This window comes from Ottowia sp. VDI28, from assembly GCF_049532675.1.
In the GTDB taxonomy this organism is placed as follows: domain Bacteria; phylum Pseudomonadota; class Gammaproteobacteria; order Burkholderiales; family Burkholderiaceae_C; genus Ottowia.
Genome location: NZ_CP149820.1, coordinates 6,436,687 through 6,494,357 on the forward strand (window position 1 = coordinate 6,436,687; position 57,671 = coordinate 6,494,357).

The following is a 57,671-nucleotide window of genomic DNA, read 5'->3' on the forward strand; positions in this document are numbered from 1 at the left end:
GACCTGTTTCGGTGCTCGGATCGTGCGGCCGACGTTTGGCATCTCGGCGACCGGAGCGCCGAGGCTCAACCTGACGCGGATCGGCGAGGACTTGAGCGAGGCGCATCTGCGCCTGGCGCATGTTTTCATCGAGAACAAGCCTTACGACCAGGTCATCCAGCGCTTCGACAAGCTTGGCACGCTGTTCTACATCGATCCGCCTTACTGGGACTGTGAGAACGACTACGGCGAGGGATTGTTCAGCCGGGAGGATTTCGCGCGCCTGGCGGGCCTTTTGGACGCTGTGAAGGGGAAGTTCATCTTGAGCCTGAACGACACGAAGGGGGTGCGGGAGACCTTTGCGAACTTCCGGATCGAGGCGGTCAAAACCCGCTACAGCATCAGTGGAAGGGAGAAAAAGGAGGCTTCCGAGGTGCTGATCAGCAACTTCAAGTTGTCCACAGGCGGCGGTTTGGCTTTAAAAACGCGCCAATGAGGCGTGAAAAAGCGCCAAAGCTGGCGTTAAAAAGTGCCAAAAGCGGCGGCGCGCTACTGGCAATGAATTGCCGTCTCAAATTGCGGTCGCAATCCTTGCTTTTAATATAATGAGAATCATTTTTATTTGTATTCAAAGGGAGGATTCGGCCTTATGCGCACAGCGCCTGCCCGCAAACTGCGGTTCAATCCCATCGTGCTGGCCTTGTTGGCGGCCAGCGCGAGTTTCACCGTCAGCGCCCAATCCGAGACGGGGGCTGGCGCTGCCGCCTCCGAAGGCCAGGCGGCCACGCTCCCCCAAGTCACCGTGCGCGACAAATACGAACGCGAAGACCTCCCCACCCTGGCGCCGGGCCGCAAGGCAGCCAAAGGCGCGCGTCTGGGCATCCTGGGAGCCACCTCCATCACCGATGCGCCCGTGCACGTGAATGCCTATACGCGGGAACTGGCCGAGGACTGGTCAGCGCTGTCGCTGCAGGACGTGCTGGAAAATGAGCCCGCCGTCGTCTTCACCACCAACCAGGGCCACCTGCTGCAGAACTTCAATCTGCGCGGCCTGGACGTGACAGCCATGGACATCGCCACCAACGGCCTTTATGGGATCGCGCCGGCCAACTCGGTGCCCATCGAAGCATTCGAGCGCGTGGAAGTCATGCGCGGCCCCAACGTGCTGCTGTCAGGCATGCCCCCGCTGGCCAGCGTGGCCGGCTCCGTCAACATGGTCACCAAGCGCGCGCTGGCCCAGCCGGTCGCCGACCTCACCACCACCTTCGTCTCCAACTCCTACTTCCAGGCCCATGCCGACGTAGGCAAACGCTTCGGCCCCGAACAGCGCCTGGGCCTGCGCTTCAACGGCGTGTACGGATCCGGCGACATGGGCGCGAAAGACGAGAACCAGAAGCGCCGGGTAGGCGCTCTGGGGCTGGACTATCTGGGAGACAAGGCCCGCTTCTCGCTGGATATCTACAACAGCCTCAACAAGATCAGCAACGGCAGCCCGGGCATGTTCAACTTCCTGGGTACCTCGGCCATTCCCGGCGTGGGCACGTTGCTCTCGGCCCCCAGCGGCGACACGAACATGTTCCGCGGCACCCACGGCCAGTATGAAAACAGCGGCCTGCTGGCCCGCGCGGAAGTGGATTTCAACCAGAACTGGCAGGGTTACCTCGCCGCTGGCGGCTCCGAGGCCGAAGGCCAGGGCCTGCTGTTCGGCACCCGCGCCATCGTCACCGGCCTGGACGGCACCACGCGCGGCGCCATCTACAACGTGCACACCAAATCAGAACGCCGCACCGCCGAAGCCGGGGTGATCGGCAAGTTCGGCACGGGCAGCGTCCAGCACCGCCTGCAGCTCTCGTTCAACATCCTCAAGCACAAGGAAGGCACGGTCAACACGGCGTGTAACTACTGCTACACCACCAACCTGTACAACCCCACCGACCCCACCTTCCCGAGCGCGCCGGAATGGAAGAACTACACCACGGAAAATGAATTCCGCTCCGTGGCCGTGGCCGATGTCATGAGCTTCGCGAACGACAAGGTGCTGCTGACGGTCGGTGCGCGCCACCAGACCGTCAAGACCCCCTTGGTGAATGGCGTGGCCTCCGACTACAGCAAGAGCCGCGTATCGCCCATGGCAGCCATCGTCGTACGGCCCTGGGGCGAGAACGTTTCGCTGTACGCCAACTACACCGAAGGCCTGGAGCCCGGCAGGACCGTGGGCACCGGCTATGCCAACCAGGGGGACACTCTCGCGCCCATGCAGACCAAGCAGGGCGAAATCGGCGTGAAGCTGCAATGGGGCCAGACCACCCACACCTTCAGCGCCTTCCAGGTCAAGAAACCTTCCATCATCACGAACGCCAGCAACGCCCAGGTCGTCGATGGCCAGCAGCGCCTGCGCGGCGTGGAGTGGAGCGCCTTCGGCAAGCTCACGCCCACGGTCTCGCTGCTCGGCGGTGTGGAATACATCAAGTCGAGCCAGCTCAACACCGGCCTTGAAAACTACGGCGTGCCGAAACTGCGCGCCCGCATCGGCCTCGACTGGGATACACCCGTGCGCGGCTGGTCCGTGGGCGGCCGCGTGGTGCACGTGGGCTCGCAGTGGGCCGATTCCGGCAACAAGCTGAAGGTGCCTGCCTGGAACCGCCTGGATCTCGTGACCCGGTATGAAACCAAGATCGGCGGAACCCCTGTGCGCCTCAACGCCAGCGTGGAAAACGTGACGAACCGGAATTACTGGATCGGCATGTTCTCCGATGGCTTCGTGATGCCTGGCGCGCCGCGCACGTTCCGGGTGTCCGCCACGGTGTCGTTCTGGTAAGGCTCCTACCGGCCCTGGTGCTCATGCCTATCTTCACTGTCATCGGCCTGTTGCTTACCACGCTGGCCTGCCTGTGCCTCTACGCAGCCTCGCCCAACCAGAAGCTGCGGGCATCTCCCTGGCCCCTGTGGCCCGCGCGCGCGGCCGCCGTCTGCCTGCTGGTAGCCGGCTGGCTCGCGTTCGCGCAGGATATGCGGTACCTGGCGGCCACCTTCGCTTTCGGCACCACGCTGATGCTCGCTTTCTCCGTGCTGCCCTATATCGGAGCACTGATCCATGTCCGCCGTACACACTGAATCCGATCGCCTGGAACGCAAGAAGCCCGAGCCCATCCGGCCCGACTGGATCTCCAAGACACTGGCCGGCCTGCTGCTGGGCCTTAGCCTGGCCCTGATCTGCAGCGGAGTGCTGATGGCATTGATGCCCGACACTCCGCTGCCCGTGAGCGGCCAACTGGCCATGTGGCTGGTGCCTGCCGTGTGGCTGAGCGTGCTGTCCTTCGTGTATTTTTTCACCAGCGGCCTGCGCGCGTGGGTATGGCTGATCGGCGCCAATATCGTCGCCCTCGGCATCTGGTTGCTGATCCTGCCTGGGAGCGCGGCATGAGAGCCGATTACATCCGCATCTACAAATCGGTCCATACCTGGACGGGCATCATCTGCGGCCTCGCGCTGTTCATCGCCTTCTATACCGGCGCGCTCACAGTGTTCAAGGAACCGCTCCGGCGCTGGTCCACGCCGCCGCTCGAGGTCGTGCAACCCGTACCCATGGACGAGGTGCAGCCGCTCATCGCCAAGACCCTCTCGTCCACCCCCGCGGCGTCGCGGGGCGCCGTCATTCAGGTGGAAGGCGGCAAGGCCGTTCCGCGCCTGGAATGGGAAGTGCGCGATCCCAAGGCCGATGACCACGACGAAAGCGGCAAACGCTACTACACCGCCATGCTCGGCGCCCATGGTGATGTGCAGGTCAGCGAGCAGCATCCCTCCCGGCTGGTGGAGTTCATCGATGTGCTGCACCGCGTGGTCGGGCTGCCCACGGATTCAGACCCCAACCGCTGGATCATGGGAGTGATCTCCGCGCTGTATTTCGTGGCACTGGTGTCGGGCGTCGTGATCCTGCTGCCCTCGCTGGTCAAGGATTTCTTTGCCTTGCGCGTGGGCAAGAACCTGAAGCGCATGTGGCTGGATGCGCATAACGTGGTGGGCATCGTCAGCCTGCCATTCCACCTCGTCATGGCATTGAGTGCCCTGGTGTTCGCCTACCACGACCAAATCTACGAAGTGCAGGACAAGCTCGTGCATGACGGCAAGTGGGCGCAGACCTTTGCCCGCCCTCCGGCCAAACCCAACCAGGCGCCCGTGCACAACCCGGCGGACATGCTCATGCCTTCACAGCTGACGCGCATCGTCAAGGACGCCGCCCCTGGCTTCGAGCCCACCAGGCTGCACTACACGGGGGTCACGGGCCCGAAACCCATGGTGCGGGTCTGGGGCATCAACCCCGAGGCCATTTCGCCACGCGCATCGGGGGCTTCGCCGCCTTGGACCCATACACCGGCAAGGTGCTGTCGGCAGACTATCTGTCAGGCGGGCAGAACACGCCCAACCTGATCATCAGCAGCTTCTTCGCCCTGCACATGGCCTCGTTCGGCGGCGTAGCGGTCTGGTGGCTGTATTTCCTCCTGGGACTGGCCGGCGCCTGGCTGTTCTACAGCGGCAATCTGCTGTGGGTTGAAACGCGGCGCAAGGCGCAAAGAAAAGGAAGCGGCATGCCGGTGCAGCGGCGCGATACCACCCTCATGTCCGCCGCCACCGTGGGCGTGTGCATAGGCTGCGTGGCAGGTGTTTCGCTCACGCTGGCCGCCGCCAAATGGCTGCCCGGGCGTGTGGACAACCTGGCTGCCTGGCATGTGGGCATCTACTACACCGTGTTCTTCGCCAGCGTGGCCTGGGCCTTCCTGCGCGGCGCGCCGCGCGCAGCGGTACCGCTGCTCTACCTGGCCGCCGCGTGTACCGCGGCTATTCCGCTGTCGTCGCTGCTGGGCTGGCTCCTGCCGGACTCCGGCCTGTGGGTGGATGGATCACTATTGAGCGTCGACGTGACCGCGCTGGCGGGCGCGCTCGCCTTGGTATGGATGGCACGGGCCACGGCACGCCGGGTGCGCCACGGGCCGGAAGACAGCGTGTGGTCGATGCCGCGCGATGGGGTGGCCCCACGCGCGCTTAGCACCGGTGGCGAATGAAGCGCTGTCCCTGGATACCGGCTTTCGCCGGTATGACGAGTTTTTGCAACTCCACGGCTCAAGCGGCCACGTAGCTCCCTGACTTGCCGCCATGCTTCTCCAGCAGCCGCACGCTGGTGATCGTCATGCCCCGGTCAGCTGCCTTGCACATGTCGTAAATCGTCAGCAGCGCCACCTGCACGGCGGTGAGCGCTTCCATCTCCACCCCCGTGGGGCCGGTGGTTTCCACGGTGGCCGTGCAGGCCACGGCATCGGCTTGGCCTGCCTGCGCATGGAGGTATTCGAAATCGATCGCCACGCGGCTGAGCGCCAGCGGGTGGCAAAGCGGGATCAGATCGCTGGTGCGCTTGGCGCCCATGATGCCGGCGATGCGGGCGATGCCCAGCACGTCGCCCTTCTTGGCCGTGCCCGATTCGATCAACGCCAGCGTGGCCGGCAGCATCTCGATGCGCCCCCCGGCCACCGCGACCCGGTGCGTGGCCGGCTTGGCCCCGACATCGACCATATGGGCCTGGCCTTGAGCGTCAAAATGAGTAAGAGGTGTGGTGGGATTCGTCACGGGCGGGAACACAGGGTGTGTTATCAATTAAAACCCCCACGCGTTGCCAGGCTATGCGGTGCAGGGCTAGGCGCAGCGAGCGCCATGTACTTAATGTACACAAGCGAGCTGCAACAACGCCCTGCACCGCATAGCCTGGCAACCCTGCGGCGTCTACTTTGTCGGCAGCCTTGGCCGTAGATCACTACGGCCTGCGCCTGCCTTCGCGTATCCATCCTCAGGGCGAGTCAGCGCGTGGGGGATTTAATTGGTAACACACCCTGGAGAGATACGGCATCATAAGTGGGTCTTCATCCCCACGAGGCCCTGTATAACAAGCCCGTCATTCCCGCGCAGGCGGGGAATCCAGATCTCCGTTTCAGCGCTGTCGCTGGATTCCCGCCTGCGCGGGAATGACGGAGGCGTAAGTCCGGAATACTCTTAAGTCGGCGTGAAACACAAGCATTCATCGGCCCTTGCCGCTTTTTTGGCCCTGGTCACAGCCCTGGCGCCCCTGCATGCCAGCGCCCAGACACCCGGCACCACCCCTCCCCGCCCTCGCGCGGCCTGCCCTCGCTGGGCGATGCCGGCCTGCTGACGCCGCTGGAAGAGCGCAAGCTGGGCGATTCCATCATCCGCGAGCTCTACAGCGATCCAGACTACATCGACGATCCGGTGATCGGCGAATATGTAGACGGCATCTGGCAATCGCTCCTGGCCGGCGCCCGCGCGCGGGGCGAGCTGCCGCCGGAGCTCGATGAGCGCTACGCCTGGGAGGTGCTGCTCGGGCGGGACCGCACCATCAACGCCTTCGCCCTGCCAGGCGGCTACTTCGGGCTTTACCTGGGGCTGGTGGGCGTGGTAACCACGCGCGATGAGCTCGCCTCCGTACTGGCGCACGAGATGAGCCACATCACCCAGCGCCACATCGCCCGCATGCTGAGCCAGCAATCCAGGCAAACGCCGCTGCTCATGGCGGCCATGATCGCGGGCATGATCGCCGCCAGCAAGAATCCCCAGGCCGGCGCCGCCGTGGCCGTGGGTGGCCAGGCGGCACTCATCCAGCAGCAGCTCAATTATTCCCGCGACATGGAGCGCGAGGCTGATCGCATCGGCTACGGCGTGCTGGAGGAAGCCGGCTTCTCGCCGCGCGGCTTCACCGGCATGTTCAGCAAGCTGCAGAATGCCTCGCGCCTTACCGACAACGGCGACTGGCCCTATCTGCGCAGCCACCCGCTGACCACGCAGCGCATCGCCGATATGCAGCAGCGCCAGCGCAGCGAAGGCTTGAACCCCGCCACCCAGCCACCACCCGATTTGGAAGCGCTGCTGATTGCCGCCCGCGCCCGCGTGCTGAGCCGCCCGGGCGTCGACGTCCTGCGCTCCTGGGCCGCCGAGCCTGCGGAGGCAGGGTTTGCCGCCCAGCCGCTGCCGCGCCGAGCAAGCGTTCTCTATGCCGCCGCACTGGCGCACGTGCAACTGCGCGATCTGACGCGCGCACAGGCCTTGGCAACCCAACTGGCACAAGTCGTGGCCAATGACGCGCGTGCCGCACGGCAAGTACGCCTGCTGCAAGCCGAGATGGCTTTGCAGCTTCAACAACCCGCCCGCGTGCTCACGCTGCTGCCGCCGGGCTCACAGCCCACGGCTAAAGATGGAAAAGGACAGGCCGGCCGGCCTGAGTTGCTGCTGCGCGCTGAAGCCCTGACGCAAACCGGCCAGGCAGGCGAGGCCGCTTCGATGCTGCAGCCCTGGGTCAGCGACCGGCCGCGCGATGCGGGCGCCTGGCAGGAACTGGCTGCCGCCTATGGTGCCCAGGGCCAGATGCTTCGCTCACTGCGCGCGGAAGGCGAAGCCCGCCTGGCGCACCGTGAACTGGCCGGCGCAGTGGACCGGTTCCGCGCGGCGCAGGACTACTCCCGCAAGAACCCCGGCACCACCGCCGACCTGATCGAGGCCAGCATCATCGATACCCGCCTGCGGGAAACGCAGGCGGCCCTGGAGCAACAGCGAAAAGACGAAGCGAAGCTGCGATGACAGTCGCTTCTCATAGCGCGTGTAAAGTCTCGGCGCGAGGTTCAACGGCGTTTCTTTTCCTCGTCATACCGGCTTTCGCCGGAATGACGGGATAGGAAAAGCCTGAGCCGAGACGCTACGTTTGCGCTCTAAACGCGCTCCAGCAAGGCGTCGATGAGCACCCCCAGCGCTGAATAGATCAGCGAGCCAAGCAGCGCCGCACCAAAGCCCGTCACGTGAAAGCCGTTCAGCATGCCGGAGGCGGCCCAGAACATCAATGCATTGATCACGAAGAGGAACAACCCCAGCGTGATCAAGGTGACCGGCAGCGTCAGGACCACCAGCACCGGCCGCACCACCATGTTCAAGAGGCCAATCACGGCCGCCGCGATCAGCGCCGAGGTGAAGTTGTTCACCGCGACGCCGCCGTACAGATAAGCCACCAGCAGCAAGGCCGCGGCGCTGAGCACCCATTTCAGAATCAGCTTCATGGGGCCAGCATACCTCAGCTCAGCCTTGCGCAGGTGTCTGCGGCGTTTCTGCCTTCCCGCGGCGCGAGGCCAGCCGTGCAGCCCCCAGCACGCCGGCGATACAGACCGCGATCAGCGACCAGCGCGCCCACTGGATAGGCGCCTCGCGAGTGCCGAACCATTCATTCAGCAGCGGTTCGCCAACAATCATCGAAGCGGCGGTATAGGCCAGCACGGCAGCGCCGATGTAGATGATGACCGGGAAGCGGTCCACCAGCTTGAGCACCATGGTGGAGCCGAAGACCACGATCGGCACGCTGATCAGCAGGCCGATCACCACCAGATCCATCGCGCCATGCGCCGCGCCAGCCACGCCGAGCACGTTGTCGATACCCATCAGGGCATCGGCCACCACGATGGTTTTCATGGCGCCCCAGAAGGTGCTGGCCGCAGGGCCGTGTTCCTCATCGCCGCCCCCTTGGTCGGCAATCAGCTTGTAAGCAATCCACAGCAGCCCCACGCCGCCGACGAGCATCAATCCCGGGATCTTGAGCAGCCATACCACGACCAGCGTCATGAGCGTCCGTACGGCGATGGCACCTACGGTGCCCCAGATAATGGCTTTCTTCTGCAGATCTTTGGGCAGGTTACGTGCCGCCAAAGCGATGACGATGGCGTTGTCGCCCGCCAGAACCAGGTCAATCAAAATAATGGCCGCCAGAGCGGACCACCAAGGGCCGGAGAGAAATTCCATGAAAGTAAAGTTCTAAAGGTCGGGATTGATGCGAATTCCGCCTGCGCACAACAAAGTGTTGAAGACCTTTTGAACCTGGGCGCAGCGCGAACCATGCCGCGCTCCACCACGGAGCAGATAATGCCTTCGACCAACTTTCTCGCCTGCGCAAGGCGGGACTTTTGATCGAAGGTCTTGCTCAGCAGCCTTCGCGCATGGCGCGGCAAGCTGCCCGACGGGCCGGAAACAAGCAGGAAAACCTGCACACTCCGTATTGACGACCCGGCGCTGCCATGCCCATGGTGATCTCGAAAGATTTCACGATATGAACACAGCGAGGGAGCTACTCCCCTTCAGATAGGCCTAAATTAAACCATCGGCTTGGCCGGTTGGCAAGCCCCGGCTTGATTTCCGGGGGTGCGGCGCTGGATGTCAGCGCGCGTTGAGGCTCTCAGGCGGCCTGTGCCCGCTCGGCGTAGCGGTTGAAGCGCAGCGCCGTTCCCTGCAAGGTGATGCGGCGCCACACGGCACGTTTTTCGTAAGGCGTCAGGACCAGCCATTCCTGCACCTCCTGCTCCGTACGGCCGCACCCCTTGCACACGGCATCGCCCTGGCTGGTCGAGCAGATGGCGATACACGGGGTATCCGGCGTGCGGGCATACCATGCCAGCCAGGCGGTACGAGCGGCCTCAGGCATGCTGCCGGCATCGGCCTCGCTCTGGCCATGGAACACCATCAGCGCATACACCTCCGCCAATGCCGCGGCCTCTGGAGCCAGCGCCATAGCCGCGCCCGAGGGCTCTCGGCTGCGCCAGAAGTTGATGGCGGCTTCGAGGTCGGTGATGTGGATGGCGGCCATATTTACGCCCATCCCAGATGGCGTGGATGTCTACACATGGCCTCCTCCGTCATTCCCGCGCAGGCGGGAATCCAGCGACAGCGCCCACAGGAGGCACTGGATTCCCGCCTGCGCGGGAATGACGGAGAGGTAGCCGGAAGAGTCGTAGACCTCATTCCCAAAGGGAGAGGAAGCCAACCCGTTACTTCTTGCTGACCACGCGCACCATGTCCAGGCAGCGGTTCGAGTAACCCCACTCGTTGTCGTACCAGCTCACCAGCTTGACGAAGGTGGAATCCAGCGCAATGCCGGCATCCACGTCGAAGATCGAGCTGCGGGTATCGCCGCGGAAATCGGTGGCGACCACCTTGTCTTCGGTGTAGCCCAGGATGCCCTTCATCTTGCCTTCGCTCTGGGCCTTCATTTCGGCGCAGATTTCGGCATAGGTGGCGGGCTTTTCCAGCTCCACGGTCAGATCGACCACGGACACATCGGAAGTGGGCACGCGGAACGACATGCCGGTGAGCTTGCCCTTCAGATCGGGCAGCACCACGCCCACAGCCTTGGCAGCGCCAGTGCTGGAGGGGATGATGTTCTCCAGAATGCCGCGGCCGCCGCGCCAATCTTTGTTGCTGGGGCCGTCCACGGTCTTCTGCGTGGCGGTGGCCGCGTGCACGGTGGTCATCAGACCGCGCTTGATGCCCCACTTGTCATGCAGCACCTTGGCGATCGGCGCCAGGCAGTTGGTGGTGCAGCTGGCGTTGCTGATGATCGGCTCGCCGGCGTACTTGGCGCAGTTGACGCCGTGCACGAACATGGGCGTGTCGTCCTTCGAAGGGGCCGACATGATGACCTTCTTGGCACCGGCATCCAGGTGCTTCTGCGCGGTTTCCTTGGTCAGGAAAAGGCCCGTGGATTCGATGACGATATCGGCACCCACTTCGTTCCACTTCAGGGCCGCGGGGTCTTTCTCAGCCGTCAGGCGGATCTTCTTGCCGTTGACGATCAGGGTGTTGCCCTCGACCTTCACCTCGCCGTCGAACCGGCCATGCACGCTGTCGTATTGCAGCATGTAGGCCAGATAGTCTGGCTCGAGCAGATCGTTGATACCCACGACCTCGATGTCAGAGAAGTTTTTCACGGCTGCACGAAACACCATGCGCCCGATGCGGCCGAAGCCGTTGATGCCGATTTTGATGGTCATTGCTTACCCCTTTGCTAGTTAACTCTCAGCGGCGCAACGCGGCGCGCACCGTGTTGGCCACGTTCTCCGGCGTGAAGCCGAAAAACTCGAACAATTTGGGCGCCGGTGCCGATTCACCGTAGCGGTCGATACCCACCACTGCCGCGCAACCGTACTTCCACCAGCCATCCGTGGCCCCCATCTCCACCGCGATGCGCGGCAGGCCCTTGGGCAGCACCGATTGCTTGTAAGCCAGTGTCTGGCGGTCGAATGCGTTGGTGCTGGGCACGGAGACCACGCGCACGGCGATCTTCTGCGCCGCGAGCAACGCCTGCGCCTTGAGCGCCAGATGCACTTCGGAGCCGGAGGCCATGAGCACGGCCTGCGCTTTTTTCTTCAGGCCCACGTCGGAGGGCTCGCTCAGCACGTAGGCGCCACGGCTGATGTCGCCCAGATCGCGCTTGGGCAGATAGGGCAGGCCCTGGCGGCTCAGCAGCAGCGCGGTGGGACGCTCGCGGTTTTCCAGCGCCACGGCCCAGGCAATGGTGGTCTCGGCCGTATCGGCCGGACGCCAGACATCCAGGCCCGGAATCAGGCGCAGGCTGGCGGCATGCTCGATGCTCTGGTGCGTGGGGCCGTCTTCGCCCAGGCCGATGCTGTCGTGCGTGAACACGTGCACCACGCGCTGCTTCATCAGCGCCGCCATGCGGATGGCGTTGCGGCTGTAGTCGCTGAAGGTAAGGAAGGTGCCGCCGTAGGGGACATAGCCGCCGTGCAGCGCCAAGCCGTTCATGATGGCTGCCATGCCGAATTCGCGCACACCGTAGTTGATGTGGAAGCGGGCACCAATCGCCGGCTGGGCCGCGCCATCGGCGGTTTCAGCGGCGGCGCCTTCGGGCAGCACCACGCCGCCATCCGCCGCCAGACGCAGCGGCGTGGTGGAAGCGGTGTTGGTGAGGTTGGAGCCGGTCAGGTCAGCGCTGCCGCCGATCAGTTCAGGCAGTGCCGCGGTGAAGGCTTCCAGCGCGATCTGGCTGGCCTTGCGGCTGGCCACGGTCTCGGCCTTCTTGTGCGCCTCGATGGCGGCGTTGACGGCCACCTGGGCGAAATCCTTCGGCAAATCGCCCGCCATGCGGCGCTGGAAATCAGCAGCCAGGCGCGGATAAGCCTTGGCGTAGGCAGCCATGCGCTTTTCCCAGGCGGCTTCCTGCTTGGCACCCGCGGCCTTGGCATCCCAATCGGCGTACACGGAAGCGGGAATCTCGAACGGCCCGTGCGGCCAACCCAGCGCTTCACGCGCCAGCGTGATCTCGGCTGCGCCCAGCGGCTCGCCGTGGGCCTTGGCGGTGTCCTGGCGGTTGGGCGAGCCCTTGCCGATGCTCGTCTTGCAGATGATCAGCGTGGGCCGGTCCGCGTTTTTCTTGGCCTCGGCGATGGCGGCATCGACGGCCTTCACGTTGTGGCCGTCGACCGGGCCAATCACGTTCCACTGGTAGGCCCGGAAGCGCTCGGCGGTGTTGTCGACGAACCAGGGCGCCACCTGGCCATCGATGCTGATGCCGTTGTCGTCGTACAGGGCAATCAGCTTGTTCAGTTTCCAGGCACCGGCCAGGGCGCAGGCTTCGTGGCTGATGCCTTCCATCAGGCAGCCATCGCCCAGGAAAGCGTAGGTATGGTGATCGACCAGCTTGTGGCTGCCGCGGTTGAACTCGGCCGCGAGCAGTTTTTCTGCCAGCGCCATGCCCACCGCGTTGGCAATGCCTTGGCCTAGCGGACCGGTGGTGGTTTCCACGCCCGGGGTGATGCCGTGCTCGGGGTGGCCGGCGGTCTTGCTGTGCAATTGGCGGAAATTCTTCAATTCCTCCATCGGCAGGTCGTAGCCTGTCAGGTGCAGCAGCGCATAAAGCAGCATGGAAGCGTGCCCATTGGAAAGCACGAAGCGGTCCCGGTCTGCCCATTTCGGGTTGACGGGGTTATGCTTGAGGTGCCGGCCCCAGAGGGCGACGGCCATATCGGCCATGCCCATGGGGGCGCCGGGGTGGCCGGAGTTGGCTTGTTGAACGGCGTCCATGGCCAGGGCGCGAATGGCGTTGGCCATGAGAGATGCATTTGCCATGCGAATAAACTCCGGGGGAATGGCGGACTATGAGGAAGTAGTTTGGCGCCCGTAAAAACAGCGCGTTAACCCTTGATTTTACCGGCAAGCACATCACCCCATGGTTCACCACCCCCGCGCACGCAGGAATCCGGGGAATCGCAAAACCCTGAACCTGATGAACGCCCCAGCCAACAGAGGTGCTTTTTGTCCTGGGACAGCCCGGCAACAGAAAAATGAGGCAATCCGTAATAAAGTCTCGGCATGTCCATGCCCACGACTGCCCTGCCTTTCAAGGTCTTTGCGCGGTGTTCTCTCCCTCCCCCACTGGGGGAGGGCTGGGGAGGGGCTTTCACGGCACGATCTGCACAGCAAAAGCCCATTCGGATCAAACGCCGTGAAAGCCCCCATCCCAACCTTCCCCCAGGAGGGGAAGGAGCCATTCAAAGACATGGAAAAGCATGGGCGTAAAGCAGCCGTAGACCGCTGCGCCATTCCATGAGACTCGCCCCCTCCTCCAAACCCATTCCGGCGGTGCGCGCCATGATTCTTGCCGCCGGCCGCGGCGAGCGCATGCGGCCGCTCACGGATCACACGCCCAAGCCGCTGCTGCAGGTGCGCGGCAAACCGTTGATGCAGTGGCCGCTGGACGCACTGCTGCGGGCGGGCATCTCCGACATCGTCATCAACACTGCCTGGCTGGGCGAGCAGATCGAAGAATATTACGGCCCCATGCCGTCGGTAAGCAGCGAACCGCCGCTGGGCAGCGGAGAGCGCACAGGCTTCCGCTACTCCTCCGAAGAGCGGGATTTCGGCTACGCGCTGGAAACCGCCGGCGGCATCGCACGCGCGCTGCCCATGCTGGCTCCGCGCGAGCAAGACGTGTTCTGGGTAGCCGCCGGCGACATATTCGCCCCGGAGTTTCCCTTCGTACGCGAAACCGCGCAGCAGTTTGCCGCCAGCGGCAAGCTCGTCCATCTCTGGCTCGTACCCAACCCGCCCCATAACCCGAAGGGCGATTTCGCCCTGGGCAGCGATGGCCTGGCACTCAACGAAGCCCCCGAGGGAGGCGTGCGGCACACCTTCAGCGCCATCGCCCTGTACCGCCGCCAGTTCTTCGAGCCACCCTGGTGCACGGTGCTCCCCGGCAACCCGCAAGGCACGGCAGCCCCGCTGGCACCACTGCTGCGCAAGGCGATCGAGGCCGGCCAGGTGAGCGCGGAGCTCTACCGCGGCACCTGGATCGACGTCGGCACGCCCGAGCGGCTCGCGCAACTCAATGCAGATGAATAATGGTCTTCTCTTGCAGGACCGGCTTCCTTTAGGCACCCATTCCATGACCTCCACCCCCTACGCCTACCGCCGTGCCCGCCTGGCTGCAGAAATGACACGCCTGGGCGGCTCCGGCTCCATTGCCATCATTCCCACCGCGCCCGAACAACAGCGCAACCGAGACAGCGATTTCCTTTTCCGGCACGACAGCTATTTCTATTACCTCACCGGCTTCTCTGAGCCCAAAGCCTGGCTGGTGCTCACCGGCGACGGCCGCAGCACCCTGTTCTGCCAGCCCAAGGACCTGGAGCGCGAGATCTGGGACGGTATTCGCATGGGCCCTGAGGCCGCACCGGCCACCCTGGGGGTCGATGAGGCGTATTCCGTAGACGAACTCGCCCAGCGCATGCCCAAGCTGCTGGAAAACAAAACCACCGTCTGGTACCCCTTTGCCACCCACGCCGGCCTTGAGACCCGCATCGACGGCTGGCTGCAACAGGTGCGCGCCCGTGTGCGCTACGGCGCCCTGGCCCCGGAAGTGCAGCGCGACGCCTGCACCATCCTCGACGAAATGCGCCTTTTCAAGGACGCGCACGAACAGGCCGTCATGCGCCGGGCCTCCAGCATCAGCGCGGGCGCCCACATCCGCGCAATGCAGCGCTCGGCCGCCATGCTGCGCGCCGGCCAGGACGTGCGCGAATACCACCTGGATGCCGAGCTGCTGCACGAATTCCGCCAGCACGGCTCACAGTACCCCGCCTACGGCAGCATCGTGGCTGCCGGCGCCAATGCCTGCGTGCTGCACTACCGCGCCGACGCCGCCCCCATCCGCGACGGCGAACTGGTGCTGATCGACGCCGGCTGCGAACTCGACGGCTACGCCAGCGACATCACCCGCACCTTCCCGGCCAACGGCAAGTTCACCGGCCCGCAGCGCGCCCTCTACGATCTGGTGCTGGCCAGCCAGGACGCCGCCGTGGCCGCTACCCGCCCCGGCGCGCGCTTCAATGATCCGCATGAAGCCACCGTGAAGGTACTGACCCAGGGCATGCTCGATCTGGGCCTGCTGGACAAGAATCGGCACGGCACCCTTGACGACGCCATCGCCAACCGGAGCTACTTCGCCTACTACATGCACCGCACCAGCCATTGGCTGGGCATGGACGTGCACGACTGCGGCAGCTACGTGGAACCCACCGAGATCGGCCAGGTACGCGAACGCACCGACCCCCTGTCTGGCGAACTCATCAAGGACCGCCCCAGCCGCATCCTGCGCCCAGGCATGGTGCTCACCATCGAGCCCGGCATCTACGTGCGGCCCGGAGAAGGCGTGCCTGAGTCATTCTGGAACATCGGCATCCGCATCGAAGACGACGCGATCGTGACCGACAGCGGCTGCGAGCTGATCACGCGCGGCGTGCCGGTGGATCCGGATGCGATCGAAGCGCTGATGAAAGACGCCTGAGTCACTCTGGCCGCAATTTCCCACCCAAAAATCCGAATTAGACGGCTTCAGCATCCGAAAGAGCTGGCGCTTATCGGAATCTGACCTCAATTTATTCCGTCATACCGGCGAAAGCCGGTATCCACTGACAGCGGTAGATCAGGCGCCGCCGGTGCCCATAGGAACCGGACATCGATTCATATAGCGTCCAAATGTCCGGCAAGGAGGAATGCCCCATGCGCAGGCACCTGTCAGGGCCACGCATCACCCCCTGAAATAAGCGGGGCCAAAACGGTGCCTTGAATCCAAAATGGCTACAAAATGTGTTTCCTGTGCTCCGAGCGCTCGATTTGCCATTTATGTCTGCCGACTCCGCCCCGACCGATTCTCTTGCCGCCCTGCAAAGCCGTATTGCCGATGGCAGCGCCATCGTGGGCGTGTATGGCCTGGGCTATGTAGGCCTGCCGCTGGCCCTGCGCTTTGCCGAAGTCGGCCTGAAAGTGATCGGCTTCGACATCGACCCGCGCAAAGTGGAGCTGCTCAACGCCGGCCAAAGCTATATCGAGCGCCTGACACCCGAACACATCCAGGCCGCCCGCCGCCAAGGCTTTCAGGCCACCAGCGACTTCGCCCGCACCCAGGAGGTGGACGCCCTCATCATCTGCGTGCCCACCCCGCTCAATGCCCACCGCGAACCGGATTTGAGCTTCATCGAAGGCACCATCGACGCGGCCCTGCCCCACATGCGCGCTGGCCAGCTCGTCAGCCTGGAGAGCACCACCTGGCCGGGCACTACTGATGAGGTGCTGGCCCCCCGCCTGCGCACGCGCAGCCTGAGCCCTGGAGAAAACTGCGCGCTGGTTTTCTCGCCAGAGCGCGAAGACCCCGGCAACCCGCACTACGGCACCAAGGATATTCCCAAGGTGATCGGCGGCACCACCCCGCGGTGCCTGGCCCTGGGCACGGCCCTGTATCAGCACGCCATACAAACCATGGTGCCCGTCAGCAGCACCCGCGCGGCGGAAATGACCAAGCTGCTGGAAAACATCCACCGGAGCGTCAACATCGGCCTGGTCAACGAAATGAAGATCGTGGCCGACAAGATGGGCATCAACATCCACGAAGTCATCGAAGCCGCCGCCACCAAGCCCTTCGGGTTCGTGCCTTACAAACCCGGCCCCGGCCTGGGCGGGCACTGCATCCCTATCGATCCGTTCTACCTGACCTGGAAAGCCCGTGAATACGGGGTGAACACCCGCTTCATCGAGTTGGCTGGTGAAATCAACCACTACATGCCGCACTGGGTGGTGGGCAAGGTGGCAGACGCCCTGAACGACCGGGGCAAGGCCATCAAGGGCAGCCGCATTCTCGTGCTGGGGCTGGCCTACAAAAAGAACATCGACGACACGCGCGAATCACCCGCCGTGGAAATCATGGATTTGCTGCAAGCCAAGGGCGCCCACATCGACTACAGCGACCCGCACGTGCCCGTGTTTCCGCGCAAGCGTGATTACCACTTTGACCTGCAATCCGTGCCGCTGAGCGCGCAAAGCCTCGCAGGGTATGACTGCGTGGTGCTGGCGACTGATCACGATGGGTTTGACTATGCGCTGCTGGAAGACCATTCCCCGCTGATCGTGGATACACGCGGGCGTCTCAAGGGCGCGCACCGCAATGTCGTGGCCGCCTGAGCTGCAGGCAACTTCACACCAGCCCGTGCCGAACACATCTTTCCGGCCTGATATTGAAGGACTGCGCGCGATCGCCGTACTGCTGGTGATTGGCGCTCATTTCGCCATTCCCGGCCTGTCCGCAGGGTTCATTGGTGTTGATGTCTTCTTTGTGATCTCGGGTTACCTGATCACCGGTATCCTGGTCCGTGAGCGTGAGAACACCGGTCGAATCGCCCTGACCCGGTTCTACGCCAACCGCCTGCGAAGGCTATTGCCCGCCTTGGCCACCATGCTGATCATCAGCAGCGCGCTGGCTTTCAAACTGCTCCCCGAAGCGCAGAATGTGGCGCATAGTCAGGCGGCTGCCATGGCAGCCCTGTGGGTCAGCAACATCTATTTCGCTTTTGCAGATGTCGACTATTTCGCCGCTGAAACCAGTGGCAACGCCTTTTTGCATACCTGGTCTCTGGGCGTTGAAGAGCAGTTCTACCTGGTCTGGCCTCTTCTGATCATCCTGGCACTTCGGTGGGCCAAGGGCAGCTCGCCCAAATCGGCGCTGACCGCCCTCTTCGCAGGCATCGCCGTCTTGTCACTGGGGGCCAGCCTCCTAGCGTCTCAAACCAGCCCCATCATTGGCTTTTACATGATGCCGACCCGCGCCTGGCAATTTGCCGCCGGTGCGCTCGTCTGGCTACTCTCGCGTCAGCGAGCACCAAGTCAATTTCAGGCGAAGGCCCTGGGCTGGAGCGGAATACTCCTGCTGGTCATGGCACTGATCGTGATCGGGCCACAAACCAGCTACCCAGGAGTGGCGGCCCTGCTTCCGACAATGGCTACCTGTGCCCTGCTTTGGGCAGGTGTTTCCGCTGACGGGCAGCGCACAACTTCCCCCAGTGCCTTGTTTTCCCTTGCGCCTATGCAAGCGATAGGAAGGCTCTCGTATGCATGGTACCTATGGCATTGGCCCATTCTGGTCATTGGGGAGAACCTCTTGCCCATCAAGGGCAATGCCAACAATACGGTGCTGGCGATCGCGGCTTCATTGTTGGCCGCCATGTTGACCCATCGCTTGATCGAGAACCCCATCCGCTACGGACGGCCTGCACGAGCGAAGAACAAATGGCAAATCGGGCTGGCCTTGTTCTCCATGGTGATTCTCAACTCGCAGTTACTGCGTTGGAACACCTATACGCAAGACCAACTGACCGCATCCAAAGGCGATATCTATACCCAAGCCGCCGCTGACATGCCCATCATCTATCAGCACGGCTGCGATGACTGGTACCAGAGTTCGGAGCTGAAGCCTTGCTTATACGGCAAAGCGGATGCGGAGAAAACCGCCGTACTTCTTGGAGACAGCATCGGAGCGCAGTGGTTTCCGACCTTGACTGCCATGCTGGATGACCGCCAATGGAAGATCATCGTCCTCACCAAATCGTCTTGCCCCATGGTGGACGAACCTTTCTTCTACCAGCGCATTGGGCGGGAATATACCGAATGCGCCATTTGGCGCGACAAAGCCATCGAATGGCTGAAAACCCAAAAGGTGGATCGCCTGTTCGTGGGCGGCACCGCGTCCAGCGCATTCACTGATGATCAATGGACGGAAGGCACTCGCCGTCTTCTGGACAAACTGTCCTCAGGTGCGACAGCCATCTACCTGATAGAGGCCAATCCCGCATTGGGATTCAATGGCCCAAGTTGCCTCAGGCAGCATCAAACGCAAACTGGGAACGACAGCGTGTGCCCAAGCACGGCTGACAATACCTCCTACGCGCGTGTATCCGCCCTCTTGAAATCGGTGGTGAGCACACCCTCCGATGCCCGCCGCAGCAAAGCCAATTGGATAGAAACTAGTAGCTTGGTATGCCCTGCTGGAAAATGCCGAGCCATTCAAAACGGCGTCATTGTCTTCAGGGACTCGCAACATCTGACCGCCACTTTTGCAGAATTGGCTGCTCCGCACTTCCTGAAGCAAGTTCAGGGTTATGAGCTCTCACCGCAGTGAGTATTCACATGCCATCATCCCGACCTCGCATTCTCCTTGTCACTCGCAATTTGCCCCCACTGGTCGGCGGCATGGAGCGCCTGAACTGGCATATAGCGGATGAGTTGTCCCGCCACGCCGATATACGCATAGTCGGCCCTGCAGGCTCGGAGGCTTTGCGGCCAACTGCGGTTCAATTGACTGAAGTGCCGCTACGCCCCTTATGGCGCTTCTTGCAAGCTTCCGCATGGCAGGCCGTCAAGACGGCACGCACCTGGAAACCGCATATTGTGTTGGCAGGCAGCGGGTTGACTGCCCCCGCGGCCTGGATGGCTGCGAGGGCATCATCTGCCCGCGCCTGTACGTACCTGCATGGGCTGGACGCAGCGGTGCAGCATCCCATCTATAGGGCTCTGTGGCACCCTGCCATTCGCGGTATGCACACTGTCATTGCAAACAGCAAGCCAACGGCGGAGCTAGCGAAAGCACTGGGAGTGAGCGCTGCGAAACTGCGGATCGTGCACCCTGGCGTACAAATTCCAGATGCGCCACAACCGCCCGAAGCACTTCAGGCGTTCCGGCAACAACACGACCTCGGTAACGCCCGCATACTCCTCTCTATTGGCCGTCTGACCACCCGGAAAGGCCTGCGCGAATTCGTGGAGCACGCTCTACCAGACATCGTGCGTAGCGCTCCAGAAACCTTGCTCGTCGTCATAGGCGATGCACCCGCCGACGCGCTGCACGCAAGCATGCAGACTCGCGAAAGCATCCAGGCTGTAGCCGATGCTGCAGGGATTGGCCAGCATCTGCGCTTTCTACGCGTCATCACCGACCCAATGGCACTGGCTTGTGCATATGAATGCGCCTCGCTGCATGTCTTTCCTGTGCGTAGCTTGCCAGGAGATCCCGAAGGCTTCGGGATGGTCGCAATCGAGGCAGCGGCACACGGTGTGCCCACTGTCGCCTTTGCCACCGGTGGCGTCGTGGATGCTGTTGCCCCCTCAGAATCGGGTCATTTGGTGCGTCCGGGGGACTATTCGGCACTCAGCCAAACGGTGCTGCAAGTGCTGGAGAAGCCCTCTACAGCCTGGAAAGACACGGCCCGCTTCTTCGCGCAGCGCTTTGCTTGGCCGACATTCGGCGAAACACTGTATGCCGCCCTTCTCAAGGGTCGTTCAGAAGCTTAAGGAATCATGGCCGAAATGACTTCTCCAGAACGCCTGCCTCACGCTGCCTTAGAGCTATCGTCCCGTCGTTTAAAGGCGCTGAAAATCGAACGCCTGTTGAACTTGGCTGCCCTTCCTCAGCCAATACGGCTCCTGGAAATTGGTTGCGGCGCTGGCGGTATTGCGCATTACTTTGCCACACACCCCGAACTGACGTGTCATGTAACCGCCGTGGATATGCATGACAACCGGCAAGTACGCGAAGGGTATGACTATCACCAAGTGCATGGCGTGGAATTGCCCTTCAACGACCAGCAATTTGATGTGGTAATCACCAATCACGTCATAGAGCATGTGGGAGATGCACAGGCTCAGATACGCCACCTGACAGAAATCCGCCGCGTTCTCAAAGTTAGCGGCGTAGGGTACGTAGCAGTGCCAAATCGCTGGATGCTCACTGAACCTCACTATCAACTCAAATTCTTGAGTTGGTTACCTCGTGGTTGGCGCAGCAGCTATTTGCGCTGGATGGGTAAGGGTGAGTTCTATGACTGTGAGCCTCTTGAAATGGGAGAACTGGAGGGCATGCTGGCTATGGCCGGCTTGGCATATCGCAATCTTTGCGTCGAAGGCTGGAAAACGACTTTTGACATCGAACGTGCAGGCCAAATTAGCACACGCGTACTGACGGCATCTCCTAACGGACTTTTGCACCCGTTGCGACCTCTAATCCCGACTCTGATTTATCGTGTGGAGCGAACCACGTCATGAGCTCGGAACCGGCGATCTGGTTTCCTACTGTCCGTACGGGTACCGGTACTGACATATTCACTGGACGGTTGGTAGTCGGCTTGCGCCAGCTCGGCATTCGCGCCGAGATCACTTGGCTACCACTTCGAGCCGAATACGCGCCTTGGACCGTGCCTATCCCTCAGGCACCAACCTGGGCCACCATTGCACATGTCAACACTTGGTTGCATACACGTTTCCTACCACCCAAACTGCCCATAGTCGCCACCATTCACCACGCAGTACATCATCCAGACACGAGGATCCACAAGAGTACTGCACGTGCCATTTATCATCGCTGGTGGATCGCCCCCAATGAGCGCCGCGTACTTCGCCTTTCCGCCCAAGTCGTAGCAGTTAGCCAGTTTGCGGCTAGTAGCACCCGTCAAGCTGTATTAAACATACCTTTGCAGGTTATCTACAACGGCGTCGACACTACTTCCTTTTGCCCTTCTCCTGCATCTCGCCCAAGCGGCACCCCCTTTCGTTTGCTATATGTAGGAAGTTGGAAACCCCTCAAAGGCGTTGGTCTTTTACCAACAATTCTCCGAGAATTGGGTGACGGATTCGAACTGCACTATACCGGCGGGCCAGCGGCAGAGAATGACAAGCCCCACATGCCTCCCAACATGCATGATATCGGGCGCCTACAAGGTGATGCCGCAGTGGCCAAGGCTATGCAACAGGCTGATGCCCTGCTCTTTCCCTCCAAAAGTGAAGGCTTTGGTCTGGTAGCGGCGGAAGCCATGGCCTGTGGCTTGCCGGTAGTTGCCGCGCGCAGCACATCATTAGAAGAACTGATCATCGATGGGCAAACCGGGATACTCTGCCCGATCGATGATGCAGTGGCTTTCGCTAACTCGATACGAGCTCTATGCAAAGACTCTGCAAAACGTGATCGATTGAGCCACGCAGGCCGAGCTCGGGCCATAAATCAATTTTCCGAAGAGCTGATGCTCGCATCTCACCTTAAGCTCTATCGCACCCTCCTTAAGCCATAGCGCAACAAAGATGCAAGCCTTACTACGCCCCATCACTAGGTAAATTTCGTAGGCAGATAGGTAAGAAGTCGTGACCATAGACAGCAGCCTTCGTCCATGCGGCAAGCACTCCGTGCCGAACACATCTTTCCGGCCTGATATTGAAGGACTGCGCGCGATCGCCGTACTGCTGGTGATTGGCGCTCATTTCGCCATTCCCGGCCTGTCCGCAGGGTTCATTGGTGTTGATGTCTTCTTTGTGATCTCGGGTTACCTGATCACCGGTATCCTGGTCCGTGAGCGTGAGAACACCGGTCGAATCGCCCTGACCCGGTTCTACGCCAACCGCCTGCGAAGGCTATTGCCCGCCTTGGCCACCATGCTGATCATCAGCAGCGCGCTGGCTTTCAAACTGCTCCCCGAAGCGCAGAATGTGGTGCATAGTCAGGCGGCTGCCATGGCAGCCCTGTGGGTCAGCAACATCTATTTTGCTTTTGCAGATGTCGACTATTTCGCCGCTGAAACCAGTGGCAACGCCTTTTTGCATACCTGGTCTCTGGGCGTTGAAGAGCAGTTCTACCTGGTCTGGCCTCTTCTGATCATCCTGGCACTTCGGTGGGCCAAGGGCAGCTCGCCCAAATCGGCGCTGACCGCCCTCTTCGCAGGCATCGCCGTCTTGTCACTGGGGGCCAGCCTCCTAGCGTCTCAAACCAGCCCCATCATTGGCTTTTACATGATGCCGACCCGCGCCTGGCAATTTGCCGCCGGTGCGCTCGTCTGGCTACTCTCGCGTCAGCGAGCACCAAGTCAATTTCAGGCGAAGGCCCTGGGCTGGAGCGGAATACTCCTGCTGGTCATGGCACTGATCGTGATCGGGCCACAAACCAGCTACCCAGGAGTGGCGGCCCTGCTTCCGACAATGGCTACCTGTGCCCTGCTTTGGGCAGGTGTTTCCGCTGACGGGCAGCGCACAACTTCCCCCAGTGCCTTGTTTTCCCTTGCGCCTATGCAAGCGATAGGAAGGCTCTCGTATGCATGGTACCTATGGCATTGGCCCATTCTGGTCATTGGGGAGAACCTCTTGCCCATCAAGGGCAATGCCAACAATACGGTGCTGGCGATCGCGGCTTCATTGTTGGCCGCCATGTTGACCCATCGCTTGATCGAGAACCCCATCCGCTACGGACGGCCTGCACGAGCGAAGAACAAATGGCAAATCGGGCTGGCCTTGTTCTCCATGGTGATTCTCAACTCGCAGTTACTGCGTTGGAACACCTATACGCAAGACCAACTGACCGCATCCAAAGGCGATATCTATACCCAAGCCGCCGCTGACATGCCCATCATCTATCAGCACGGCTGCGATGACTATTATCGGAGTGACGTTCTCAAGCCTTGCGTGTATGGCAATAAAGATGCCCCCAATACTGCAATCTTATTCGGCGACAGCATTGGCGCACAATGGTTTCCTACACTCAATAATATCTTCAACTCAGCGGAATGGAAAATCATTGTCCTAACCAAATCGGCTTGCCCCATAGTCGACGAGCCTTATTTCTTAAAGCCCATTGGCCGCGAATACACTGAATGTACCACCTGGCGTACACGTGCTATTGCTTGGCTACAGCAGCAAAAAGCGGATTATCTCTTTATTGGTGGCTCCGCCGCCCGAGACTTTACTCCTCAACAATGGACAGAGGGAACACGGCGCATTCTAGATAAATTACTACCATATACTAACGCCATCTACCTTATTGAATCCAATCCGACCTTAACATTTAATGGTCCAGCGTGCCTCCAGCGTCAGGCCTCGGAAAAATGCCGCGGCGCCCCAGCCAACGATCAGTACAAGAAAGTAGCCAGCTATCTGCAGCAAGCTATTGGCCTGGAGCCCAAAGCGCATTGGCTAGAAACAGCCAGCTATGTTTGTCCCACTGACTTATGCCAGGCTGCACGTCGCATCGAAGACAAGGAAGTCGTGGTATTTAGAGACAGCTATCATCTCACAGCCAGTTTTGTTGCTACTGCGGCCCAACATTTTCAGCAGCAAATAAAAAAATATTCACCGAGCCCGGACAAAATATTGCAATAAAATTCAAAGATAAAATCCTTTAAAGACATACACAACATTAAATCGGAAATTTATTTAATAATTAAAAATCACAATATATTCCGAACGCGCTCAGCCAATTTCATTAATTTTGGTTGCCGCTTAACTGCTTCTCCTGCACTTGTTCTAACTCGATTCATTTGCCGACGACTCCATTTCCTCAGGTTTGATTGCGCCTTTTTTTCCGAGCGAATCCGCCGTAATCCAGCTTGCAACCGAGTTAATATTGGTGGCATTTTCATCTCTATCGGCGATGACGAACAATGCCTTGCCACACCTTCAAACTGCAGCCTCTCATTTGCCGTGTGAAATGGAATGCTCAAATCAATAGCGGGTGGTTGTGCACCCAGTAGTGCAGCACAGACGCGAGAACCAGATTTTCCGTCCAGCAACGGAAGGTAATAATCACGCAAAGCCACGTAGCGCTCGTAGTCAATGCGATCTTCAGTAATCGCTTCAATAAAGCACGCGACGTCTTCAAAGCGTGAAGCAGACCCACAAGCAACAATCAAGGAAGCTGCCTCTGCATTAAATCCTTCGCCTTCTGGATTAATAAGTGGCAACAATGGCTTACCGGTTGCCAAATATTCGAACCAAAACGAACCAGGATCGCTTATCAATGCGTGACTGCAAGCAAAAGCTGGCAAATGGTCTGTAGCCTCATCCAACACAATACCCAGGGAGTTTAATTCACCTCTCAAAGTTGGCAATTCTTCTGGGGCCAGAAGCTTTTGCCTGATTAATTCGGGGAATAGCCCTGGATGAGGCCTCCATATCAAGCAATGTGTAGCACAATGGGCAGAAAAATAATCTATCAATTCAGGCCCAAGCAAGTCAAATGATGAAAAATTCGATGATTGCGAAAATCTGTGGCCGAAGCTGAAATGGCTATTCCACAAAACAGCCATACGCCCATTGATCTGCGTATCAAGCTTCGAGGTTTCAATCGTTTGCAGTTGCTCCAACAGTCGATCGAAACGTGGATGCCCCAGCACCTGGACCCTGCCTTCGTCCACGGGGCAGTATCGTGCATACATGCTTTTCTCCGCCGCTGAACGAGCCACTATCAGATCCGCCCCAATCTGAAGCGGTTGAGCGAATTGCAGACGTAGATTCTTTTCACCCGCACCAACAGTAAGGCCATAGGGCACATACACGATCTCTTTTACGCATGAACGAACTCGATCAAACCATAGTTCTCGAGGCCGCTCACGGTCATAGGGATGAGTGAACACTATGACATCAAACTGATCTGTGCCTAAATGCATCCCCACATCCCAGTCTACCCATCGCACTCCCTGGGAAAGAAGCAGCTCTTTATGCGCCGACGAACGCTGTGCGCTAAGGGACATATCCTCTGCGTTGTACGGCAATAGCCACGCCACTGGTGAGAAGGCGGGGGTATCTATCATTGCTTGCCAAATGCTAGCTACATTACCCCAAGCCTCTGGCCTTTGCAGCAAGAACAATACTCGTTTAGATCGCCCAGGTGGCATCACGATACGGTGCTGCACTGGCTCGAAAAGATCCAAGCTTTCGCTTGCACCAAGTCTTCTTGTGTATCTATTTCGTGTAAGTTAAGAACATGCGCTGCTACAGGCAAATGCGGCTCGATGCATTCATATACATAATGCATCCCCTCAGCTAATAAATTAGGAGAACCTGCAAAGACGTTGGCCCATTCCCAAGGTGTTGCTGGCGTTCGCTGAAAATTATCAACGAATTTCGATGGAGCACCACCCTCATCATGTGTAGCAACAAACACCGCCTGACTGCTTTTTGCCTGCGTCACACCAACTAACAGCGGCACCTTCGCTGCAAGTTCAACAAAGCTCTGCAGCGAAGAAGGTTCAATGATTAAATCACCATCTAGATATAAAACCTTACTGCACATCCCCGTTGAACCTAGACGAATACTATGAGCAGTATTAGTAGTGCGAAATTCAGGATTGCGTGCAATGATCACCTCACGGTGGTGCCGAGCACAATGTTCGATAATTAACTCCTCACGATAGCCCACCACTACGTGAATACGCGGCACCAAGGGCTGCAGAGTCTCTATCAGCCTGGATAGCAGCGTCTTACCTCCCACCTCAATCATGCATTTTGGCATACCCATGCCTAATCGCGAGCCAAGGCCCGCGCAAGCAATTACAGCGCCTTCAATAACTTGCATAATGCTCCTGCATTGTGTACAACCAAATCAGCTGCGTTAACGGCAGCGGTTGCCGGTGCATGCACACCTCCGTATGCAATTCCGATGTCGGCGGCACGTAGCATGGCCGCGTCATTCGCGCCGTCCCCGATGGCCACGATACGGTCAAAGCACCCATCAGTTCGCAAGGTGTGCACTACCTCATCTTTGGATAGTACTGACTCTAGCCTCACCGCGCCATCTATCAATTTCGCCTGCGAGCTAAACGCCTTGCACCCCAAACTCTCAATTAGTGGTGAAATCCATATATTTAAGTTACCGGTCACCACAAAGCAGCGATCAGTGGCGTGTCGCACGAACTCCTGCAACACGCTTGCAATGGGTACGGAGGCCATGACGTCGTGTACCCGCGCCACGGGCACCTGACCAAGGATCAGGGTGCGCAGACGCATCGAATCCTCGAATGGCACAAGCCCATCCATCGTCAACCGAGTCAAAGTTGCGATTTCGTCAGCCACGCCCAACTCAGCCGCAATGCACGGCAAAATCTCAGTTGTTGTTAACGTACCGTCTAGGTCGAAGCAAAATGCAGTCCTGCTCATATGCGCTCCAAAAGGAACCATTTCTGCTTGGTATCACTGCGATTATTCAGCGTCGAGGCGTCATATACATCACCAAAATCGACTATGCGAAAATCTCCCTCTGGCATCGCCTCGGAAATCAGTGAATTTAACTCTTCATCTGTACGATAGATAGCGTTATAGATTTGCTCCATATCTTCGGAATAATGCTCCGAGATAGTCAATCGCCTTTCGACACCTAATGGCTCTCTCAACAAGATTAGCCCGCCGTTGCTTACCACGCTCGCGATACACCGTAGCGCAGGCACGATCTCATCATCGTTCAGATAAATTAACACGCCTGCACACAAAACCCTATCGAAGAGCTGTGTTTCCCCGAGGGATCTCAAAGAAAATGCATCTACTGAAGCAGTCGTAAAACGGCCATTGAGGGCAGACGAAAACTGCTTACGTGCAAATGCGATCAATCCTTCGCTGGCGTCAATGCCGTGATACCAGCGGCTTGCTTGCAGTAACTCACCAGCCCAGCGACCCGTACCACAGCCAACATCCAGGACACGCTGCGTACCGTCCAGCCGCAACAATGGTAGCAGCTTGGTTTTTTCCGCGGCATCGCGCATAGCAGCCAAATCTGGATTTTTGTCTTGATAAATCACAGCTTGTATAGGACCAAGGGATGTTATCTTTTGCGCACGCTTTTCGAAAAACTCAGCAACCGACTTCTTATCAATTGACGGTTTATCAATTGCATCTGAAGTTGAATATATCCTACTCATTCGGCCTCCTCCTGTTTCACATGTGCTTCGGATCCTCGATTTTTTTTGCTTTCACGCACCACCAACCAAGTCCCGATCATCGCCATGCTCCATTCTGCGCATGCTACCGCGAGCGCTAATCCTGCCATATCGCATCTATCAGTCAACACCATGCTGGTGAATAATAAAATTATTAAACCCGCAGCCTCAAATTCCACACGTATCCATGGCCTCCCAAATGCCATTAATGCATTTCCAGCTACCAACCTCAGTGCCATTCCTGGAATAGCAAAGCACAATAAGCGAATCACACTATTAATGCCCTCATATTGAACCCCAAATAGTGAACTGATCCAGGGGGTAGCTAACCACAATGCTCCAGCGATTAACAGGCTATATAGAGACGCCGCACCATACATCCATTTCAACAGATAGCGACCGCTTAACTTGCCACCATCACGAAAAAGCTTTGGCAATGCTGATAGGGTCATCGCGGTCACTGGCAGTGTAATAGCCCCCACTACACGTGCCGCTGCCGCATATACTCCTGCTGCGCTATGTGGCAAAAGTCGCAGAGCCAGCGTTTTATCTAGCTCCGCCGGACCTGCTTTACTAACGTTAATAGCTGCATAGCCAAACGCATCAATCCACTCATTCCTGTTTGGCAATCGCCAATCACGCCATGCGGGCCAGCGAGCAGGAAGCCTCGACGCGCCGTAAACTAGGGACAACACGGAAGCAACCGCGTAGCATGCAGCATATATATGCATAGCTCTTGACGGGTGCAAAAAGAATATCCCCGTTGCTGCAATCATGCGAAAAGCTATAGGTAGGAGTTGCAAAATCTGCGAATAGGCGATTTTCCCAATGGCATGATGCTCACTTACCATTAGGATAAGCAGCGGTTGCAGCAATATTTCAGTAAAACCAATAAGTAAAATAATTTCAATAGGGATATTGTTCAAGCCTAATAGCCAAGCACAAATTAGCCCATAGACCACCAATAACAGACCTCCAAACAATAAGGTTGACGGCACAGCATATGGCAATACCAATGCGCGGCGCGCTGGTTCCTTTGACATTTCGGCCAACAATACCAAGTGCATACCGAAAGTCGAGAGCATGCCCAGCAACACCGCTAATGCAGCAAGACCTGTAAAAATCCCAAATTTTTCAGGCCCTAATGTGCGCGCCACCAGCAATAGCGTTCCGGCCTGTAAAAATAAGCGCACACCAAGAACGAGACTGGTACGAAAGGTGTTGCGAAAAATTGAGCCGATCACAGCATTTGATGCTTTTAGTCTCGATACATTAGGGCTGTAATTTGCTCAGAAATCAAACCCATCAAAAAAACCATAACACTACCTGTATAAAGCAATGCGCTCATATTTGTAAATCGCCCTTGATGCCACCAAGTCCAGCCATACCACATCGATGCCACCATAAACATCGTCAAGGCTATTGGTGCGAAGATCTTTAAGGGAGAAAAGAGTGTTCCAATTTTAAATATGATGAGCAGGAAACGCGTACCATCACGCAATAAGCGGATGTGACTTTGGCCAACCCTCTTGGCAGCATGAATAGGCACATAGGTCACCGAGTATCCGGCTCTAAAGAAGGCCATGGTACTAGTAGTCGGATATGAGAAACCATTCGGCAGCAAGTAGAGGAATTCACGAAATCTATCTGAGCGTACTGCACGAAAGCCCGACGTCAGATCTTGTACTGCATGCCCAGTCATCCAACTCGCCAAATAGTTGTACACCCTATTTGCCAGACCACGCCCCATGGTGGCTTGTGAACCCTTTTGCCTAGCTCCCACGACCATATCATAGCCTTGCTTCATCTCCTCCAATAGACGAGAAATATCAGCAGGATTGTGCTGCCCATCTGCATCCATAAACACGAGAACATCACCCGTCGCACTCCGAGCACCGGTTTTTATCGCCGCTCCATTACCTTTGCTATACGGATGATGAAGAACATACGCACCATTTCTTTCCGCTACTACAGCTGTTTCATCGGTTGAGCCGTCATTTACAACAATGATTTCTGCGTGAGGCACTTCTCTCCTAATTTTAGCCAGCACAGCCCCGATGCCTTGAGATTCATTTTTGGCAGGGAGAATCACACTAATTCTCATGACTGGCCTCCTTTGATTTTTCCTTCAACTTCCTAACATAAACCTCCGAAAGATGAATTTCACCGCTCATCTGCTGCTTTAATTTCCTATTCACCAATTCAATTATTTTTTCCGGCATTTTTCGCTGACTATAATATTCAATCTGATAATCAATAACGGGCTCAGCACTAGGCCATGCCTCCTCAGCTTTTTTTATTAAAATTTCAGCGTCGGAATATTTACCCGCCGCGTATGCTAATGTTGCCTTTTGATAATAAATCTTTGATACCAAATTTAATGGTGTCGAATATTTTTTTTGCTGCAGCATCTCACTGAGAATTTCGTCTACATCAGAATATTCAACGCCCATACATCGTTTAGCAGAAATCAATTGCAGGAGGACAACCGCAGCATCTACGGACGAAATATCTACACGATTCTTATTATGGAGAAGAATTTCACCGATCGCTGCAATACGCCGCCGCTGCTCGTTTTCATTTTCCACAATACAAGAATATGTCAATGCTTGCAAATGTATGCTCAGACAGTCTTCACACCAACGAGCGGTTTGATCAAGCAGCTGCATTGCACTCACTATTCTATTGACCTGTAAGGTAGCCTCATTATTCGCGGCCACATCAGATGAAGTAGAACCCATACTGAGGTTTACTTGATGTACAACTGCACGAATTGAGCCTGGATTTGTTTCAACCCAGAATTTTGCCGCCTCCATAGGCTTTCCCCATAAGCTGCTGATCATCAGGAGCACACCTGCGTTGATAGCTATATAGCCATACACTGCAACTCTTACAATCGATCCATACTTTTGAATAAAAAATATGGAAAAATTCGCAAAGAGCATTGACAACCCTACGAGCGGGATATAATTTCTATGCTCGTAATACGGCTCTAAGAGCAAACTCGTGGACTCCAGCATATGCCCTACCAAAAACCAAGAAACCGCAAAAAGAAGCCACGGATTTTTTCTTCTATAAAGCAGAGCTCCAACTAGAGCCCCACATAATGCGATCCCTGAGGCATATATTTTCACGGCGTCATCGGTAATAACCTTTTGATCCTGAAATGGACCAAAATATGCCACTTTCGGGAGGATTATGAGATAAACATACTCCCAAAGTATGAATAACTCACCTTGCAACCTCTCCCAAGAGGAGAATCCTCTAAATTCACTAATTTTCTGCCAGGGTCGAACCAATGGAGAAATGTAAACCAACAAAATAACAACAGACGCTCCAAGAACACTAATGCGTGTACGCCTCCATGCTGCAGCAGCAGCATTATTTTTCAGCAAGGAGATTTCCACTGTAAAGACAAGTGCAGGTAATAATATGCCATTTTCTTTGGAAAGAGTCGCAAACGCAGTCCCTCCTCCTAACACCAGCGTCTGAAGCAATAATCTCTTTTTAGGTTGCGCCGAAAAATAGTCAAATGCTTTTAAATAAATTAGAGCAGCTAACAGCATAAAGAATGCAGCCAAAGTGGTCATTCTTTGAATCAATATTAAGCTGCTTGATGCCAATATCGGAGAGCATGCCCAAGAAGCAGCAGCAATCAGGGCAAACTCATTTGCCTTACTCTCTTGCCGCTCCTCCTCTCTTACCAATTGATGAAGCTGACGGGCTAGAAAAAAAACGATTACCGCATTACATGCATGAATGCTGATATTTGTAAAAAAGAGGCCTTCTCCATTGCCGGGCCATGCAGAATGCTGCAATGCAAATGTCAAAAGCGCGAGCGGCCGCCCGAGAGGTCCTGCGTGACCCGAATACACGAACTCCCAGAAGCTTACCCAGCCATCAATGCTCGCCAGATCTTTTAAGTTTGAATAATCATCATAATAAAAAGCTCCGCCGACACCAGGCAGATATAGCAAAACTATGCCGACATACAAAAGAAGGGCAAGGATAGTGGTATTACTTTTCTTTTGCATATCCAAAAAAAACCCCAGATAACTGGGGTCCCGGATTAGATTTAAATATTTATCGGCAAGAACCAGGCATCAGTCTAGCAGGCGTCCCAGCGCATGTCCATTTTGTGATTCCAGTTGTCGTGTTGCCCGAAGGAGTCAGAGTAACTCGAATAACATCAGCGTCAACTGTACCGTTCACTGCAATCAAACCGGTGGTAGCGCCCACGCTCATCCCAGTTGCGTATTTCGTCGCTTTGAAACTGCTCGCGCAGGTGTTCAGGCTTAAAAAGCCTTTAGATTGCACGATTTCAGAAACACAAGTGCGAGCAGAGCTAGCCGCCAGCACAATCTCGGACACCTTTGCCCGCTTGGTGTAGTCTTGGTAAGCCGGCAGCGCAACGGCCGCCAAAATGCCGATGATCGCGACAACGATCATCAATTCAATCAGGGTAAAACCCTTCTGTACTTTACGGAGCGATTTCATTTTCACTTCCTCTTCCTGCGATGGTGGTGGTTGGATCTGGAGATTTTGCATTGAGTGCGTTGCCGCACAGGGCTTGCCTATGCATCTAGCGTGCCAGCGGTGCCGGGAGGCTTGCTTGCCCCTGCCACGTGGTCATTGTGCAATAGTTGGCAGAACGCAGTGACTATTTTTGGTCTTTTGGGTTACTTGGGGCGACATTTTTTGTCACAAATTTTGGTGCTTAGATACACCATTTGTCTTCATCACAACGCCTCACAGCGCCCTAGGGTAAGAGAGATGTTTACTTTTCCCCCCGCCCAGGAGATCACAATGTTGTCTCTGTCATGAGGCATGATTTCTTCGTATGGACGCCGGACCTATCGTGTGGTGGATGCGTCGCCAGCCGGACAGCCAAGAAAAACGGCTTCGGTGAATTTTTCACCGAAGCCGTTTTTTGAGTGTACGAAGTATGCGCGACCTCAGTGGACGCGGAACACCTCTTCTCAAGTTCTCATATCCACAAACTCTTGTCCACTAAGCCACCTCCGTCCGGATCTGGGAGCGGTCTGTGATGAGCGGCAATCCGTTGCTCGTACAGCCGGTAGAGCTCAAAGCCGGGATTCAACTCACGAAGCTGGTTCACCTTGGCCTCGCATTCGGCCATGTCCCCGCGCCGCTGGGCCTCCAGCAATTGCTCCCAAAGCGTCAGTTCCTGCGTCAAAGCACGGAGCGAAATGCCCTCCTGCGCGCGCACGGTGTGAATAGTGACGGCCTGGTGGCGCCCCCTGACGCGCACACGGTCCAGCTCCTGCCATATAAAGCCGTGCGCTTGCTCGCGGGTAGTGGCGCTGGCCACGATATTGACACCGTAAACACTGGAAAGCCCTTCCAGGCGGGCAGCCAGGTTCACGGCATCGCCCACCACGGTATAGGCCCGCCGCACGTCGGAACCCATGTCGCCCACCGACATCTGCCCGGTGCTGATACCGATACCCAGGCCCAAGGGCGAGCGGCCGGCGGCGATACGTTCGATGTTGAGGATGTGCAGGGCCTGCTCCATGGCCAGCGCGGCCTGCACAGCCAGGCTGGCGTGATCGGGGGTGGCCACCGGGGCGCCCCAGAAGGCCATGACGCAATCGCCCATGTATTTGTCGATGGTGCCGCGATGGGCGCGGATCACGTTGGTCAGGCGGCTGTGCACATTGTTCAGCAAGGCCTGCACCTGACGCGGCGCCATGGTTTCCGAAAGGCCAGTGAAGCCGCGCATGTCGCAGAACATGACCGTCAGCTCCTCGGTCCGGGCCTGCATGCTGTATTGCTCGGGGTTCTTGAGCATCTGGCGCACGAGCTCTGGCGGCACGTAGGTGCCAAAAAGCTGCGCCAGGTCGCGCTTGGCCCGGCCTTCCACAAAATAGCCCCAGGCCATGTTGAGAGCCAGCGCGGTAAGCGCCATCATGAGGGCGGCTGCCTGGGGCAAAGCCAGGCCGGCACCTATGTAGAGGCCAGTGTTCAATGCCAACAGGCCAGCGATCACCGCCACGCCGAGCAGCAGCGCGCCCGCCATGGGCAGGAATGGCAGACCAAAGATCAGCAAGGCCCCGGCGGCAAGCACCACCAGCACCTCATAACCACGCGCATAGTCGGGCTGGTGGGCAATCCGGCCGTCGAGCATGCCCGAGATCAGGTTGGCATGGATTTCGACGCCGGGGAAGGCCTCGCCCACGGGGGTGGTGCGCAAGTCCATGAGGCCGGGGGCGGTAAAGCCGAGCAATGCCACGCGGCCTTTCAGGCTGCCGGCGGGGAGCTTGCCTTCGATCACCTGGGCGGCGGAGATATAGCGGAACGAGCCGCCTTGCGGACCGCCATGGCCACGGTAAGGCACCAGCGCCGTGGCGCGCCGGTCCAGGGGAACCTGCAAGCCTTGCGGGCCGCGGCCCAGCTTGACGGCGGCCAGGGGGCTGGCGGCATCGCTGGAAGCGGCGCGCTGTATCTGCAGGCGCGGCTCACCCAGGCTGTGGCGGAGCGTGGCCAGCGCCAGCGATTCGTAGAATGCGCCCCCGAACTCGGCCAGCATCGGTACGGAGCGCACAACGCCATCGGAGTCCCCTACGGCGTTGAAGAAGCCGCCATGCGGCGCGGCCTTGGCGAGCAGCTCGATGTTGGCGCCGTAGCCGTCCCATTGCAGCAGGCCGGGAAGCGGCGCGCTGGCATCGGGTTTCAGCACGGGCTCGGGCAAGGTGCCTGCGCGGCGGCCTCCGCGGTCGCTGGTGAAGTAATAGCCAAGGGCCACTGGCCGGTTGACCAAGGCTTTGGCCAGCATGGTGTCGTAGTCAAGCCGGGGGGTGGCGCCCGCCAGCCACTCGGCAAAACCGGGCTGGCCGCTCAATTGGTGATTGGCCAGGGCCTGAAGCTCGTGCAGGCCGGAGCTGCGGTCGGGTTCTGCAAACACGACGTCAAGGCCCAGGGCGGCCACTTGCTGCCGGGCGGTCAGTTCGGTGATCAGGGCCGCAACGCGTTCGCGGCTCCAGGGCCACTGGCCCAGCCGGGCCAGGCTGGGCTCGTCGATGTCGACGATGACCACGCGCTCGTCCAGCGTGCCCGGCATGGTGAGCTGCATGCGGATGTCGTAAAGCCTGGCGTCCAGGCGCGTGAGGCTGTCCTGCGTCCAGACGCCGCAGGCATGCAGCAGCGCCAGCAACACCAGCAACCCGGTGGCTGCCATTCGAATTCCATGACGTTTCAGGGCGCCCACGGGTGTATTGTGTGGGATGCGGGGGTTAGGGATGCTCTGCACAACTCAATCGCCGCGTGCATCTGCAGACTCGGGCGGCCTGCCGCGCCCGCTTACCGTTCGATTTGTGCAGAGCATCCCTAGGCTAACTGAGGATGGGGAAGAAGTGGCGCGGTGAAAGCCCTCACCCCTGCCCTCTCCCAGGGGGAGAGGGAGTCAAATCCCCTACGGATCGATGAACTCGAGGCGGACGCCGCCGACGTTGATCTGGTCGTGGTTCTTCAGGAAGATGGGGCCGCCATCGAGCGTGATGCCATTCACGGCGGGAACCTGGGTGCCTTCCAGTTGCGCCAGCTCAAATCCCTGCGGGCGGCGGGTGATGGAGGCCACGGAAACCCCGGGCTTGCCGAGCGTGGTGACGGGCTTCGTGAGCAACACTTCACGGCCGATGGCCTTGCCGCTCAGCACACGCACGCGCGGGGCATAGCGGCCAGAGGCTATGCCCAACGCCCGGGCAGCGGCATCATCCAGGTACTTGAGGCGGCACTTGCCAATGTCGATGGTGTCGCCGCTCACGATCGCCTGGGGTGTTCTGATGGGCGCGCCATTGACGTAAGTTCCGTTGGTGCTGCCGAGGTCTTCGATCACCACGCGGTCTTCTTCTACCAGGATCACGGCATGCTCTCCGCTGACAGCCGGATGATCCATGACGACGTCATTGTGCTGCCGGCGGCCGAGCGTCAGCCGATCTTTGGTCAGCAACACTTCTTTTACAACGACTCCGTCGATCGATACGATCAACCTAGGCATGACATGCTCCGCGAGCAGATTGAGGGGAGCGTAGGTTAATGCCTGGAAAGGCGCCAAACGCGCCTTATCCCCTCAGTTTGGCGACGATTCCGGACTTTTTCGGCACTTCCGCAATTTGTATCAAAGCCACGGTGATGTTGTCCATACCTCCATTGGCATTAGCGGATTGGATGAGCTCTGCGGTGCGGCTCTCAATCTGAGAGGTAGCCATCAGCACGTCTGCGATCTCATGGTCATCCATCATGTCGGTGAGGCCGTCAGAACAGAGCAGATAGGTATCGCCGGGGATCACGGCAAAGGCCTGTACGTCGAGCAGAACGGTGTCTTCCACGCCCAGCGCGCGGGTCACGAGGTTGCGGTGGGGGGAAACGGCGGCTTGGTCAGGGGTAATGAGGCCAGCATCGAGCTGTTCCTGCAGCAGGGAGTGGTCGCGCGTGAGCTGCCTCAATACGCCTTTGCGCCAACGGTACGCCCGGGAATCACCGGCATGCCCCACCAACAGGGTCTGTCCGTGCAGCACCGCCATCACCAGCGTGGTGCCCATGCCGGCGTAGGCGGCCTGGGTTCGGGCTGCCTCATAAATAGCGTAGTTGGCATTGCCCACACAGACTTCGATAGCGCGGCGAAGCTCACGCACAGGGGCACTGGAGCCAGCTTGTTCGAGGATGGGGGCCAACTCGCGCATGATCTGCTCGACCGCCATGGCGCTGGCAACTTCTCCGGCGTTGTAACCGCCCATGCCGTCGGCCAATACCACGATCCCGTGGGCGGGATCGGTCAGTACGGCGTCTTCGTTATTGCTCCGGTACCTGCCGGCATCGGAAAGCGAACTGTATTCAAGCTGCATCAGACTGCCATTGTGCAGCAGCAATGCAAACGCCAGCGCCAGCTGCGCTGGCAGGGGCGTAGAAAAAAGGCTTCAGGTTACGCTGACGAGGTCAGGCATCAGCCGCAGCACCTCGGCGCTGCAACACCTTGCCGATCAGCAGCACCAGAACGGCACCGACAATGGCCGCGGCGTAGTGCACCCAGGCGGCACTGCCCAGAACACCCTTGAGGGCGGTATCGGAGGCGATGGTTTCGCCAGCCACCCAGCCGATAAGTGCGGCGCCCAGCACGACGATGATTGGGAAACGCTCCATGAGCTTGATCATGAGCGTGCTGCCGAAGATCACGAGCGGAATGCTGATAGCCAAGCCAAGGATCAGCAGAAGCATGTTGCCCTGTGCGGCGGCGGCGACGGCAATCACGTTGTCCAGGCTCATCACCAGGTCGGCGATCAGGATGGTGCGGATGGCGGTCATCAAGTTACCTTGCTGCTTGTTCTCGCCGTCGTCTTCGTCTTCTTCACCCAGCAGCTGCACGCCGATCCAGAGCAGCAACAAGCCGCCGATGATCTGCAGGTACGGGAGCGCAAGGAGCTTGGCAGCCACCACGGTCAGAACGATCCGCAGCACCACGGCGGCACCGGAACCGAAGAACACGGCTTTTTTCTGCTGGGCGGGGGGCAGTGAGCGCGCGGCAAGGGCAATCACCACTGCGTTGTCGCCGGAGAGGATGATGTTGATCCAAACAATCTTGACCAGACCAATCCAGAAGTCTGGGTGCTGCAACATATCCATCGGCTTTGTCCCTAATCAATCTCTTGTGCTGAACGCAAACGGCAAAACACGCACCCTCCGTGCGCGTTGGCTCTGCAGTGAGTCTAGCGGATGAGCACGGAATGCGCCTTCGTGGAATTGCGTATGCCGGGGTGTTTTGAGAAATTAGGGGAAAGGGGGAAGGGACTTTAAGTGCACAACAGGCGCCCATTCAGATCAAACCGCCGTGAAAGCCCCCATCCCAACCTTCCCCCAGAGGGGGAAGGCGCCAAATCAGAAGGCTGTGGAGCAGGCCATGCGGGGTTGCCGCGGAGCTGGCTTTGCCAGGCCGCTGGCAGCGTTCCCCGGGGGGATGGCGCGTAAGCGCCTCAGGGGGTTACTTCAACAATGCCTTGAGAAGCTTGCCCATTTCGGAAGGGTTGCGGGTCACTTTGAAACCGCACTCTTCCATGACGGCCAGCTTGGCATCGGCCGTGTCGGCGCCGCCGCTGATCAGCGCGCCAGCGTGGCCCATGCGCTTGCCCGGAGGGGCCGTCACACCGGCGATGAAGCCCACGATGGGCTTCTTCATGTTGTCCTTGCACCAGCGAGCGGCTTCGGCTTCATCGGGGCCGCCGATCTCGCCGATCATGATCACGGCATCGGTCTCGGGATCGTCGTTGAAGGCCTTCATGACGTCGATGTGCTTCAGGCCGTTGATGGGGTCGCCACCGATGCCCACTGCGGAAGACTGGCCAATGCCCAGTTCCGAGAGCTGCGCCACGGCTTCGTAGGTCAGCGTGCCGGAGCGGCTGACCACGCCCACGCGGCCCTTCTTGTGGATGTGGCCGGGCATGATGCCGATCTTGATCTCGTCGGGCGTGATGATGCCGGGGCAGTTGGGGCCGAGCAGCAGGGTTTTCTTGCCGCCCTTGGCCTCTTTTTCCTTCATCTTGTTGCGCACCATGAGCATGTCGCGGATCGGAATGCCCTCGGTGATGCAGACCACGAATTCGAGATCGGCTTCCACGGCTTCCCAGATCGCCTCGGCGGCGCCTGCGGGCGGCACATAGATCACGCTGCAGGTGGCGCCGGTCTGCTGAGCGGCTTCCTTCACGCTGGCGTAGATGGGAATGTTGAAGATGCTCTCACCGGCCTTCTTGGGGTTCACACCAGCGACGAAGCAGTTCTTGCCGTTGGCGTATTCCTGGCACTTCTCAGTGTGGAACTGACCGGTCTTGCCGGTGATGCCCTGAGTGATGACCTTGGTGTTCTTGTTGACGTAAATGCTCATGGTGAATCCTTGGGTTCAGCGTTAGGTGTTCGGCGCCCGGCTTACTGGACGGCGGCCACCACTTTCTGGGCTGCCTCGGCCATGGTGTCGGCACTGATGATGGGCAGGCCGCTCTCGGCCAGCATCTTCTTGCCGAGCTCCTCGTTGGTTCCCTTCATGCGCACTACCAGAGGCACTTGCAGGTTCACGGCCTTGCAGGCGGTGATCACGCCGGTGGCGATGGTGTCGCACTTCATGATGCCGCCGAAGATGTTGACCAGGATGGCCTTGACCTTGGGGTTCTTCAGCATGATCTTGAACGCTTCGGTCACTTTCTCGGGCGTGGCGCCACCGCCGACGTCGAGGAAGTTGGCTGGCTCGGCGCCGAACAGCTTGATGGTGTCCATGGTGGCCATGGCCAGGCCAGCGCCGTTCACCAGGCAGCCGATGTTGCCGTCGAGGCTGATGTAGGCCAGATCGAACTTGCTGGCTTCGATTTCCGCCGGATCTTCTTCGTCGAGATCGCGCAGGGCGACGACGTCGGGATGGCGGAACAGCGCGTTGCTGTCGAAGTTGAACTTGGCGTCGAGGGCGATGACGTTGCCCTTGCTGTCACGGTTGAGCGGGTTGATCTCGACCAGCGAGGCATCCGTGTCCATGTAGCACTTGTAGAGCTTCTGGCAGATATCGATGAACTGGGCCTGGGAATCGGCCGGCATGCCGACGCCCTTGGCGAGTTCTTCGCCCTGCGCCTGCGTGACGCCGGCGAGCGGGTCAATGAACACCTTGACGATTTTCTCGGGGGTGGCGTGCGCCACTTCCTCGATGTCCATGCCGCCTTCGCTGGAAGCGATGAAGGCCACTTTCTGGGTGGCGCGGTCGGTCACGACAGAGAGGTAGTATTCTTTCTGGATGTCGGCACCGTCTTCAATGTAAAGACGGCGGACTTTCTGGCCTTCGGGGCCAGTTTGGTGCGTTTTCAGCTGCATGCCGAGGATTTCGCCGGCCAGCTTTTTCACATCGTCGATGGTCTTGGCGACCTTCACGCCACCGCCCTTGCCGCGGCCGCCTGCGTGGATCTGCGCTTTGACGACCCAGACCGGACCGCCTAGCTTCTGAGCCGCTTCAACGGCCTCCTGCACGGTGAAAGCCGGGATGCCGCGTGGAACGGGCACGCCGAAGTTGCGCAGGATTTCCTTGCCCTGGTACTCATGGATTTTCATGATGCCTCTCTAAATGAAATCGTCAGGCCGCCGCCACAATCAAGCTAGGCACCAACCTCAACACGGTAAACGTCGCCGCGTGCGAATGTATCATGGTGCGATGCACCAATTCGACGCGGTAATTATCGCCGCAGTCGCGGATGGTGTGTTGAAGTGATCTCAAGCACCATCGGAAAGGACCTGTATGGCAAAGATTTTTATCGACGGCGAAGCCGGCACCACCGGTCTGCAAATCCGTGAGCGGCTGCAAGGCATGAAGGGGATCGAACTGCTCTCCATCGCCCCCGAACTCCGCAAGGATCCCGAGGCCAAGAAGGCCCTGATGGGCGAAGCCGATCTGGTGGTGCTGTGCCTGCACGACGACGCGGCGCGCGAATCCGTGGCCATGATCGACACGCTGGCGGGCCGCAAGCCGAAGATCATCGACGCCTCCACTGCGCACCGCGTGGCCGAGAGCTGGACTTTCGGTTTTCCCGAGCTGTCGAAGGACCAACGGGCTGCGGTACAGCAGGCCGATCGCGTGGCCAACCCGGGCTGCTATGCCACAGGCGCCATTGCCATGCTGCGCCCGCTGGTGGATGCCGGTGTGCTGCCGCCTGACTATCCGGTGGCCTTGCCTTCGGTCAGCGGCTATACCGGCGGCGGCCGGCAGATGATCGAGGCCTATGAAGCAGGCAGCGCGCCGCCCTATGAGCTCTATGCGCTGGGCCTGAAGCACAAGCATATCCCTGAGATCATGAAATACGGGCGCGTGACGCGCCGGCCGATTTTTATTCCCAGCGTGGGTAATTTCGATCAGGGCATGCTGGTGGAATTGCCGCTGCACCTCGATCTGCTGCCGAGCCGGCCCACTCTGGGCAAGCTGCATGAAATCTATGCGCAGCACTATGCGGGCGCCGAATGGGTTTCCGTGGCCGATGCGCCTGAATCGGGCAAGCTGGATGCCGTGGCCTTGAAAGACACGAACCAGCTTGAGATCCGCGTGTTTGGATCTGCGGAAGCGGAGCAGGCGGTAGTGGTGGCGCGGCTGGACAACCTGGGCAAAGGGGCCAGCGGGGCGGCGGTGCAGAACTTGAAGCTGATGCTGGGGGTTTGAGGCGTACGCTCCCTCTCCCCTTGCGGGAGAGGGTTGGAGAGAGGGGCTGCAGCGCTCGAAACTCAAGGCGATGCGCTACGCATGGGCCGCGCACCTCGCATCAAGCCTACTGCAGACACCGGAGGATCCGCGCTTCCTATCCCTGGATTCCGGCCTTCGCCGGAATGACGATACCGGGGGGCGGTTCTGGGGTTCAAGTCGGCAGGTTTGCCTGCGTCAGGCTCTCCCGCAAGGGGAGAAGGGAGAAATACCCGGTTATGGTTCGTCGTCGAAATCGCCGCGCACGACACGCCGAACGACTTCGGCGCTGAAGCCGCGCGCGGCTAGAAAGCGCATCTGGCGGGCTCGCTCGGCGGGCTCGATGGGGCTGCCGGCAGTGGCGCCAAACTTCTTTCGCCAGACTTCACGCGCCCTGTCCAGCTCGGTGGCGCGCAGGCTTTCCGCAGCCTCGGCCAAGGCTTCTGCGCCGATACCTTTGCTGCGTAACTCCTGCATGACACGGCCGGCACCCAGGCGGCCAGCACGGCGGTGTAGAACGGATTCCACTACCCGCTCTTCATTGATGAACCCCTTGGCTGCCAGTTCGTCCAGCACACGAGCCATTTCGCCAGGCTCGCTTTCATGGCTGCTTAGCTTGCGCTCCAACTCGGCGCGCGAGTGTTCGCGCGCGGCCAGGTAGCGCAGCGCGCGGCCTTTGAGGGAGGGTTGGAGGGCGGGCATTTGGAGGAGTTTCGGCGCCCTCCCCCGTCATTCCCGCGCAGGCGGGAATCCAGCGACAGCGCCAGCAGGATGCACTGGATTCCCGCCTGCGCGGGAATGACGGAGAAGAGACCTCAGGAGAGAAGGTTCACGCAGAGGTGTCCTCGTCGTCAGCCACCGCTTCGTTCAGCAGAGCGATGCCCAGGGATTCGCGCACCTTGTTCTCGATCTCGCGGGCAAGGTCAGGGTTCTCGCGCAGGAATTCGCGGGAATTGTCGCGGCCTTGGCCGATTTTTTCGCCGTTGTAGGCGTACCAGGCGCCGCTTTTTTCAACCACACGGGCGGTCACGCCCATGTCGATGATTTCGCCTTCGCGCGAGATGCCTTCGCCGAACAGGATGTCGAACTCGGCCGTCTTGAAAGGAGGGCTGACCTTGTTCTTCACCACCTTCACCTTGGTTTCGTTGCCGATGGCCACGTCGCCCTTCTTGATGGTGCCGGTACGGCGGATGTCCAGGCGCACGCTGGCGTAGAACTTCAGCGCATTGCCGCCGGTGGTGGTTTCGGGGCTGCCGAACATGACACCGATCTTCATGCGGATCTGGTTGATGAAGATGACCGTACAGTTGGTCTTCTTGATGGTGGCGGTGAGCTTGCGCAGCGCCTGGCTCATCAGGCGCGCCTGCAGGCCGGGCAGGCTGTCGCCCATGTCGCCCTCGATTTCGGCCTTGGGCACCAAAGCGGCCACAGAGTCGATCACCACCAGGTCGATCGCGCCGGAACGGACCAGCGAATCAACGATTTCCAGCGCTTGTTCGCCGGTGTCGGGCTGGCTGATGAGCATGTCGTGCAGGTTCACGCCCAGCTTTTCGGCGTAGCCGGTGTCCAGCGCGTGTTCGGCATCGATGAAGGCGCAGGTGCCGCCGAGCTTTTGCATTTCGGCGATGACCTGGAGCGTCAGCGTGGTCTTGCCGGAGCTTTCCGGGCCGTAGATCTCGACCACGCGGCCGCGCGGCAGGCCACCCACGCCAAGGGCGATGTCCAGCCCCAACGAGCCGGTGGAAACGACCTGGATGTCCTGCATCTGCTCGCCTTCGCCCAGGCGCATGATGGTGCCCTTGCCGAACTGCTTGTCGATCTGAGCCAGCGCGGCCTGCAATGCCTTGGCCTTCTCGGCTTTGTCAGCAACTGCCATATCCATGGTTTTCTCCTTTTAAATCAATTGGTTGGTGCATTCAGCTTTCATAAAACTGGATGCTTGAACAGGACTGTATATCAATACATTGATTGGAGTAAACCAATTTTTAAGTCAGTTTGCCTTACCATTTGCGGATGCACCACGACATTCATCAAGATGACCGCTGGCGGCAGACACACCTGGGCCGTCTGCTGGGCCATGCCATGCGCCGTTTCGACGAGCGCGTGTTGCAGCTGATGGCCGACGACGAAGGGGTGCCGCTGGTGCTGGCCCATCTGGCCGCGCGCGACAAGGTGGGGGCGGCGCACATCCACATCACCCGGCATCTGGCGCTCGAAGGCTCGCGGTTGACCGAACTGGCGCAGGCGGCAGGCATGAGCAAGCAGGCCATGGGCGATCTGGTGGATCAGTGCGAAGCGTGGGGCCTGGTCACGCGTGAGGCCGATGCGCGTGACGCTCGGGCGCGGCTGATCCGGTTCACCCCCACGGGGCTCGCCTGGCTGATGGCTTTCAAGGAAGCTGTGGCACGCGCCGAAGAGGAATTTCGCGCCGCGGTGGGAGAAGAGGTGGCGACGGTCGTGGCGTTGGGGTTGGAGGCTTATGCGCAGGCATGAGGACGTTTATGATTCCCGTGTGACCTTTCCCCTTCTCCTTCCGGGAAAGGGTTGGGATAGGGCAAACAGCGTCACCCATGAGCGCCGCCGCCCCTCACCCCTGCCCTCTCCCGCAAGCGGGAGAGGGGGTAAGCAAGCACGCGATAGGCAGGATGTGAACACGCCAAGACGGCCGGCCCCAAGAGGAGACAACAACCATGCGTATTCTCATCGCCGAAGATGATCAGGTGCTGGCCGATGGCCTGCTGCGCAGCCTGCGCGGCGCGGGCGCGGCGGTCGATCATGTGGTCAATGGCACCGAAGCCGATGCCGCGCTCATGACCAACACCGAGTTTGATCTGCTGATCCTCGATCTGGGTCTGCCCAAGATGCATGGGCTCGAAGTGCTCAAGAAGCTGCGCGCGCGCGGGCAGACCTTGCCGGTGCTGATTCTGACCGCGGCCGACAGCGTGGAAGAGCGTGTGAAAGGCCTGGATTACGGCGCCGACGACTACATGGCCAAACCGTTCGCCTTGAGCGAGCTGGAAGCGCGCGTGCGGGCGCTCACCCGCCGTGGCATGGGCGCGGCCACGTCCACCATCAAGCATGGTCCGCTCGAATACGACCAGACCGGCCGCGTGGCCAGTATCGACGGCAAGCTGGTGGATCTGTCAGCGCGCGAGCTGGGTTTGCTGGAAGTGCTGCTGCAGCGTTCGGGCCGGCTGGTCAGCAAGGACCAACTGGTTGAACGCCTGTGCGAATGGGGCGAGGAAGTGAGCAACAACGCCATCGAGGTGTATATCCATCGCTTGCGCAAGAAGATCGAGAAAGGGCCAATCCGCATCGCCACGGTGCGAGGGCTGGGGTATTGCCTGGAGAAGATTTCTGGGTAAGCGGGGGGATGACGGTCATTTGCTGAGGCGCTCTGTCTCATGAAAATTTTTCAACGCGCCCAGCGCTCGCTCTTCGGCGAGATCCTGGACTGGATGCTCACGCCGCTGCTGCTGTTGTGGCCTGTGAGCCTGGCGTTGACCTGGCTGGTGGCGCAGAACCTGGCCAACAAGCCGTTCGACCGCGCCCTGGTCTATAACGCGCAGGCGCTGGCGCAGTTCATCCAGGTAGGACCGGGCCAGCGCGTACGCTTCAACCTGCCGCAGCCAGCCAGCGAACTGCTGCGCGCCGACGATTCAGACAACGTGTACTACCAGGTGCTGGGCGGGCGCGGGGAGTTTCTCTCCGGCGAGCGGGATCTGCCGAAGCCGCCCGCGCCGCAGCCGGATGAGCCGGACCTCGATTCCCCCGATGAAGCTCATCTGATGGATACCGAGTTTCGCGGTTTGCCCGTGCGCGTGGCGTATCTGTGGGTGCGCATCAACGGATCCCCGCAGCCAGCGCTCGTGCAGGTGGCCGAAACACGGGAAAAGCGCAGCGTGCTGGCCACCGAGATCATCAAGGGCGTGATGCTGCCGCAGTTCGCGATCCTGCCGCTGGCGGTGCTGCTGGTGTGGCTGGCGCTGGTGCGCGGCATCAAGCCGCTGGCGGAGTTGGAAGAACGCATCCGCGCCCGCAAGCCGGATGATCTGAGCCCGCTGGAGGACCACGCCGTGCCACAGGAAGTTGCCCCGCTAGTGGCCTCGGTGAACGATCTGCTGACGCGGTTGAAAGACTCGGTGGAGACGCAAAAGCGCTTCCTGGCCGACGCCGCGCATCAACTCAAGACGCCTCTGGCGGGCTTGCGCATGCAGGCCGATCTGGCGCAGCGCGAAGATGCGAGCGCGGAAGACCTGAAGCAATCCTTGCAGCAGATCGAGCGTGCCAGCGTGCGCGCCACGCACACGGTGAATCAGCTGCTGGCGCTGGCGCGCGCCGAAGGCGGCGGCGCCACGCTCGGCCAGCAGCCCTGCGATCTGGCGCGGCTGACCATCGAGATCGTGCAGGATGCCGTGCCGCATGCCATGGAGCGCCAGATCGATCTAGGCTATGACGGCCTGGAAACCGGTAGGCCGGAACTCACGGTGCCGGGCAATCCGACGCTGCTCAAGGAGATGATCCGCAACATGGTGGACAACGCCATCAAGTATGCCCCCTCGAGCGCCGGCCAGCCCGGCGTGATCACCGCGCGCGTGTTCAGCGACCCGCTCAGCCGCGCCCCCGTGATCCAGGTGGAAGACAACGGCCCCGGCATCCCTGCCGAGGAACGCGCGCGCGTGTTTGAACCGTTCTACCGCGCACTGGGCACCAACGTGGACGGTACCGGGCTAGGGCTGCCGATCGTGCGGGAGATCGCACGCCAGCACGGCGCGGAGGTCAGCGTGGATGACGCGCGGCCGGGACACACACGGCCGGGGGCGTGTTTTACGGTGCGGTTCGGGGTGGCGTGAAAAAGATTTGCGCCTTCTGGGACCGCCGAGCTCCAGCTCGGCATCAGTGTCACCTGGATACGCTATATGCCGAGCTGGAGCTCGGCGGTCCCAGGGGAGACTCAGGCGGGCTTGTACAGGCTCAGTTGCAGCTTCTCGCGCTCCATGGCCCGCGCCACGGCCGGCACTTGCGCCACGCGCTGCACGAAGGCCCACAGTTCGGGATAGTCCTCGGGATTGATACCGGCGATGGTGCCCCAGCGCAGCAGCGTCAGTGCATAGGTGTCGAGCGGGCCGCAGTGTACGCCGCCCAGCCAGTCGCGTCCTTCGGCCTTGGCCTTTTGGACCATGCCCTGCAACTCGCTCATCAGCTGGCGATACACGCCGGTGTTGAAGCTCTTCATGGCTTCCTGGGCAGCCGCGTCGTCGCTGAACTTGAACGGCATGAAGATGTGGGTGAACGTGGGGTGCACCGTGTTGTTCATCCAGGCCAGCGTTTCATAGAAACGGCCGCGCGCCAGGGGTTCTTTCGGGATGAAGCCGGCTTCGGGGAACTTGGCGTCGATGTAGGTGATGATGGCCACGATCTGCGTGATCACCTGATCGCCATCGGCCAGCACCGGCACTTGGCCGCGCGGGTTGATGGCCTTGTACTCGGGGCTGTTCTGTTCGTTGCGATGCAGCTTGACCGTGACGGGCTCGAACGTGGCGCCCGCGATCTCCAGCATGCTGTGCGGCACGAATGAGCAGGCACCGGAGGCGTAATAAAGTTTCATGGTCATGGCAGTCTCTTTTCAGGCAAGTTGCGGATTTGCCGGCAATGATAAGACGTCGCGTGCTTGGGCGGGCTTCAGAGGATGTCGCAAAAGCCCCGAACATCACTCTCGTCATTCCCGCGCAGGCTGGAATCCAGACGGCGGTGAAGAGGTGGCACTGGATTCCCTACTGGGGCATCCCACGTTGTCAAGCGAATATGGTTGTTATTTCTGATGGTTCTGATGGTTTAGTTGTTTATTACGGAGCTGACTGCAAGGACACTGAACTGAACGAAGAAAGACGGCCTACCTACTGACGGTCTTGTTGACGAGCTACGAAGAGCTTGGTGTCGGACCCAGATACGAGCCGCTCAGCGGAGGCTCCCATTCGCCTTTCGTGGCCTGAACAGGCCACCTGGAATCCATCGAGCTTATCCGCTGCCGGTCTAACCTGTTCAATTGATCTGCGAAGTGCCGTCCTGTTGAAACATCATTTTTTTGATAAACGAAACATGTGTCGATCTACTTCTACGTCGGTTTGACGCTCACATGATTGGCCACAAATGGCTGGCCTCGCGTGAACATCGCCCATAGAATGCGGGCGTTCTTGGCTGCCAGCGCGACAGCCGCCTTTTGCCAGCCCATGCGCTCACGCAACTGCTGCGCCCACAGCCACACTCGCTCCTGGCGTGGCTTGCTGCAGTGAATGGCCGATTTGGCGCCCTGCACCAGCAGCATCCGCAAATACGTATCTCCCTGCTTGGTAATGCCGCCAAGGCGGCTCTTGCCACCGCTGGAGTGCTGCGAGGGTGTCAACCCCAGCCAGGCAGCAAACTGCGCAGCCGTTTTGAACTGACTGAAGTCGGCCACGCTGGCCACGAGCGCCGAAGCGCCTATAGGCCCAATACCCAGTAGCTGCTGAGCCTGCTGAGCTCGACTGTCTTGCTTGATGTGTTGTGCAATGCGCTGCTCGCACCAGCCAATGTCCTGATCAAGCTGGCGCCACTGCATTTGCAGTCGCTCAATGCTTAATCTCACCAGCGCGGGCATCTCGTTGCTGGCATCCTCGTTGAGCTGGGTCAGCTGCTCCTTGAGCTTGCCCACCCCTTCAGGACACACCAGACCAAACTCGGCCAGCAGTGCACGAATACGGTTGATGCACGCAGTTCTGTCTTTCTCCCAGCCTTGACGCAGGGTGTGTACACCCAGGATCGCTTGCTGCTCGGTCGTCTTGATCGGCACAAAGTGCATTTGCGGGCGGCTGGCAGCCTCGCACACCGCCGCAGCATCATTGGCGTCATTCTTGCCTTTCTTGCCCTGCAAACGGTATGGCGCCACTAGATGAGGCGCGATCAGGCGCACCTGCAAACCAAGCTGGCTGAGCCGGCGTGCCCAGTGATGCGCTCCAGTACACGCCTCCATCACCACCAAACAACCGGCAGGCAACTTCGCGCACCAGGGCAGGAAACCTCGCCGCGCTAGCGCTCGGCGCACCAACACACCTGCCTGAGCATCCACCGCATGCACTTGAATCAAGTTCTTGGCCAGATCCACTCCAACTCGTGTAATCTCACTCATGGGACTTCTCCTTACTCTTTAGATTGACGTTCGCACCTCAATCTTGGCGCTTCGACGCCGTTCCTGGTAAGTGGGAAGTCCCCTCGTATTCGCCTGCGCGGGAATGACGGAGAGGAGCGTTTGTGACGACCTCCTCAGGCGGAGCTAAGTTCGCCGGCCGGTGGGTTCCCGCAGGATGCGGACGAGATTGAACAGGCGCGGGGCGATCTGTTTTTCCATGGTATCCGGCTGCAGGTGGAATTGGGCCACGACGCAGTTCAGCATGATGCGCTCATCCTCGATCACGCCGACAGGCACCGTGATCGCGACCAAGCCCGCCCCGGGAGAAGGAACGATGCAGTAGCCGTGCGCGTCGAACTGCGCGCGGGAAGCCGCCAGCCGCTGCTGCAAAACCGGCCAGCCCTGGGGATCGCGGGCGCGCTGCAGCGCCTCGATCTCGGCACGCTCGGCATCGCTTGCCGAGCAGTAGTACGCATGGCCCAGCGAGGTGTCATGGAAATGCCGGCCCGCGCCGACATCCGGGCGGCCCGACGGGGCATTTCGGTCGATGCAGGTTTCGATCAGCACCAGTTGATCGCCGCCCCTGATAGCCAGGGAAACGGCACCGCGGGCGAAATCCGCCAGCTCCTGCATATGGGGCCGGGCCAGTTGACGCACTCCCAATTGGCATAGCAACGGATACCCAAAGGACAGCACGGGCGCCGCCAGCCTGTAGCGCGCCGCCGCTTCGTTGTAGCGCAGATAACCCAGTTGGGCGAGCGTGCGCGTCAGGCGCACCACGGTCTGCCGCCCGATACCGGTGCGCATGGCGATGTCGCGGTTGCTCAAGGTCGGCGAGCTGGCATCGAAAGCCCGAAGCACCTCCAGCCCCTTGGCCAGCGTATAGGCGAACTGGGGATCTTTTTCGGCTTTGGCTGCGGCGTCCGCAGGGGTCGAGTCAGTGAGATGGGATGGCATAGACCCTGATTCTCGGGGTGAATTGACTTACTTCAGCGAAGATGGAAAAATTATACGTCAATCTGACGAAATATCAGTCAATCAGATTCAAGACCCACCCTTCAAACCGGTCAATACAGGAGACTCCTTGATGCATTTCGACCCTCTTCAAACCCGCCTGAGCCGCCGCCTCGGCATTGCCCACCCCGTCTTTGGCTTCGCGCACGATGCGGCGGCGGTCGCCGCGATTTGCAACGCAGGCGGTTTCGGCGTGCTGGGCGCCACACGGCATACCCCCGAGGAAATCGAGCAGGAATTGGCCTGGATCCGGTCGCAGGTCGGTAGCCGGCCCTTTGGCGTGAACCTGGTGCTTCCTACCGGCATGCCCGAGAACAACGACCGTTCGGCCATTGAGGCTCAACTGCCAGAGGCGCATCGGGCGTTCGTGCGCAGCATCCAGGAGAAATATGGCGTACAGCCCGCCAGCAAGGCAGGCATGCGCTCGCGGTTCGTGCGCTCCGAGGAGTCGGCGCAGGCGCAGCTGGAAGCGGTCATGCGCTCGGACGTGAACCTGCTGGCCTGCGGCATCGGCTCACCGCTGGAGGTGATCGAGCGCGCCAAGGCCGCCGGCAAGCTGGTGCTGGCGCTGGTGGGCTCTCCCAAGCACGCGCAGGGCGCCCTCACCAAGCCGATCGACATCCTGGTGGCGCAGGGCTATGACGCGGGCGCGCATACGGGCACCATCGGCACCTTCTCCCTGGTGCCTCAGATCGTGGACATCGCAGGTGACGTGCCGGTGTTGGCCGCCGGCGGCGTGGCCACGGGGCGCCATCTGCTGGCCGCGCTGGCCATGGGCGCGCAGGGAGTCTGGATGGGCACGGCCTGGCTGACCACCGAAGAGCACCATATGCACCCCGTGATCCGTGACAAGCTGCTCGCCGCCCGCAGCGATGACACCGTGATCTCGCGCGCCGACAGCGGCAAGACGCTGCGCCAGATCCGTACCGCCTGGTCGGACGAATGGTCTGCCCCAGGCGCGCCGGCGCCGCTGAAGATGCCGCTGCAGGACATTCTGGTGGGCGATCTGCTGGGCGCCATCGATGAGCACGAGGTCAAGCCGCTCATGCACCACCCCGCCGGCCAGAGCATCGCCTACTTCAACGAAGTGCGCAGTGTGGCCGACGTGATGAACAGCATCGTCGACGAAGCGCGCGCCAGTCTGGGACGGATCGCCGACGAGAACGGTGCGCCGGCGGGCGTCAAGGCAACGGCCTGAGATTCCTGGCTTCACACAGCCCCTACACATCACATCAAGGAGACATTCAATGACATTCCCGATGCGCTTGCGATCCCTGCTCTTTCCGATCGCCCTCGCCGCCAGCCTTGCAGGCCCCGCATTAGCTCAGAGCAATGCCGGCAATTTCCCGACCAAGGCGATCCGCCTGATCGTTCCCTATGCGCCGGGCGGCGGCACTGATCTGGTGATGCGCGCGGTGGCCCCGGGCATGGCCGACATACTGGGCCAGCCCGTGGTGGTGGAAAACAAGCCAGGGGGCGGCACCATCAATGCCACGGAAATCGGCGCGCGGGCGGCGCCCGATGGCTACACCCTACTGGCCGTGGGTGCGCCGATTTATCTCAACACGGCCTTGGGCATCAAGACACCCTACGACCCGCTGAAGGACCTGACACCGCTCTCGCTGCTGGTGAACAACCCCGGTCTTCTGCTGGTCAGCTCGAAGGTGCAGGCCAAGGACGTCAAGGAGCTTGTGGCCGTGAGCAAAGCCAGTGCCAAGGGTTTGAACTACGCCAGTGCCGGCACGGGCAGCATCGGCCACCTGGGAGGCGAGTTGCTGAAGGCCAAACTGGGCTTGAACATGCTGCACATCCCCTACAAGGGCAGCGCGCCGGCGCTGGCGGATCTAATGGGCGGGCAGGTGGACGTGGCCATCGACGCCATGATTCCCTCCGGCGCACAGGTGAAATCCGGCAAGGTGCGCGCGGTGGCGATCCTGACGAAACAGCGCTCGCCTTTGCTGCCCGATGTGCCCACCATGGCCGAGGCCGGCTATCCAGGCCTGGAGTTCGGCGCCACCTTTGGATTGATGCTGCCCGCGAACACGCCGCCGGCCATCGTGAGCAAGCTGCACGGTGCCATGATGAAGGCGATCTCACAGCCGGCCACGCACAAGCAGCTGGTGGACATGGGCTATGAGATCGTGGCCAATACGCCGGAGCAGTTCGGCACCTACCTGCGCCAGCAGATCACCACCTGGACGAAGATCGTCAAGGACAACAACATCACGGTGGAATGAGCGAGCGCATGCCTGACTTCACTTCCGCAACCCACTCTGGGCCTTCTTCGGCTGGCCCCCTGCAAGGGGTGCGTATCCTGGATATGGCCACCGTACTGGCCGCCCCATTCGCCGCCACGCTGTGCGGCGACCTGGGCGCCGAAGTGACCAAGCTCGAGCTGCCCGACGGCAGCGACACGCTGCGCCACATGCTGCCCGTGATGGGGGAGCACTCGCTGTATTGGAAGGTAGCCAACCGCGGCAAGCGCGGCATCTCGCTGGACGTGCGCAAACCCGAGGGGCGTGCGCTGTTCCTGAAGATGCTGCCGCGCTATGACGTGCTGGTGGAAAACTTCCGCACCGGTACCCTGGACCGCTGGGGCCTGGATCTGGCCACGCTGCATGCACACAACCCGGATCTGATCGTGCTGCGCGTGACCGGCTTCGGCCAGACAGGGCCCTACGCCAGCCGGCCCGGCTTCGCCCGCATCTTCGAGGCCATGAGCGGTTTCGCGCACCTCTCAGGAGAGTCGGGGCGTTCACCTCAGCACATGAACCATCCGCTGGGCGACGTCATCGCAGGGGTCTTCGGCGCGTTCTCGATCGCTGCGGCCATCGCGGGGCAGGCGCGCCAGCCGGAAGGATCCCCACGGGGCTGCGAGATCGATCTGGCGGCAACCGAGGCGCTGTTCCGCACGCTGGACCCCTTGGCAGTGGAACACCAGTTGATGGGTACGGTGCGCGAACGCACCGGCGCGCGAGCCACCTATTCGGCGCTGTCCAACATCTTCGCCACGCAAGACAGCCAATGGCTGACCATCGTCGGCACGGGCGGCACGGCTTTCCGGCGCATCTTCGACGCCATGGGGCGGGCGGATCTGCTGGATGACCCGCGCTTTGCCACGAATGTCACGCGCCTGAAGCACGCGGACGAGATCGATGGCCTGGTGGCTGCCTGGTGCCGAGGCCACACGCTGGCTGAACTCCAGGCGCGGCTGACGCAATTCCAGGTGCCGCACAGCAAGATCTACAGCATTGCCGACACCGTGGCAGACCCGCAGGTCCGGGCGCGCGAAGCGATCATCCAGCTGCCCGACCCAGAGCTGGGCGAGATTCCCGCGCCTTGCGTGGTGCCTCGTTTTTCCAATCATCAGGCCCCTACACCGCGCAGCGGGCCCGCCGTGGGAGAGCACAACGAGGAGGTTTACGGCGAGTTGGGACTGGACGCGGCCGCGATCGCGGCGCTGCGCGAACGGGGGTGGTGTAGGTTCTTGTCACGCCCCGCCCTTTCCCGCGGCCTTACGAGGAAGGAGGCGCCACAGGCCGCACACTGACTTCGGAGCTGATGATCTCGCGCAGCCCCTGGCTCGTCTGCACACGCAAGGCGCCATTGGGAGCGACGCCAAGGGCCTGGCCTTCGGTGCCGTCTGTCAGGCGCACGGCCAGCCCGGCGAATGCATCGCGCGCATTGAAGCGCTCGGCCAGCGGCGCGAAGCCATGGCGCTCGAACGAGCGCACCGCTTTCACCAGGGGGGCGGCGACGCGGGCCAGCGCGGTAGGCGCGTCCAGGGCGGAGTCCAGGGCGGTCAGCCAGGCTGGCGGCGTGGAGAAATCACTCCCCTGCGGCTCCATGATGTTGATCCCGATGCCGATGACCACGAAGCGGCCCGGCGTGTGCGCCACGCCGGCCGTCTCGACCAGGATGCCCGCCAGCTTGCGGCCCTGCCACCAGAGATCGTTCGGCCATTTGAGCCGGATGTCGGGGTGCAGGGCATCGGCCACGGCCAGCCCCACGGCCAGCGACAGGCCGGACCAGTCGGCAGGTGCGAGCGGCAGGCCAAGCGAAAACGCCAGCGCACCGCCTGGCTTGCCCGCGCTGCCTTGCCAGTTGCGCCCCAGGCGGCCCCGGCCGGCGGTCTGGGCTTCGGCCACCAGCAGGGTGGGCGCATCCCGGCCCGCGCGGGCGCGGCGGATCAGCTCGCTGTTGGTGGAATCGATCTCGGGCACCGCCTCGGCAACGAAACCGGGCAGCAGGGGGGTGACCGCCTGCTGGATGGCCTCAAGCGGCCAGGACATGCCGGACGAGCTCATGCGCGCCGCTTTTTCTTCTTGGCCTTCTTGCTCTTCTTTTCCTTCTCGAGCGGCGCCAGCAAGGTACCCCGGCACTTCGTATTGCCGCACCAGCAGGGATACTCGGCCAGCAACTCGGGCGTCATCGGCTCGTCGATCACCAGGCCGTAGTCGTAGTTCAGCTCTTCGCCAACCTTGATCTTGCGCAACGCCTTGATGAAAATGCGGCCGTCTTCCTCATCGGCCTCGCAATTGGGCTCGCAGCTGTGGTTGATCCAGCGCGAGGAATTGCCGCCGTACAGGGCGTCGATCACACGGTCGTCATCGACATGGAAGTAAAACGTGTGGTTGGGCTGCGCGGGATCGTGCGGGTGGCGGCGCTGCGCTTCTTCCCAACCGATGATCTCGCCCACGTATTCGATGATGCGCTCACCGGCCGGGATATCCTGCACGGCAAACACACCCTTGCCATGCACGCCGGACCGTTTGGTCTGGATGCGGCGGCCGCTGTCTTCGGATGGGGAAGGCCTTTTTTTTGAAGCCACGGCGAAATTTGATATGTTGAATTTATGCGCATGCGCGTGCACATGTGTGCGGGCGCCCGCGCGAGAAAAGCGGATTCTATCCACATGAAAACATTGGTCATTGCAGAAAAGCCTTCAGTCGCTCAGGACATCGTGCGCGCGCTCACGCCCGTGGCGGGCAAGTTCGACAAGCACGAAGAGCATTTCGAGAACGAACACTACGTCGTCACCAGCGCCGTCGGCCACCTGGTGGAAATCCAGGCGCCCGAGCAATACGACGTGAAACGAGGCAAATGGAGCTTCGCCCATCTGCCGGTCATCCCGCCGCACTTCGATCTGAAGCCGGTGGACAAAACCAAGACACGGCTGAACGCCGTCGTGAAGCAGGCCCGGCGCAAGGACGTGAGCACGCTCATCAACGCCTGCGACGCGGGACGCGAGGGTGAGCTGATCTTCCGGCTGATCGAGCAATATGCGCTGGAAGGCAAGCACGCCAGGAAGCCCGTCAAGCGCCTGTGGCTGCAAAGCATGACGCCGCAGGCCATCCGCGACGGTTTCGACAACCTCCGTTCAGATACGCAAATGCAGGGCCTGGCCGATGCCGCGCGCAGCCGCAGCGAGGCCGACTGGCTGGTGGGCATCAACGGCACACGGGCCATGACGGCCTTCAACTCGCGCGACGGGGGCTTCTTTCTGACCACCGTGGGCCGTGTACAGACCCCCACCCTGGCTGTGGTGGTCGAGCGCGAAGAGCAGATCCGCAAGCACGTGGCGCGCGACTACTGGGAGATCCATGCCAACTTCCAGGCCATCGCGGGCGAGTACCCCGGCAAGTGGTTCGATCCGGCCTGGAAAAAAGGCGACGATCCCGAGGCCCGCGCCGACCGCGTCTGGACGGAAAGCGAGGCCCTGGCCATCGCCGAGGCCGCGCGGGGCAAATCGTGCACCGTGAAGGAAGAAAGCAAGCCAACCACGCAGGCTTCTCCCCTGCTGTTTGATTTGACCAGCCTGCAGCGCGAAGCCAACGGCAAGTTCGGTTTTTCAGCCAAGACCACGCTGGCGCTGGCGCAATCCCTCTACGAGCGGCACAAGGCCCTGACCTACCCGCGTACCGATTCGCGCTACCTGCCCGAAGACTATCTGCCCGTGGCGCGCAAGACCTTCGAGATGCTGGCCTCCAGCAACCAGCGCCACCTAGCGCCCCACGCCCGGTTCGGGCTCGAGCAAGGCTATGTGAAGCCCAGCCGGCGCATTTTCGACAACGCCAAGGTATCGGACCACTTCGCCATCATCCCCACGCTGGAAGCCCCTGGCGGGCTCTCCGAAGCCGAGCAGAAGCTGTATGACCTGGTGGTGCGCCGCTTCATGGCGGTGTTTTATCCGAGCGCCGAATACCAGGTCACCACCCGCATCACGACAGCTCTTCATCAGGACAAGCCCTACAACTTCCGCTCCGACGGCAAGGTGCTCGTGAAACCGGGCTGGCTGGCGATCTACGGCAAGGAAGCGGCCAGCGAAACAGGCGATGGCAAGGACGATGGCAAGACGCTCGCGCCGGTGGAGCCGGGCGAGAAGGTGCTGGCCGATCAGGTCGACCCCAAGGCGCTGCGCACCCGCCCCCCGGCACGTTACAGCGAAGCCACGCTGCTGGGCGCCATGGAAGGCGCGGGCAAGTGGGTTGAGGACGACGAACTGCGTGAAGCCATGCAGGAGAAGGGCCTCGGCACGCCTGCCACCCGCGCCGCCATCATCGAAGGCCTGCTGACGGAGAAATACATGCTGCGCGAAGGGCGCGAGCTGATTCCCACCGCCAAGGCCTTCCAGCTGATGACTTTGCTGCGCGGCCTGCAGGTGGAAGAACTCAGCAAGCCTGAGCTGACCGGCGAGTGGGAGTACAAGCTCTCGCAGATGGAGCATGGACGCCTCTCGCGCGATGCCTTCATGCGCGAGATCGCCGAGATGACCGAGCGCATCGTCAAGAAGGCCAAGGAATACGACCGCGACACGGTGCCCGGCGACTATGTCACCCTGCAGACTCCATGCCCGCACTGCGGCGGCGTGGTAAAGGAAAACTACCGGCGCTTCGCCTGTACCGGCCCTTCGGGCAACGGCGACGGCGCTTGCGGCTTCTCGTTCACCAAGACGCCGGCCGGCCGCACCTTCGCGATCGAAGAGGCCGAAGCCTTCCTGCGCGATCGCAAGATCGGCCCGCTGGAGGGTTTCCGCAGCAAGGCTGGCTGGCCTTTCGTGGCCGAGCTCGCGCTGGTGCCGGACGAAGAGACGAAGAACTTCAAGCTGGAATTCGATTTTGGCGACGACGCGCGCGCCGAGCAGAGCGGCGAAATCGTCGATCTGTCGGGTGAGCCGAGCCTGGGCGCCTGCCCCAAGTGCGGTTCGGCGGTGAAGCTGTTCGGCAAGAACTACGTCTGCGAGCGCGCCGTGCCCACGGAGAGCCACCCTACCCCCACCTGCGACTTCAAGAGCGGCCAGATCATCCTGCAGCAGCCCGTGGAGCCGGAACAGATGAGGAAACTGCTCGCCGAAGGCCGCACGGATCTGCTCGACAAATTCGTCAGCATGCGCACCCGCCGCAACTTCAAGGCCCGCCTGACCTGGAGCGCGGAGGAAGGCAAGGTCATCTTCGAGTTCGAGCCGCGAGAAGGCAAGGCGTCAAGGTTCCCGGCACGCCCGGCCGCGGCGAAGAAAACCGCGCCTCGCGCAGGCGCCGCGAAAACCGCCAAGGCCGCGGCTCCCGCCAAGAAGGCAGCCGCCAAGAAAGCGGCGGCCCCAAAGGCTGAGAAAGCCGCCAAGGCACCTCGGCCAGGCACCCTCAAGCCCAGCCCCGCGCTCGCGGCCGTGATTGGCGAAGGCCCGTTCGGCCGCGGTGAAGTCGTCAAGCTGCTGTGGGATTACATCAAGGCCCACAATCTGCAGGATCCCAAGGACAAGCGCACCATCCTTGCCGACGCCAAGCTGCGCCCGGTGTTCGGTGGGGACAGCGTGGGTATGTTCAAGCTGGCAGGAATTGCGGGTGAACATTTGAGTTGAGCCTGATCGGGACACACGCTTCCGTCATTCCCGCGCAGGCGGGAATCCAGTGCAGCCTTTGAACGCCCCCTGGATTCCTACTGGGGCATCCCACGTTGTCAAGCGAATATGGTTGTTATTTCTGATGGTTCTGATGGTTTAGTTGTTTATTACGGAGCTGACTGCAAGGACACTGAACTGAACGAAGAAAGACGGCCTACCTACTGACGGTCTTGTTGACGAGCTACGAAGAGCTTGGTGTCGGACCCAGATACGAGCCGCTCAGCGGAGGCTCCCATTCGCCTTTCGTGGCCTGAACAGGCCACCTGGAATCCATCGAGCTTATCCGCTGCCGGTCTAACCTGTTCAATTGATCTGCGAAGTGCCGTCCTGTTGAAACATCATTTTTTTGATAAACGAAACATGTGTCGATCTACTTCTACGTCGGTTTGACGCTCACATGATTGGCCACAAATGGCTGGCCTCGCGTGAACATCGCCCATAGAATGCGGGCGTTCTTGGCTGCCAGCGCGACAGCCGCCTTTTGCCAGCCCATGCGCTCACGCAACTGCTGCGCCCACA

51 protein-coding genes and 1 pseudogene (2 of these 52 only partly in view) are annotated in these 57,671 nt (G+C 60.2%); 23 read left to right on the plus strand and 29 right to left on the minus strand.

Annotation, left to right across the window (positions count from 1 at the left end; genetic code table 11):
• The 6 genes and pseudogenes from WJU18_RS30585 to WJU18_RS30610 form a co-directional block, all read left to right on the plus strand.
• Positions 1 to 475 carry the 3' portion of a DNA adenine methylase gene (locus WJU18_RS30585; RefSeq protein WP_423461133.1) on the plus strand. 317 nt of this gene lie to the left of the window's left edge, so the window shows 475 of its 792 coding nt (coding positions 318-792); its start codon lies off the left edge, out of view; it ends in the stop codon at positions 473 to 475.
• Positions 476 to 628: 153 nt separating this feature from the next.
• Positions 629 to 2,797 (plus strand): TonB-dependent receptor, encoded by a 2,169-nt coding sequence (locus WJU18_RS30590; RefSeq protein WP_423458043.1) that lies wholly within the window; start codon positions 629 to 631, stop codon positions 2,795 to 2,797.
• Between the two features lie 23 nt (positions 2,798 to 2,820).
• A complete protein-coding gene (locus WJU18_RS30595; protein WP_423458044.1) occupies positions 2,821 to 3,093 on the plus strand; it encodes a hypothetical protein in 273 nt (90 codons plus the stop codon).
• The gene (locus WJU18_RS30600; RefSeq protein ID WP_423458045.1) at positions 3,074 to 3,403 is read left to right on the plus strand and encodes a hypothetical protein; all 330 of its coding nucleotides are present in this window, start codon (positions 3,074 to 3,076) and stop codon (positions 3,401 to 3,403) included. The genes WJU18_RS30595 and WJU18_RS30600 overlap by 20 nt, the downstream gene beginning before the upstream one ends.
• Positions 3,400 to 4,095 (plus strand): annotated as a pseudogene (locus WJU18_RS30605) (PepSY-associated TM helix domain-containing protein); the annotation flags it as partial. The gene WJU18_RS30600 and the pseudogene WJU18_RS30605, both read left to right, overlap by 4 nt.
• 11 nt (positions 4,096 to 4,106) lie before the next feature.
• Positions 4,107 to 5,039 (plus strand): PepSY domain-containing protein, encoded by a 933-nt coding sequence (locus WJU18_RS30610; RefSeq protein WP_423458046.1) that lies wholly within the window; start codon positions 4,107 to 4,109, stop codon positions 5,037 to 5,039.
• 58 nt (positions 5,040 to 5,097) lie between these two features.
• Here the strand turns inward: WJU18_RS30610 and moaC are convergent, their stop codons facing one another.
• Positions 5,098 to 5,598, minus strand: coding sequence for a cyclic pyranopterin monophosphate synthase MoaC (moaC, locus tag WJU18_RS30615; RefSeq protein ID WP_423458047.1), 501 nt, complete (start codon positions 5,596 to 5,598; stop codon positions 5,098 to 5,100).
• A 654-nt stretch (positions 5,599 to 6,252) separates the two neighbouring features.
• On the opposite strand from moaC, the gene WJU18_RS30620 reads away from it, so the two are divergent.
• Positions 6,253 to 7,614, plus strand: a complete 1,362-nt coding sequence (locus tag WJU18_RS30620) for a M48 family metalloprotease (RefSeq protein WP_423458048.1) — start codon at positions 6,253 to 6,255, stop codon at positions 7,612 to 7,614.
• 128 nt (positions 7,615 to 7,742) lie between these two features.
• Here the strand turns inward: WJU18_RS30620 and WJU18_RS30625 are convergent, their stop codons facing one another.
• The 6 genes from WJU18_RS30625 to tkt all read right to left on the minus strand — a co-directional run bounded on the left by WJU18_RS30625 (position 7,743) and on the right by tkt (position 12,933).
• Positions 7,743 to 8,084, minus strand: coding sequence for a phage holin family protein (locus WJU18_RS30625; RefSeq protein ID WP_423458049.1), 342 nt, complete (start codon positions 8,082 to 8,084; stop codon positions 7,743 to 7,745).
• A gap of 19 nt (positions 8,085 to 8,103) precedes the next feature.
• On the minus strand, positions 8,104 to 8,817 hold the full coding sequence (locus WJU18_RS30630; RefSeq protein ID WP_423458050.1) for a TerC family protein: 714 nt from the start codon (positions 8,815 to 8,817) through the stop codon (positions 8,104 to 8,106).
• A 430-nt stretch (positions 8,818 to 9,247) separates the two neighbouring features.
• The gene (locus WJU18_RS30635; protein WP_423458051.1) at positions 9,248 to 9,655 is read right to left on the minus strand and encodes a DUF3717 domain-containing protein; all 408 of its coding nucleotides are present in this window, start codon (positions 9,653 to 9,655) and stop codon (positions 9,248 to 9,250) included.
• A 30-nt stretch (positions 9,656 to 9,685) separates the two neighbouring features.
• Positions 9,686 to 9,832, minus strand: coding sequence for a hypothetical protein (locus tag WJU18_RS30640; RefSeq protein WP_423458052.1), 147 nt, complete (start codon positions 9,830 to 9,832; stop codon positions 9,686 to 9,688).
• Between the two features lie 4 nt (positions 9,833 to 9,836).
• Positions 9,837 to 10,838, minus strand: coding sequence for a type I glyceraldehyde-3-phosphate dehydrogenase (gap, locus tag WJU18_RS30645; RefSeq protein WP_423458053.1), 1,002 nt, complete (start codon positions 10,836 to 10,838; stop codon positions 9,837 to 9,839).
• A 25-nt stretch (positions 10,839 to 10,863) separates the two neighbouring features.
• Positions 10,864 to 12,933 carry a transketolase gene (tkt, locus tag WJU18_RS30650; RefSeq protein WP_423458054.1) on the minus strand — a complete coding sequence of 690 codons (2,070 nt, stop codon included), beginning with the start codon at positions 12,931 to 12,933 and terminating at the stop codon, positions 10,864 to 10,866.
• Positions 12,934 to 13,410: 477 nt separating this feature from the next.
• Here tkt and WJU18_RS30655 point away from each other — a divergent pair, with 477 nt between their 5' ends.
• From WJU18_RS30655 to WJU18_RS30690, 8 genes are all read left to right on the plus strand, one after another.
• A complete protein-coding gene (locus WJU18_RS30655; RefSeq protein ID WP_423458055.1) occupies positions 13,411 to 14,205 on the plus strand; it encodes a nucleotidyltransferase family protein in 795 nt (264 codons plus the stop codon).
• A 43-nt stretch (positions 14,206 to 14,248) separates the two neighbouring features.
• Positions 14,249 to 15,649 (plus strand): aminopeptidase P N-terminal domain-containing protein, encoded by a 1,401-nt coding sequence (locus tag WJU18_RS30660; RefSeq protein ID WP_423458056.1) that lies wholly within the window; start codon positions 14,249 to 14,251, stop codon positions 15,647 to 15,649.
• A 338-nt stretch (positions 15,650 to 15,987) separates the two neighbouring features.
• On the plus strand, positions 15,988 to 17,319 hold the full coding sequence (locus WJU18_RS30665; RefSeq protein WP_423458057.1) for a nucleotide sugar dehydrogenase: 1,332 nt from the start codon (positions 15,988 to 15,990) through the stop codon (positions 17,317 to 17,319).
• Positions 17,320 to 17,344: 25 nt separating this feature from the next.
• Positions 17,345 to 19,309: an acyltransferase family protein gene (locus WJU18_RS30670; protein ID WP_423458058.1), complete on the plus strand. Its 1,965-nt coding sequence runs from the start codon at positions 17,345 to 17,347 to the stop codon at positions 19,307 to 19,309.
• A 71-nt stretch (positions 19,310 to 19,380) separates the two neighbouring features.
• Complete coding sequence (locus tag WJU18_RS30675; RefSeq protein ID WP_423461134.1) at positions 19,381 to 20,478, plus strand: glycosyltransferase family 4 protein; 1,098 nt, start codon at positions 19,381 to 19,383, stop codon at positions 20,476 to 20,478.
• Between the two features lie 6 nt (positions 20,479 to 20,484).
• The gene (locus WJU18_RS30680) at positions 20,485 to 21,228 is read left to right on the plus strand and encodes a class I SAM-dependent methyltransferase (protein WP_423458059.1); all 744 of its coding nucleotides are present in this window, start codon (positions 20,485 to 20,487) and stop codon (positions 21,226 to 21,228) included.
• Positions 21,229 to 21,308: 80 nt separating this feature from the next.
• The gene (locus tag WJU18_RS30685) at positions 21,309 to 22,247 is read left to right on the plus strand and encodes a glycosyltransferase family 4 protein (RefSeq protein WP_423458060.1); all 939 of its coding nucleotides are present in this window, start codon (positions 21,309 to 21,311) and stop codon (positions 22,245 to 22,247) included.
• 70 nt (positions 22,248 to 22,317) lie between these two features.
• The gene (locus WJU18_RS30690) at positions 22,318 to 24,318 is read left to right on the plus strand and encodes an acyltransferase family protein (RefSeq protein ID WP_423458061.1); all 2,001 of its coding nucleotides are present in this window, start codon (positions 22,318 to 22,320) and stop codon (positions 24,316 to 24,318) included.
• Positions 24,319 to 24,386: 68 nt separating this feature from the next.
• On the opposite strand, the gene WJU18_RS30695 is transcribed toward WJU18_RS30690, so the two are convergent.
• From WJU18_RS30695 to sucC, 14 genes are all read right to left on the minus strand, one after another.
• The gene (locus WJU18_RS30695; protein ID WP_423458062.1) at positions 24,387 to 25,748 is read right to left on the minus strand and encodes a hypothetical protein; all 1,362 of its coding nucleotides are present in this window, start codon (positions 25,746 to 25,748) and stop codon (positions 24,387 to 24,389) included.
• Positions 25,749 to 25,831: 83 nt separating this feature from the next.
• Entirely contained in the window at positions 25,832 to 26,512 is a 681-nt protein-coding gene (locus tag WJU18_RS30700; protein WP_423458063.1) for an NTP transferase domain-containing protein, read from the minus strand.
• Positions 26,488 to 27,093, minus strand: a complete 606-nt coding sequence (locus tag WJU18_RS30705) for an HAD-IB family phosphatase (RefSeq protein ID WP_423458064.1) — start codon at positions 27,091 to 27,093, stop codon at positions 26,488 to 26,490. Before WJU18_RS30705 ends, WJU18_RS30700 begins: the two co-directional genes overlap by 25 nt.
• Positions 27,090 to 27,848: a class I SAM-dependent methyltransferase gene (locus WJU18_RS30710; protein WP_423458065.1), complete on the minus strand. Its 759-nt coding sequence runs from the start codon at positions 27,846 to 27,848 to the stop codon at positions 27,090 to 27,092. Before WJU18_RS30710 ends, WJU18_RS30705 begins: the two co-directional genes overlap by 4 nt.
• Complete coding sequence (locus tag WJU18_RS30715; RefSeq protein ID WP_423458066.1) at positions 27,845 to 29,110, minus strand: lipopolysaccharide biosynthesis protein; 1,266 nt, start codon at positions 29,108 to 29,110, stop codon at positions 27,845 to 27,847. Before WJU18_RS30715 ends, WJU18_RS30710 begins: the two co-directional genes overlap by 4 nt.
• Positions 29,111 to 29,124: 14 nt before the next feature.
• Positions 29,125 to 29,970 carry a glycosyltransferase family 2 protein gene (locus WJU18_RS30720; RefSeq protein ID WP_423458067.1) on the minus strand — a complete coding sequence of 282 codons (846 nt, stop codon included), beginning with the start codon at positions 29,968 to 29,970 and terminating at the stop codon, positions 29,125 to 29,127.
• Positions 29,960 to 31,900 carry a hypothetical protein gene (locus WJU18_RS30725; protein ID WP_423458068.1) on the minus strand — a complete coding sequence of 647 codons (1,941 nt, stop codon included), beginning with the start codon at positions 31,898 to 31,900 and terminating at the stop codon, positions 29,960 to 29,962. Before WJU18_RS30725 ends, WJU18_RS30720 begins: the two co-directional genes overlap by 11 nt.
• A gap of 49 nt (positions 31,901 to 31,949) precedes the next feature.
• Positions 31,950 to 32,414 (minus strand): pilin, encoded by a 465-nt coding sequence (locus WJU18_RS30730; protein WP_423458069.1) that lies wholly within the window; start codon positions 32,412 to 32,414, stop codon positions 31,950 to 31,952.
• 439 nt (positions 32,415 to 32,853) lie between these two features.
• On the minus strand, positions 32,854 to 35,064 hold the full coding sequence (locus WJU18_RS30735; protein WP_423458070.1) for a CHASE2 domain-containing protein: 2,211 nt from the start codon (positions 35,062 to 35,064) through the stop codon (positions 32,854 to 32,856).
• 234 nt (positions 35,065 to 35,298) lie between these two features.
• Positions 35,299 to 35,883, minus strand: a complete 585-nt coding sequence (locus tag WJU18_RS30740) for an FHA domain-containing protein (protein WP_423458071.1) — start codon at positions 35,881 to 35,883, stop codon at positions 35,299 to 35,301.
• A gap of 64 nt (positions 35,884 to 35,947) precedes the next feature.
• Positions 35,948 to 36,730, minus strand: coding sequence for a Stp1/IreP family PP2C-type Ser/Thr phosphatase (locus tag WJU18_RS30745; RefSeq protein ID WP_423458072.1), 783 nt, complete (start codon positions 36,728 to 36,730; stop codon positions 35,948 to 35,950).
• Between the two features lie 91 nt (positions 36,731 to 36,821).
• Positions 36,822 to 37,505 carry a TerC family protein gene (locus WJU18_RS30750; protein ID WP_423458073.1) on the minus strand — a complete coding sequence of 228 codons (684 nt, stop codon included), beginning with the start codon at positions 37,503 to 37,505 and terminating at the stop codon, positions 36,822 to 36,824.
• A gap of 355 nt (positions 37,506 to 37,860) precedes the next feature.
• Positions 37,861 to 38,757 carry a succinate--CoA ligase subunit alpha gene (gene sucD / locus WJU18_RS30755; RefSeq protein WP_423458074.1) on the minus strand — a complete coding sequence of 299 codons (897 nt, stop codon included), beginning with the start codon at positions 38,755 to 38,757 and terminating at the stop codon, positions 37,861 to 37,863.
• A gap of 41 nt (positions 38,758 to 38,798) precedes the next feature.
• Entirely contained in the window at positions 38,799 to 39,959 is a 1,161-nt protein-coding gene (sucC, locus tag WJU18_RS30760) for an ADP-forming succinate--CoA ligase subunit beta (protein ID WP_423458075.1), read from the minus strand.
• A 184-nt stretch (positions 39,960 to 40,143) separates the two neighbouring features.
• Here sucC and argC point away from each other — a divergent pair, with 184 nt between their 5' ends.
• On the plus strand, positions 40,144 to 41,055 hold the full coding sequence (gene argC, locus WJU18_RS30765) for an N-acetyl-gamma-glutamyl-phosphate reductase (protein ID WP_423458076.1): 912 nt from the start codon (positions 40,144 to 40,146) through the stop codon (positions 41,053 to 41,055).
• Positions 41,056 to 41,310: 255 nt separating this feature from the next.
• On the opposite strand, the gene recX is transcribed toward argC, so the two are convergent.
• Positions 41,311 to 41,775 (minus strand): recombination regulator RecX, encoded by a 465-nt coding sequence (gene recX / locus WJU18_RS30770; RefSeq protein WP_423458077.1) that lies wholly within the window; start codon positions 41,773 to 41,775, stop codon positions 41,311 to 41,313.
• Positions 41,776 to 41,902: 127 nt separating this feature from the next.
• Positions 41,903 to 42,955 (minus strand): recombinase RecA, encoded by a 1,053-nt coding sequence (recA, locus tag WJU18_RS30775; protein WP_423458078.1) that lies wholly within the window; start codon positions 42,953 to 42,955, stop codon positions 41,903 to 41,905.
• Between the two features lie 131 nt (positions 42,956 to 43,086).
• Between recA and WJU18_RS30780 the strand changes: the two genes are divergently transcribed.
• The 3 genes from WJU18_RS30780 to WJU18_RS30790 all read left to right on the plus strand — a co-directional run bounded on the left by WJU18_RS30780 (position 43,087) and on the right by WJU18_RS30790 (position 45,926).
• Positions 43,087 to 43,566, plus strand: coding sequence for a MarR family winged helix-turn-helix transcriptional regulator (locus WJU18_RS30780; protein ID WP_423458079.1), 480 nt, complete (start codon positions 43,087 to 43,089; stop codon positions 43,564 to 43,566).
• A gap of 197 nt (positions 43,567 to 43,763) precedes the next feature.
• Positions 43,764 to 44,438, plus strand: coding sequence for a response regulator (locus tag WJU18_RS30785; RefSeq protein WP_423458080.1), 675 nt, complete (start codon positions 43,764 to 43,766; stop codon positions 44,436 to 44,438).
• 39 nt (positions 44,439 to 44,477) lie between these two features.
• A complete protein-coding gene (locus WJU18_RS30790) occupies positions 44,478 to 45,926 on the plus strand; it encodes a sensor histidine kinase (RefSeq protein ID WP_423458081.1) in 1,449 nt (482 codons plus the stop codon).
• A gap of 101 nt (positions 45,927 to 46,027) precedes the next feature.
• On the opposite strand, the gene WJU18_RS30795 is transcribed toward WJU18_RS30790, so the two are convergent.
• The 3 genes from WJU18_RS30795 to WJU18_RS30805 all read right to left on the minus strand — a co-directional run bounded on the left by WJU18_RS30795 (position 46,028) and on the right by WJU18_RS30805 (position 49,195).
• Positions 46,028 to 46,687 (minus strand): glutathione S-transferase family protein, encoded by a 660-nt coding sequence (locus WJU18_RS30795; RefSeq protein ID WP_423458082.1) that lies wholly within the window; start codon positions 46,685 to 46,687, stop codon positions 46,028 to 46,030.
• Between the two features lie 501 nt (positions 46,688 to 47,188).
• Positions 47,189 to 48,238, minus strand: coding sequence for an IS110 family transposase (locus WJU18_RS30800; protein ID WP_423454084.1), 1,050 nt, complete (start codon positions 48,236 to 48,238; stop codon positions 47,189 to 47,191).
• A 144-nt stretch (positions 48,239 to 48,382) separates the two neighbouring features.
• Positions 48,383 to 49,195 (minus strand): IclR family transcriptional regulator, encoded by an 813-nt coding sequence (locus WJU18_RS30805; protein ID WP_423458083.1) that lies wholly within the window; start codon positions 49,193 to 49,195, stop codon positions 48,383 to 48,385.
• A gap of 130 nt (positions 49,196 to 49,325) precedes the next feature.
• Between WJU18_RS30805 and WJU18_RS30810 the strand changes: the two genes are divergently transcribed.
• The 3 genes from WJU18_RS30810 to WJU18_RS30820 are packed head-to-tail and all read left to right on the plus strand — an operon-like array spanning position 49,326 to position 52,802.
• Positions 49,326 to 50,450 carry an NAD(P)H-dependent flavin oxidoreductase gene (locus WJU18_RS30810; RefSeq protein WP_423458084.1) on the plus strand — a complete coding sequence of 375 codons (1,125 nt, stop codon included), beginning with the start codon at positions 49,326 to 49,328 and terminating at the stop codon, positions 50,448 to 50,450.
• Positions 50,451 to 50,499: 49 nt separating this feature from the next.
• Positions 50,500 to 51,489, plus strand: a complete 990-nt coding sequence (locus WJU18_RS30815; protein ID WP_423458085.1) for a Bug family tripartite tricarboxylate transporter substrate binding protein — start codon at positions 50,500 to 50,502, stop codon at positions 51,487 to 51,489.
• A gap of 8 nt (positions 51,490 to 51,497) precedes the next feature.
• On the plus strand, positions 51,498 to 52,802 hold the full coding sequence (locus tag WJU18_RS30820; protein WP_423458086.1) for a CaiB/BaiF CoA transferase family protein: 1,305 nt from the start codon (positions 51,498 to 51,500) through the stop codon (positions 52,800 to 52,802).
• Here the strand turns inward: WJU18_RS30820 and WJU18_RS30825 are convergent.
• Both WJU18_RS30825 and WJU18_RS30830 read right to left on the minus strand, forming a co-directional pair.
• Positions 52,768 to 53,544 carry a biotin--[acetyl-CoA-carboxylase] ligase gene (locus WJU18_RS30825; protein ID WP_423458087.1) on the minus strand — a complete coding sequence of 259 codons (777 nt, stop codon included), beginning with the start codon at positions 53,542 to 53,544 and terminating at the stop codon, positions 52,768 to 52,770. The genes WJU18_RS30820 and WJU18_RS30825 overlap by 35 nt on opposite strands.
• Positions 53,545 to 53,555: 11 nt before the next feature.
• Positions 53,556 to 54,098, minus strand: a complete 543-nt coding sequence (locus tag WJU18_RS30830; RefSeq protein ID WP_423461135.1) for an SET domain-containing protein — start codon at positions 54,096 to 54,098, stop codon at positions 53,556 to 53,558.
• Between the two features lie 69 nt (positions 54,099 to 54,167).
• Here WJU18_RS30830 and WJU18_RS30835 point away from each other — a divergent pair, with 69 nt between their 5' ends.
• Positions 54,168 to 57,110, plus strand: a complete 2,943-nt coding sequence (locus WJU18_RS30835) for a DNA topoisomerase III (RefSeq protein WP_423458088.1) — start codon at positions 54,168 to 54,170, stop codon at positions 57,108 to 57,110.
• A 418-nt stretch (positions 57,111 to 57,528) separates the two neighbouring features.
• Here the strand turns inward: WJU18_RS30835 and WJU18_RS30840 are convergent, their stop codons facing one another.
• A protein-coding gene (locus WJU18_RS30840) for an IS110 family transposase (protein ID WP_423454084.1) crosses the window boundary here: on the minus strand, positions 57,529 to 57,671 show its 3' portion. The gene runs 907 nt beyond the window's last position; only the last 143 of its 1,050 coding nucleotides appear in the window; its start codon lies beyond the right edge, outside the window; it ends in the stop codon at positions 57,529 to 57,531.

Bases quoted from the DNA above. Each gene is read 5' to 3' on its own strand.
- WJU18_RS30595 (WP_423458044.1), top strand. From the start codon at position 2,821: ATGCCTATCTTCACTGTCATCGGCCTGTTGCTTACCACGCTGGCCTGC.
- WJU18_RS30680 (WP_423458059.1), top strand. From the start codon at position 20,485: ATGGCCGAAATGACTTCTCCAGAACGCCTGCCTCACGCTGCCTTAGAG.
- recX (WP_423458077.1), bottom strand. From the start codon at position 41,775: ATGCCCGCCCTCCAACCCTCCCTCAAAGGCCGCGCGCTGCGCTACCTG.
- WJU18_RS30700 (WP_423458063.1), bottom strand. From the start codon at position 26,512: ATGCAAGTTATTGAAGGCGCTGTAATTGCTTGCGCGGGCCTTGGCTCG.
- WJU18_RS30600 (WP_423458045.1), top strand. From the start codon at position 3,074: ATGTCCGCCGTACACACTGAATCCGATCGCCTGGAACGCAAGAAGCCC.
- WJU18_RS30745 (WP_423458072.1), bottom strand. From the start codon at position 36,730: ATGCAGCTTGAATACAGTTCGCTTTCCGATGCCGGCAGGTACCGGAGC.
- WJU18_RS30590 (WP_423458043.1), top strand. From the start codon at position 629: ATGCGCACAGCGCCTGCCCGCAAACTGCGGTTCAATCCCATCGTGCTG.
- WJU18_RS30705 (WP_423458064.1), bottom strand. From the start codon at position 27,093: ATGAGCAGGACTGCATTTTGCTTCGACCTAGACGGTACGTTAACAACA.
- WJU18_RS30665 (WP_423458057.1), top strand. From the start codon at position 15,988: ATGTCTGCCGACTCCGCCCCGACCGATTCTCTTGCCGCCCTGCAAAGC.
- WJU18_RS30710 (WP_423458065.1), bottom strand. From the start codon at position 27,848: ATGAGTAGGATATATTCAACTTCAGATGCAATTGATAAACCGTCAATT.
- WJU18_RS30740 (WP_423458071.1), bottom strand. From the start codon at position 35,883: ATGCCTAGGTTGATCGTATCGATCGACGGAGTCGTTGTAAAAGAAGTG.
- WJU18_RS30660 (WP_423458056.1), top strand. From the start codon at position 14,249: ATGACCTCCACCCCCTACGCCTACCGCCGTGCCCGCCTGGCTGCAGAA.
- WJU18_RS30800 (WP_423454084.1), bottom strand. From the start codon at position 48,238: ATGAGTGAGATTACACGAGTTGGAGTGGATCTGGCCAAGAACTTGATT.
- WJU18_RS30790 (WP_423458081.1), top strand. From the start codon at position 44,478: ATGAAAATTTTTCAACGCGCCCAGCGCTCGCTCTTCGGCGAGATCCTG.
- WJU18_RS30730 (WP_423458069.1), bottom strand. From the start codon at position 32,414: ATGCAAAATCTCCAGATCCAACCACCACCATCGCAGGAAGAGGAAGTG.
- WJU18_RS30835 (WP_423458088.1), top strand. From the start codon at position 54,168: ATGAAAACATTGGTCATTGCAGAAAAGCCTTCAGTCGCTCAGGACATC.
- WJU18_RS30695 (WP_423458062.1), bottom strand. From the start codon at position 25,748: ATGATAGATACCCCCGCCTTCTCACCAGTGGCGTGGCTATTGCCGTAC.
- recA (WP_423458078.1), bottom strand. From the start codon at position 42,955: ATGGATATGGCAGTTGCTGACAAAGCCGAGAAGGCCAAGGCATTGCAG.
- gap (WP_423458053.1), bottom strand. From the start codon at position 10,838: ATGACCATCAAAATCGGCATCAACGGCTTCGGCCGCATCGGGCGCATG.
- WJU18_RS30675 (WP_423461134.1), top strand. From the start codon at position 19,381: ATGGAGCGCCTGAACTGGCATATAGCGGATGAGTTGTCCCGCCACGCC.
- WJU18_RS30655 (WP_423458055.1), top strand. From the start codon at position 13,411: ATGAGACTCGCCCCCTCCTCCAAACCCATTCCGGCGGTGCGCGCCATG.
- tkt (WP_423458054.1), bottom strand. From the start codon at position 12,933: ATGGCAAATGCATCTCTCATGGCCAACGCCATTCGCGCCCTGGCCATG.
- WJU18_RS30735 (WP_423458070.1), bottom strand. From the start codon at position 35,064: ATGGCAGCCACCGGGTTGCTGGTGTTGCTGGCGCTGCTGCATGCCTGC.
- WJU18_RS30820 (WP_423458086.1), top strand. From the start codon at position 51,498: ATGCCTGACTTCACTTCCGCAACCCACTCTGGGCCTTCTTCGGCTGGC.
- WJU18_RS30635 (WP_423458051.1), bottom strand. From the start codon at position 9,655: ATGGCCGCCATCCACATCACCGACCTCGAAGCCGCCATCAACTTCTGG.
- WJU18_RS30795 (WP_423458082.1), bottom strand. From the start codon at position 46,687: ATGACCATGAAACTTTATTACGCCTCCGGTGCCTGCTCATTCGTGCCG.
- WJU18_RS30750 (WP_423458073.1), bottom strand. From the start codon at position 37,505: ATGGATATGTTGCAGCACCCAGACTTCTGGATTGGTCTGGTCAAGATT.
- WJU18_RS30725 (WP_423458068.1), bottom strand. From the start codon at position 31,900: ATGCAAAAGAAAAGTAATACCACTATCCTTGCCCTTCTTTTGTATGTC.
- WJU18_RS30815 (WP_423458085.1), top strand. From the start codon at position 50,500: ATGACATTCCCGATGCGCTTGCGATCCCTGCTCTTTCCGATCGCCCTC.
- sucC (WP_423458075.1), bottom strand. From the start codon at position 39,959: ATGAAAATCCATGAGTACCAGGGCAAGGAAATCCTGCGCAACTTCGGC.
- WJU18_RS30780 (WP_423458079.1), top strand. From the start codon at position 43,087: ATGCACCACGACATTCATCAAGATGACCGCTGGCGGCAGACACACCTG.
- WJU18_RS30810 (WP_423458084.1), top strand. From the start codon at position 49,326: ATGCATTTCGACCCTCTTCAAACCCGCCTGAGCCGCCGCCTCGGCATT.
- WJU18_RS30630 (WP_423458050.1), bottom strand. From the start codon at position 8,817: ATGGAATTTCTCTCCGGCCCTTGGTGGTCCGCTCTGGCGGCCATTATT.
- WJU18_RS30625 (WP_423458049.1), bottom strand. From the start codon at position 8,084: ATGAAGCTGATTCTGAAATGGGTGCTCAGCGCCGCGGCCTTGCTGCTG.
- sucD (WP_423458074.1), bottom strand. From the start codon at position 38,757: ATGAGCATTTACGTCAACAAGAACACCAAGGTCATCACTCAGGGCATC.
- argC (WP_423458076.1), top strand. From the start codon at position 40,144: ATGGCAAAGATTTTTATCGACGGCGAAGCCGGCACCACCGGTCTGCAA.
- WJU18_RS30785 (WP_423458080.1), top strand. From the start codon at position 43,764: ATGCGTATTCTCATCGCCGAAGATGATCAGGTGCTGGCCGATGGCCTG.
- WJU18_RS30805 (WP_423458083.1), bottom strand. From the start codon at position 49,195: ATGCCATCCCATCTCACTGACTCGACCCCTGCGGACGCCGCAGCCAAA.
- WJU18_RS30720 (WP_423458067.1), bottom strand. From the start codon at position 29,970: ATGAGAATTAGTGTGATTCTCCCTGCCAAAAATGAATCTCAAGGCATC.
- WJU18_RS30825 (WP_423458087.1), bottom strand. From the start codon at position 53,544: ATGTCCTGGCCGCTTGAGGCCATCCAGCAGGCGGTCACCCCCCTGCTG.